48 protein-coding genes (1 of these 48 running past the window's edge) are annotated in these 57,671 nt (G+C 61.5%); 25 read left to right on the top strand and 23 right to left on the bottom strand.

Translation table 11 applies throughout. The features are described from left to right. Positions 1–637: the 3' portion of an SDR family oxidoreductase gene (locus ACM6IM_RS01125; RefSeq protein ID WP_414863940.1), read on the top strand. 188 nt of this gene lie to the left of the window's left edge; only the last 637 of its 825 coding nucleotides appear in the window; its start codon lies off the left edge, out of view; it ends in the stop codon at positions 635–637. Between the two features lie 106 nt (positions 638–743). Here the strand turns inward: ACM6IM_RS01125 and gbcB are convergent, their stop codons facing one another. Further along, the gene (gene gbcB / locus ACM6IM_RS01120; RefSeq protein ID WP_192306650.1) at positions 744–1,844 is read right to left on the bottom strand and encodes a glycine-betaine demethylase subunit GbcB; all 1,101 of its coding nucleotides are present in this window, start codon (positions 1,842–1,844) and stop codon (positions 744–746) included. Between the two features lie 281 nt (positions 1,845–2,125). Here gbcB and gbcA point away from each other — a divergent pair, with 281 nt between their 5' ends. Continuing rightward, positions 2,126–3,421: a glycine-betaine demethylase subunit GbcA gene (gbcA, locus tag ACM6IM_RS01115; protein WP_414863939.1), complete on the top strand. Its 1,296-nt coding sequence runs from the start codon at positions 2,126–2,128 to the stop codon at positions 3,419–3,421. A gap of 65 nt (positions 3,422–3,486) precedes the next feature. Here the strand turns inward: gbcA and ACM6IM_RS01110 are convergent, their stop codons facing one another. Beyond that, a complete protein-coding gene (locus ACM6IM_RS01110) occupies positions 3,487–6,114 on the bottom strand; it encodes a fibronectin type III domain-containing protein (protein WP_414863938.1) in 2,628 nt (875 codons plus the stop codon). 272 nt (positions 6,115–6,386) lie between these two features. Between ACM6IM_RS01110 and ACM6IM_RS01105 the strand changes: the two genes are divergently transcribed. After that, a complete protein-coding gene (locus ACM6IM_RS01105; RefSeq protein ID WP_414863937.1) occupies positions 6,387–6,833 on the top strand; it encodes a hypothetical protein in 447 nt (148 codons plus the stop codon). A 548-nt stretch (positions 6,834–7,381) separates the two neighbouring features. Here ACM6IM_RS01105 and ACM6IM_RS01100 read toward each other — a convergent pair. The 8 genes from ACM6IM_RS01100 to ACM6IM_RS01065 form a co-directional block, all read right to left on the bottom strand. Further along, positions 7,382–8,233, bottom strand: coding sequence for an RHS repeat-associated core domain-containing protein (locus ACM6IM_RS01100; protein WP_414863936.1), 852 nt, complete (start codon positions 8,231–8,233; stop codon positions 7,382–7,384). A 119-nt stretch (positions 8,234–8,352) separates the two neighbouring features. After that, positions 8,353–8,919: a GNAT family N-acetyltransferase gene (locus tag ACM6IM_RS01095; RefSeq protein ID WP_414863935.1), complete on the bottom strand. Its 567-nt coding sequence runs from the start codon at positions 8,917–8,919 to the stop codon at positions 8,353–8,355. A gap of 147 nt (positions 8,920–9,066) precedes the next feature. Beyond that, positions 9,067–9,837, bottom strand: a complete 771-nt coding sequence (locus tag ACM6IM_RS01090) for an electron transfer flavoprotein subunit beta (protein WP_414863934.1) — start codon at positions 9,835–9,837, stop codon at positions 9,067–9,069. 15 nt (positions 9,838–9,852) lie between these two features. Continuing rightward, positions 9,853–11,073 (bottom strand): electron transfer flavoprotein subunit alpha/FixB family protein, encoded by a 1,221-nt coding sequence (locus tag ACM6IM_RS01085; protein ID WP_414863933.1) that lies wholly within the window; start codon positions 11,071–11,073, stop codon positions 9,853–9,855. Next, the gene (dgcB, locus tag ACM6IM_RS01080; protein ID WP_414863932.1) at positions 11,073–13,019 is read right to left on the bottom strand and encodes a dimethylglycine demethylation protein DgcB; all 1,947 of its coding nucleotides are present in this window, start codon (positions 13,017–13,019) and stop codon (positions 11,073–11,075) included. The genes ACM6IM_RS01085 and dgcB overlap by 1 nt, the downstream gene beginning before the upstream one ends. Positions 13,020–13,182: 163 nt before the next feature. Beyond that, the gene (gene dgcA, locus ACM6IM_RS01075; RefSeq protein WP_192306662.1) at positions 13,183–15,243 is read right to left on the bottom strand and encodes a dimethylglycine demethylation protein DgcA; all 2,061 of its coding nucleotides are present in this window, start codon (positions 15,241–15,243) and stop codon (positions 13,183–13,185) included. A gap of 15 nt (positions 15,244–15,258) precedes the next feature. After that, positions 15,259–15,789, bottom strand: coding sequence for a DUF5943 domain-containing protein (locus ACM6IM_RS01070; RefSeq protein WP_011336290.1), 531 nt, complete (start codon positions 15,787–15,789; stop codon positions 15,259–15,261). A 78-nt stretch (positions 15,790–15,867) separates the two neighbouring features. Continuing rightward, positions 15,868–16,845, bottom strand: coding sequence for a dipeptidase (locus ACM6IM_RS01065; protein ID WP_008033250.1), 978 nt, complete (start codon positions 16,843–16,845; stop codon positions 15,868–15,870). A gap of 234 nt (positions 16,846–17,079) precedes the next feature. Between ACM6IM_RS01065 and ACM6IM_RS01060 the strand changes: the two genes are divergently transcribed. Next, entirely contained in the window at positions 17,080–17,481 is a 402-nt protein-coding gene (locus ACM6IM_RS01060) for a lysozyme inhibitor LprI family protein (RefSeq protein WP_192306664.1), read from the top strand. 170 nt (positions 17,482–17,651) lie between these two features. Further along, complete coding sequence (locus tag ACM6IM_RS01055) at positions 17,652–18,068, top strand: DUF3010 family protein (RefSeq protein WP_414863931.1); 417 nt, start codon at positions 17,652–17,654, stop codon at positions 18,066–18,068. 147 nt (positions 18,069–18,215) lie between these two features. On the opposite strand, the gene ACM6IM_RS01050 is transcribed toward ACM6IM_RS01055, so the two are convergent. After that, positions 18,216–19,175, bottom strand: coding sequence for a GlxA family transcriptional regulator (locus tag ACM6IM_RS01050; RefSeq protein ID WP_414863930.1), 960 nt, complete (start codon positions 19,173–19,175; stop codon positions 18,216–18,218). Between the two features lie 207 nt (positions 19,176–19,382). Between ACM6IM_RS01050 and ACM6IM_RS01045 the strand changes: the two genes are divergently transcribed. The 6 genes from ACM6IM_RS01045 to ACM6IM_RS01020 all read left to right on the top strand — a co-directional run bounded on the left by ACM6IM_RS01045 (position 19,383) and on the right by ACM6IM_RS01020 (position 24,896). Then, positions 19,383–20,327, top strand: a complete 945-nt coding sequence (locus ACM6IM_RS01045; protein ID WP_201191752.1) for a choline ABC transporter substrate-binding protein — start codon at positions 19,383–19,385, stop codon at positions 20,325–20,327. A 115-nt stretch (positions 20,328–20,442) separates the two neighbouring features. After that, a complete protein-coding gene (locus ACM6IM_RS01040) occupies positions 20,443–21,330 on the top strand; it encodes a 3-keto-5-aminohexanoate cleavage protein (protein WP_192306676.1) in 888 nt (295 codons plus the stop codon). Positions 21,331–21,470: 140 nt separating this feature from the next. Further along, positions 21,471–22,436, top strand: a complete 966-nt coding sequence (locus tag ACM6IM_RS01035; protein ID WP_414863929.1) for an L-carnitine dehydrogenase — start codon at positions 21,471–21,473, stop codon at positions 22,434–22,436. A gap of 132 nt (positions 22,437–22,568) precedes the next feature. Then, entirely contained in the window at positions 22,569–23,045 is a 477-nt protein-coding gene (locus tag ACM6IM_RS01030) for a thioesterase family protein (protein ID WP_414863928.1), read from the top strand. A 13-nt stretch (positions 23,046–23,058) separates the two neighbouring features. Continuing rightward, positions 23,059–24,222, top strand: a complete 1,164-nt coding sequence (locus tag ACM6IM_RS01025) for a gamma-butyrobetaine dioxygenase (protein ID WP_414863927.1) — start codon at positions 23,059–23,061, stop codon at positions 24,220–24,222. A gap of 407 nt (positions 24,223–24,629) precedes the next feature. Then, complete coding sequence (locus ACM6IM_RS01020) at positions 24,630–24,896, top strand: hypothetical protein (RefSeq protein ID WP_192306684.1); 267 nt, start codon at positions 24,630–24,632, stop codon at positions 24,894–24,896. Between the two features lie 102 nt (positions 24,897–24,998). Here ACM6IM_RS01020 and ACM6IM_RS01015 read toward each other — a convergent pair whose 3' ends face one another. Continuing rightward, positions 24,999–26,102: a GlxA family transcriptional regulator gene (locus tag ACM6IM_RS01015; RefSeq protein ID WP_192306686.1), complete on the bottom strand. Its 1,104-nt coding sequence runs from the start codon at positions 26,100–26,102 to the stop codon at positions 24,999–25,001. Between the two features lie 538 nt (positions 26,103–26,640). Beyond that, positions 26,641–28,017, bottom strand: coding sequence for an L-serine ammonia-lyase (locus ACM6IM_RS01010; RefSeq protein WP_414863926.1), 1,377 nt, complete (start codon positions 28,015–28,017; stop codon positions 26,641–26,643). 436 nt (positions 28,018–28,453) lie between these two features. Here ACM6IM_RS01010 and ACM6IM_RS01005 point away from each other — a divergent pair, with 436 nt between their 5' ends. The 3 genes from ACM6IM_RS01005 to choV all read left to right on the top strand — a co-directional run bounded on the left by ACM6IM_RS01005 (position 28,454) and on the right by choV (position 31,487). After that, positions 28,454–29,401, top strand: coding sequence for a choline ABC transporter substrate-binding protein (locus tag ACM6IM_RS01005; protein ID WP_192306689.1), 948 nt, complete (start codon positions 28,454–28,456; stop codon positions 29,399–29,401). A gap of 65 nt (positions 29,402–29,466) precedes the next feature. After that, positions 29,467–30,312, top strand: a complete 846-nt coding sequence (gene choW, locus ACM6IM_RS01000; RefSeq protein WP_201191742.1) for a choline ABC transporter permease subunit — start codon at positions 29,467–29,469, stop codon at positions 30,310–30,312. After that, complete coding sequence (gene choV, locus ACM6IM_RS00995; protein ID WP_192306694.1) at positions 30,309–31,487, top strand: choline ABC transporter ATP-binding protein; 1,179 nt, start codon at positions 30,309–30,311, stop codon at positions 31,485–31,487. The genes choW and choV overlap by 4 nt, the downstream gene beginning before the upstream one ends. Before the next feature lie 108 nt (positions 31,488–31,595). Here choV and ACM6IM_RS00990 read toward each other — a convergent pair whose 3' ends face one another. Continuing rightward, the gene (locus tag ACM6IM_RS00990) at positions 31,596–33,545 is read right to left on the bottom strand and encodes a BCCT family transporter (protein ID WP_318653504.1); all 1,950 of its coding nucleotides are present in this window, start codon (positions 33,543–33,545) and stop codon (positions 31,596–31,598) included. A gap of 379 nt (positions 33,546–33,924) precedes the next feature. Here ACM6IM_RS00990 and betI point away from each other — a divergent pair, with 379 nt between their 5' ends. The 9 genes from betI (at position 33,925) to yccS (ending at position 47,726) form a co-directional block, all read left to right on the top strand. Next, positions 33,925–34,518, top strand: a complete 594-nt coding sequence (betI, locus tag ACM6IM_RS00985) for a transcriptional regulator BetI (protein ID WP_192306698.1) — start codon at positions 33,925–33,927, stop codon at positions 34,516–34,518. 62 nt (positions 34,519–34,580) lie between these two features. Next, positions 34,581–36,053, top strand: a complete 1,473-nt coding sequence (betB, locus tag ACM6IM_RS00980) for a betaine-aldehyde dehydrogenase (RefSeq protein WP_414863925.1) — start codon at positions 34,581–34,583, stop codon at positions 36,051–36,053. 149 nt (positions 36,054–36,202) lie between these two features. Then, a complete protein-coding gene (betA, locus tag ACM6IM_RS00975; protein ID WP_414863924.1) occupies positions 36,203–37,903 on the top strand; it encodes a choline dehydrogenase in 1,701 nt (566 codons plus the stop codon). A 242-nt stretch (positions 37,904–38,145) separates the two neighbouring features. Then, complete coding sequence (locus tag ACM6IM_RS00970; RefSeq protein ID WP_414863923.1) at positions 38,146–39,588, top strand: TldD/PmbA family protein; 1,443 nt, start codon at positions 38,146–38,148, stop codon at positions 39,586–39,588. Next, positions 39,588–40,937, top strand: a complete 1,350-nt coding sequence (locus tag ACM6IM_RS00965) for a TldD/PmbA family protein (protein WP_414863922.1) — start codon at positions 39,588–39,590, stop codon at positions 40,935–40,937. The genes ACM6IM_RS00970 and ACM6IM_RS00965 overlap by 1 nt, the downstream gene beginning before the upstream one ends. Before the next feature lie 152 nt (positions 40,938–41,089). Continuing rightward, positions 41,090–42,517 carry a multidrug transporter subunit MdtD gene (gene mdtD, locus ACM6IM_RS00960; RefSeq protein WP_201191733.1) on the top strand — a complete coding sequence of 476 codons (1,428 nt, stop codon included), beginning with the start codon at positions 41,090–41,092 and terminating at the stop codon, positions 42,515–42,517. Between the two features lie 141 nt (positions 42,518–42,658). Continuing rightward, a complete protein-coding gene (gene dbpA, locus ACM6IM_RS00955) occupies positions 42,659–43,996 on the top strand; it encodes an ATP-dependent RNA helicase DbpA (RefSeq protein ID WP_414863998.1) in 1,338 nt (445 codons plus the stop codon). Positions 43,997–44,137: 141 nt separating this feature from the next. Further along, positions 44,138–45,316, top strand: a complete 1,179-nt coding sequence (locus ACM6IM_RS00950; RefSeq protein WP_414863921.1) for an NAD(P)/FAD-dependent oxidoreductase — start codon at positions 44,138–44,140, stop codon at positions 45,314–45,316. Positions 45,317–45,539: 223 nt separating this feature from the next. Beyond that, positions 45,540–47,726, top strand: coding sequence for a YccS family putative transporter (gene yccS / locus ACM6IM_RS00945; protein ID WP_414863920.1), 2,187 nt, complete (start codon positions 45,540–45,542; stop codon positions 47,724–47,726). A 103-nt stretch (positions 47,727–47,829) separates the two neighbouring features. On the opposite strand, the gene ACM6IM_RS00940 is transcribed toward yccS, so the two are convergent. Beyond that, entirely contained in the window at positions 47,830–48,567 is a 738-nt protein-coding gene (locus ACM6IM_RS00940) for a substrate-binding periplasmic protein (protein ID WP_192306722.1), read from the bottom strand. A 256-nt stretch (positions 48,568–48,823) separates the two neighbouring features. On the opposite strand from ACM6IM_RS00940, the gene ACM6IM_RS00935 reads away from it, so the two are divergent. Next, on the top strand, positions 48,824–49,276 hold the full coding sequence (locus ACM6IM_RS00935; protein WP_414863919.1) for a GNAT family N-acetyltransferase: 453 nt from the start codon (positions 48,824–48,826) through the stop codon (positions 49,274–49,276). A gap of 106 nt (positions 49,277–49,382) precedes the next feature. On the opposite strand, the gene ACM6IM_RS00930 is transcribed toward ACM6IM_RS00935, so the two are convergent. The 3 genes from ACM6IM_RS00930 to ACM6IM_RS00920 are packed head-to-tail and all read right to left on the bottom strand — an operon-like array spanning position 49,383 to position 52,354. Further along, positions 49,383–49,679: a winged helix-turn-helix domain-containing protein gene (locus ACM6IM_RS00930; protein ID WP_414863918.1), complete on the bottom strand. Its 297-nt coding sequence runs from the start codon at positions 49,677–49,679 to the stop codon at positions 49,383–49,385. Positions 49,680–49,694: 15 nt separating this feature from the next. After that, the gene (locus tag ACM6IM_RS00925; protein WP_414863917.1) at positions 49,695–50,186 is read right to left on the bottom strand and encodes a M48 family metallopeptidase; all 492 of its coding nucleotides are present in this window, start codon (positions 50,184–50,186) and stop codon (positions 49,695–49,697) included. Between the two features lie 44 nt (positions 50,187–50,230). After that, a complete protein-coding gene (locus ACM6IM_RS00920; protein WP_414863916.1) occupies positions 50,231–52,354 on the bottom strand; it encodes a putative bifunctional diguanylate cyclase/phosphodiesterase in 2,124 nt (707 codons plus the stop codon). A 319-nt stretch (positions 52,355–52,673) separates the two neighbouring features. Between ACM6IM_RS00920 and ACM6IM_RS00915 the strand changes: the two genes are divergently transcribed. Beyond that, positions 52,674–53,342, top strand: a complete 669-nt coding sequence (locus tag ACM6IM_RS00915; RefSeq protein ID WP_192306730.1) for a polysaccharide lyase family 7 protein — start codon at positions 52,674–52,676, stop codon at positions 53,340–53,342. 80 nt (positions 53,343–53,422) lie between these two features. Here ACM6IM_RS00915 and fba read toward each other — a convergent pair whose 3' ends face one another. The 5 genes from fba to epd form a co-directional block, all read right to left on the bottom strand. Beyond that, positions 53,423–54,487, bottom strand: a complete 1,065-nt coding sequence (fba, locus tag ACM6IM_RS00910) for a class II fructose-bisphosphate aldolase (RefSeq protein WP_008081027.1) — start codon at positions 54,485–54,487, stop codon at positions 53,423–53,425. Positions 54,488–54,735: 248 nt separating this feature from the next. Continuing rightward, positions 54,736–55,068 carry an MliC family protein gene (locus ACM6IM_RS00905; RefSeq protein ID WP_414863915.1) on the bottom strand — a complete coding sequence of 111 codons (333 nt, stop codon included), beginning with the start codon at positions 55,066–55,068 and terminating at the stop codon, positions 54,736–54,738. A 55-nt stretch (positions 55,069–55,123) separates the two neighbouring features. Continuing rightward, a complete protein-coding gene (locus tag ACM6IM_RS00900) occupies positions 55,124–55,345 on the bottom strand; it encodes a hypothetical protein (protein ID WP_414863914.1) in 222 nt (73 codons plus the stop codon). Between the two features lie 34 nt (positions 55,346–55,379). After that, positions 55,380–56,543: a phosphoglycerate kinase gene (locus tag ACM6IM_RS00895; RefSeq protein ID WP_414863913.1), complete on the bottom strand. Its 1,164-nt coding sequence runs from the start codon at positions 56,541–56,543 to the stop codon at positions 55,380–55,382. Positions 56,544–56,555: 12 nt separating this feature from the next. Continuing rightward, positions 56,556–57,623, bottom strand: coding sequence for an erythrose-4-phosphate dehydrogenase (gene epd, locus ACM6IM_RS00890; protein WP_371052069.1), 1,068 nt, complete (start codon positions 57,621–57,623; stop codon positions 56,556–56,558). Between the last annotated feature and the right edge of the window lie 48 nt (positions 57,624–57,671).

The raw sequence follows: 57,671 nt of genomic DNA, 5'->3' as shown, positions 1-57,671 counted from the left end.
GCTGGCGCTGCAAGTGGATGTGCGTGACGAGGTCGCGGTGCATCAGGCCCTGGCCCGGGCCAATGGACATTTCGGCGCCATCGATGCATTGGTCAACAACGCCGGCGCCATCAAGCTGACCGGAGTCCAGCACCTGGAACTCAAGCGTTTCGACCTGATGCACCAGATCAACACCCGCGCCGTGCTGCTGTGCAGCCAGGCGGCGCTGCCCTACCTGAAGAAGTCAGCGGGACACATCCTCAACCTGTCGCCACCGCTGAATCTGGACACCCGGTGGTTCGCCCAATACAGCCCGTATACCGTGACCAAGTACGGCATGAGCATGCTGACGCTGGGCATGAGCGAGGAATTCAAAAGCTACGGCATCAGCGTCAACTCGTTGTGGCCGCAAACCATGATCGCCACCGCCGCCATCGAGTTTCAACTGGGCTCACGGGAGTCGTTCAAACACGCCAGGACGCCGGCGATCATGGCGGATGCCGCGCATGTGATCCTGAGCAGCACCGGTCGCAGCCTGACCGGACGGCTGCTGGTCGATGAGGCAATATTGCGCGAGAACGGCGCCACCGAGTTCGAACACTACCGGTACGCGCCCGACAGCAACGACAAGCTGATGCCGGACCTGTTTATCGATTGATGGCCCATCTCCTGTGGGAGCGGGCCTGCTCGCGATAGCGGCGCTGCGTCCACTACCGCTATCGCGAGCAGGCTCGCGCCCACAGAAGGCATAAAGCCCAGGGCGATCAAAACTCGATGCGCACATCCCCCTTCGGCACGCTGCAGCACGACAGGATGTAGCCTTCGGCTTCGTCTTCCTCGGTGATCCCGCCGTTGTGCTCCATCTCGACTTCACCACCGAGCTTCAGCACCTTGCACGTGCCGCAGATGCCCATGCCGCAAGCCTTGGGAATCAGCAGCCCGACCTTGGCCGCTGCGGCGTGCACGGTCTCGCCCGGGGCCACGCGGATGCTCTTGCCGGAGGCGATGAATTCCACCTGATGCAGGTCCGCCGCATCGACTTCCGGAGCGTCAGCGGCCTGTTCGGCCTGTTCCACGGCATCAGCACGGGCTTCGGGAGGCGTGGCACCGAAGGATTCCTCGTGATACCGCTTCATGTCGAAGCCCACCGACTCGAGCATGCGCTTGACCGCGTTCATGTACGGCGTCGGGCCGCAGCAGAACACTTCGCGCTCCATGAAGTCCGGCGTCATCAGCTCGAGCATCTTGTGGTTCAGGTAACCGCGATAGCCGGCCCATGGTTCACCCAGCCCGTGCTTCTCGCAGATCAGGTGCAGGCTGAAGTTGTCGATTCGCGACGCCATGTGCTCCAGCTCGCGGTGGTAAATGATGTCCTTGGGGGAACGGGCGCTGTGGATGAACACCATGTCGACATTGCCGTTGGTGTCGTAGAACCAGCGGGCCATGGACATGCAGGGGGTGATCCCGACGCCGCCGCTGAGGTACAGCACCTTGGGCGCGGGAAAGTCGATCGCGTTGAACAACCCGACCGGCCCGTGCACCGCCAGCTCCTGGCCTTCGTGCAGGGTGTCGTGCAACCAGTTCGAGACCTTGCCGCCCGGCACTCGCTTGATCGTCACCGAGAAGCTGTACGGCACCGAGGGCGAACTGGAAATGGTGTACGAGCGCATGATCGGCTGCCCTTCGATCTCCAGCTCCAGGGTGACGAACTGCCCCGGCTTGAAGAAGAACATGATCGGCTGGTCGGCCATGAAACAGAAGGTGCGCACATCCCAGGTTTCCTGGATGACTTTGACGCAACGGACGATGTGTCGACCATTGGCCCAGGTCTGGGTGGTTACCGGGTTCAGGAAGTTGTTGGACATGCTGTTCTCCGTAGCCGATGGTCGGCCTCATGGTGGCGATTCTGCGTATAGCGCGAACCACCCATTTACCTATCAGCGACATTCACATACTTATCGCGACCAGCCCCCAACTACCGGGGGTTGCGCGTCGGGAACAGATTGGGCCATGTCGCCCATGGATAAGGTTGCGAGTAACGCCGGCCCCACACTCGCCCCATACCAAGACAGAACCTTTACACCTTGCGTAGCAACCCTGATTAGCCACTTTCGCCGGCCACATAGATGGCCATGAGGATTCAACGATGACCGTCACCACTACCCTGAGCCTGGGCGATCCGCTGGAACCCGCACGCAAGGCCACCGCACAGATGCTGCAGGAGCGCGAGCGCACTTTCTCGCTGCCGCAGCCGTTCTATTGCGACGATCGCCTGTTCGATATCGACATGCAGGAGATTTTCCAGAAAGAGTGGCTGATCGCCGGCATGACCTGCGAAATCCCGGCCAAGGGCAACTACCTGACCCTGCAGATCGGCAAGAACCCGATCATCGTGATCCGGGGCGCCGAAGGTGTGGTCCACGCCTTTCACAACGTCTGCCGTCACCGTGGCTCGCGCCTGTGCACCAGCGACAAGGGCAAGGTGGCCAAACTGGTCTGCCACTATCACCAATGGACCTACGAGCTCGATGGTCGCCTGCTGTTCGCCGGCACCGAAATGGGCGCCGACTTCGACATGAAGCAGTACGGCCTCAAACCGGTGAATGTGAAAACCGCTGGCGGCTACATCTTCATCAGCCTGGCGGAAAACCCACCGGCCATCGATGACTTCCTGTCGACGCTCAACCATTACATGGAACCGTACGACATGGAAAACACCAAGGTGGCGGTGCAAACCACCTTGATGGAAAAGGCCAACTGGAAACTGGTGCTGGAAAACAACCGCGAGTGCTACCACTGCAACGCGTCGCACCCGGAACTGCTGAAAACCCTGCTGGAGTGGGACGACGTTACCGACCCGCGCGCCGACCAGGCGTTCAAGGACCATGTCGCCGCTTCCGCCGCGGCCTGGGAAGCCGAGAAGATCCCTTACGCTCACGCCAGCTTCGGCCTGCGTAACCGCATCGTGCGCATGCCGCTGCTCAAGGGCACCGTATCGATGACCCTGGACGGCAAACAGGGCTGCGCCAAACTCATGGGCCGCATCAAGAACCCGGACCTGGGCTCGATGCGCATCCTGCACCTGCCGCACTCGTGGAACCACTGCATGGGCGACCACATCATCGTGTTCACCGTGTGGCCGATCAGCGCCCAGGAAACCATGGTCACCACCAAGTGGATCGTGCACAAGGACGCGGTCGAAGGCGTGGACTACGACGTGGAGCGCATGCGCCAGGTCTGGGACGCCACCAACGACCAGGACCGTCGCCTGGCCGAAGAGAACCAGCGCGGCATCAACTCCACGGCGTATCAGCCTGGGCCTTACTCGAAGACTTACGAGTTTGGAGTGGTGAACTTTGTGGATTGGTACAGCGAACGGTTGTTGAATAACCTGGGGGCTGAGCCTGCGCCGTATCTCAAGGGCGTGTCGGTTCAGGGCTAAGCGTTGGACAATAGCGGATAGGCGAAACTGAGGCTCGTACGTTCAACGCACGAGCCTCAACTTCATCAAGGCTTCGGTATAACCGTGATTCTATTCCAGTCGGACTCCCCGCCCCCCGCAAACCTGCATTGCACACCAAACACCATGGGTAATCCGACCAGCAGGTTGTTTACTGTATGAGTCATCCCTGCCAAAGCAGTGGGCTGTCCACTTGGGAAAATCTTGAAGGAGTAGCCAATGACGGCTTCCGCATTCTCTCGAGGAGGTTCCCAGGCAAATGAAACGTTACGCTGACTATTTTTTGTCACATGAAAATTTGATGGGATTGTCAGTCCACCCAAAGTTTCAAATGTAACGGTCGCCGGGTCAGATCGAACATTCGCGTAATTGACGGCGTAAACAACAAAGGTATAGCCCGTATTGGTAGACAGATCCCTAACGGTAATCGTGCGGTCCGTAATGTGTTGCTCCTGCTGCCCTTCCAGATAACAAATATAGGTGACCGGATAATCCCCGGGCGGCAGCCAGTTCAATTGCGCACTGTGTGGCCCTACAATCACGTTCAAGCCACGCGGCGCCCCTGGTTTTTCGGGCATTACCGGCCCGCCGTTCGCAGTAACAGACTCTGCGATAGATGCATTCCCGTGAGTGTCGATCGCCCAGATCTCGACGGGGTACTCTGCTAGCTCCAATTTTGACGTTTCAAAACTATTCGCCGAAGCCGGTATTACAACCGGAGGCTTTTCATGGACGGATATTGCATAGTTCACAACGTCCGCACTGGCGGATCTGTCCCAACTTAATGTCATATCCGTAGCCGTTTGCGTGGAAACTTTAAAGTTGGTAACCGGCAACGGAATGGTCAAATCAACCGCAAGATCAACGGTGACCTGAGGAGATTTCTCTCCGGTTCCCATGATAAGAACAGCGGCTTTTACGATAAACCGATCGCCCACCTGCGCATAATCCGTATAGCTTGGAACGCCGTAGTCGAACGGAATCAGGGGAAGCGGAATGCTATCAGTGACGAACTCGAGCGCTATTTGCATGCCCATGGGATTAGGCAAAGGAATCGGGTCCCAGGTAATGACCGCACGAAACAAGTCGTCCGCCATATCAAGTGGTATATAGACAACTTGAGGATTGACCAATGCGGGCAGCGCGGGACGTATCAGTCCCGCCCATTCCGAGTAATTGCCGTTACGATCTTTCGCCCGAATTTCGATCAACTGCTGCTCGTTTGCTGGTACGTCATGAAATGCAAATGAGAGTGCGCTGGTGTACCCCTTGTACACCTCATTGATTCGCACCTCGTAACCTGCCACACCACTTCCGTTTCCGTCGGAAGAAGCGACCCATTTAACACGTACGGTGGGATACCCATACTCGACAAATTCAAGATTCGAAGGCATCGTGGGAGGGACCGTGTCCTGCAGCAACTCTACTTCGTTTGAAAAAGCGGAGAGGTTGCCGGCCAAATCAACCGCTTGCACCTTGAAAACGCTGTTCAGTCGATTCAAATCCTTGACCAGGTAGTGAGTACCGCCCGAAGTGAAAACACGTTTGTCATTTTGAAAAATCAGGTAGTGTCGAACGCCTACCGCATCCGTCGATGCATTGAACGAAAAAAGCGCCGTGTTCTGGTAGTACTCGTCCTTGGCGCCTTCGTCAGTCAGTCTTAATTGCCTGACGACAAATTGAGTGGGGGCGCTTGGCGGAGTACGATCCCGCCCTATTTGCAGGTTAAGTGCTATGCACTGGTCAACGACGCTGACGCGCGTATCCTCTCGCTCGATAAAATCGGCCATTAGAATATTAAGTTTCCGGCCGCCTTCTGCAAAAGGTAGCAACCGTATCGGATGATTGCGTGCCAAGTGTTTCGGCCCGCCATTTATACCTTCCTCATACACGGTAGCGCTCAACGCCCAAGGATAGTTAGTAGGGGGCGCTTTCATCGTCGCGATGATCATTTGCTCGATGCCATGCTCACTATAATCAGCCGGGCTCCATAGGTGGCTGATGCCGTGCCACAGAAGAGCTGTTTCCGGATCATCCAATGGCCAGTCAATCGTGTTTCCATATTTGAAACATAGAGCAATATTAGCGCTGGGGTGATCTTCAAAAATCTCCTCCAGACTCTTATTTAAAGCACTCCTGGGTAACAAGCGGGACTTAATTGACTGAAAATACTTCAAGCAACGCTCAAGGCTGTTGTATGAAAAATTTCGCCCTTTATCGTAACTATGGAAATCGAGCATCACAATTTCTCGGGGATTTGCTTCCGCAAACGCCTTGACGTCGGCAACCAGATGTTCCAGTCGACGATTACCGAAGTTGCCATGCTGAAACTCAAACACGTCATAAAACTTGGTCTGCGGCGAATGCCTACCCGTGGTTTTCTTGTAACTGTTGTCGACAAGACGTAAATCCAGAACTCGAGCGCCGGCCCTCAACTGCTCGATAAACCGGCCATCCTGACAGGCTGTCCACTGCTCCCCGATAAAATCGATTGCGCCCTTATCCGCTCCGGCATTGTGAGCGCCCGGTAACGCGAGCTCCCACAAACGCATGTGTTTGATGTCGTTGAAAGAATCGCTCATCCAACGGCTGTAGTTCACCGTGGGAACAATGGGTTTTATTTCGGCGGAGTCTGACGCTTGCGTAGCGGGTGTGGTTGTTTTCTTAGCTGTCATGACGGCATTCCTTCGGAAAGTCAGGCGCCTGTCACAATGCTGCACTTTTATGTTTTGCGTAACTAGCAGAAATGATAGTAAGGAACAACAAGGGAGTAGAGCAAACCCGACATCTGAACACAAAGCGGGCACCTGTACCACTATCAGATCTGCTAGTGGCATTCTCGTTAGTGGCCGCTATGATTAACCGAGGGCACTACCACTAATTGTAAAACGCCAACCCTGAAACCAAGGCGTTTCGCAGTTGTCGCGCTAATTTCGAGGACAACATCATGCTTGTTATTCCTACAATTGCAGAAAGACAAAATCTTAAAAAACAACTGAATAACAATAGGCTCGGCACGTTTACTGCCACACTGGAAGTTACACCCTTTGATTTCAGAGCAGACGTGGCCCACCTACATTACGATGACCTTAAGAGATACAACATCCAGGCCTATATCGACACGCCCGACCATCTCTATAGTTTTGGAATGTTTATTCCGCGTAATGCAGAAGAGGGGACGATCAGAGTCAGTACAAACCCTTATAGCGAAACCACCGTTTATGTGGCTTACCTTGCAGCCGTGGACGGGGGTTTGAAGTATTTCATCGGCGCCAGCGGCTTTGTGAATTACCAGTACTTTCCTGCGGAGCGGCGTATCCAGGGGCAATTTGAATACCGGGATGTGCTTGGGAAAACGTTCAAGGGCGCATTCAACGTGCACGAGGAGTCCTGATTCAAAATGGCTGGGCTCAATCGATGGTCCGCCAGCCGGGATTGAAACACTCATCTGGTCGAAATTTGACCTATTGCGTCCAGCACCACGCCGTACGTGCCCTCCAGGCCTCCGTTAACAAGTTATCCACATCTCAACCCACAGCTATTGGGGACAACTCGATAATCGGGAATAACTTGCACACCAGAAGCTCAAGAAAATCCGTGACTTATCCAGATAGACACGCCCGCGGCGTTATTGGATATTTTTTGACCTAAAGCGTACGAACCCCGTTTTATAAGGCTTGCAGACGAGGGCGAACACCTTATCCACAGAAACGCCAACAGACTTTGGGGGCAACTTTTCAGCGCCTGTGGAAAACACGACAGGGTGCGGGAAAACAGGGACTTGTAGCTCATCCTTCAATCGAAATGGTCTTTTGAGTGTTTTTTGAGCGATCCGTAACAAGCGCCTGTTTACAGGGCCCTTGAGAGAGAACAAACATCTTATCCACAGAGACGCCAACAGAAAATGTGAACAGCAACGCCGGGGGTGTGGATAACACTTACCTACGGTTTGCCGCGAATCTGTGAGGCCCGCTCTGGAACTCGATCAGCCGCATCTGCCGAGCCCTCGGACGAGTGGCCTGTCACCGAAGGCCGACGCGAAGGAGCAGGTAGCTGACCGCTCATTTCCAAATCCGGTGCACGTACCTTCGGAAATGCAGTGCCCCTGGCCAAATTTTGTACGTTGTCCTTCACTGCTTGCCACAACCTGCCCCCTTGGACGTGATTGCTGATGGCAACTGTGGCTCTTATCCCCACTCCCATCACGGACAGGGCTGTACCCGCATTTGAAACGATTGCCCCCGCGGCAACGCCCCCCATCTGCAGACCAGACCCCACGATGGCGGTGAACGATCCCACCATGCTGGTCCGCGCAGCGACAAGTTGCCATCCTTTGGCGACAGGCCCCACAACAGTGGCGGTCAGGATGCCGACATGCAGGGCCATGGTTTCACCCAGCTGTACAAGCCTGGCGATCGCAGTAAATTGTCCCGTAGGATCATGGAAATTTATCGGGTCTGCGCCGCAGTACGCGTAAGCATTCACCCCACCCTTGTCGAATGGACTCAACCGATCCGGGCTGTGAAAACGCATCAACACCGGGTTGTAGACCCGATGGCCGTTGCCCAGGTGATACACGCCACCGGGCTCCTGGGCCTGCCCGTTGAACCCGAGGCGCGTTCGGGCGGCGAATGAGCCACCCTGCACGCCATAAGGGCTGTAGGCGAGAAGGTTCAAGCGGTCGGTGCTGCACTCCGCAATCACGCTCTGGGGCTGATCAGTGGCCAACAGCAGGGTGCGCGCTGGGGCGCGATTTCTGGAGGAAGAAGGGCGAGTCGGGCGCAGGGCGGGCATGGGGCGTCCTCATCAGGGGGCACGGTGACGGGTAACCATCCACCATCGCAACCCTAACAAATGCCACGCGCCGCCGTAACTGACAGTTCTGCTAGTGCTTGCTCAAGCGTGACGGGTCATTACGGCCGGTACATCAGATAGGCCTCACCCGTCACCCGAATCATCGGGTGTGGAGTGATCTGACACGTGTCGACGATGCGAAAGCCATGCCGCTCGTAAAAGCGCCGGGCGCCGGTGTTTGCAGCGTAGTCGATCAGGCTCAGGCCGTTGAGCCCCAACTGATTGGCGCGGTCGTAGGCGTAGGCCAGGAACTGCTTGCCCAGGCCCTGATTGCGCCAACCCTCATGCAGAGCGAGGCTGGAAATGTACAGCGTGTCGGGTATTTCCATCGTGGCATAAGGCGCCAGTACCGGGTCGGTGGTCGGCTCGGCCAGTGGGTCGTGGCGCATGGCATAGCTGTGCATCATGCCGATGACCTGGCCATCGGCCTCGGCAATCAGGCAGTTCTGGTACGAGAAGTCGACATCGTCACGGGCATAACGCAGCGCCCCCACGTCCACCAGGTCCTGGCCGGGGGCGGCGATCTGGCTCCAGATGTAATCGGCAGCCCCTTCGGAGGAAATCTGGAACAGACGGGCAATCTCCCGCGCATCCGCGCGGGTGGCCGGACGAAATTCAACGGTCATTGTTTTCTCTTGGTCTTGAATGAACACAGGGCCCTGTGGGAGCGGGCTTGCTCGCGAAAGCGGTGGGTCAGCTGACATAAAAGTCGCCTGACCCACTGCTTTCGCGAGCAAGCCCGCTCCCACATTTGGATTTGTGTGAATGATCGATCAGCGCACCACGCCTTCTTCGATCAGCAGCTTGAGGATCGCTTCGGCGCCCGCTTGCGCAGTCACGCCCTTGAGCACCTGCCCGCCTCCGCCGCTGGCCTTGGCCGTGGCGGCCTTCATGCGGTCGGCGCCGCTCTTGGCCTTGATCACTTTCAAGCGTTTTGGCCGTGGCTTGGCCGGCTGCAGGGTGGCGACCGCCAACAGTTCGTCGTCGACCACCTCGACCTCATTCGCCTGCAACACCCCGCGGCGGGCCGGGCCGTAGGCGCTCTGCCGTGGCTTGGGCGCGGCGTTATCCACCGTGGCCAGGAACGGTAGCCGCACCTTCAGGCGGCGACGCTGACCACGGGGCAGTGCCTGGAGCACCAGGGCCGACCCACCTTCGATGGATTCAACCTGCGCCAACCCGACCACCAGGGGCCAGCCGAGGCCTTCCGCCAGCAGGAACGGCAACATGCCCGAGCCTTCGCCGGTTTCCGCCTGGCTGCCGGTCAGCACCACCTGTGCCCCGGCGTCGCGCAGGTAAGCGGTCAACGCCGGCAACGCATCAGCACCCGACGGTTGTTCCAGCACATGCAACTGCTCCAGGCCCATGCCCAGATAGGCCCGCAACGCCGGCTCCGCAACGTCCCCGGCATGCAGCACCTGCAAGTTGTCCCCAGCCAGTTGCAGGCCCAGTTCCACCGCCCGCGCATCCTGTTCCGCGCGGCGTGGACGGCCGGAGGTCGGATGGGCACCGATGGACACCAGGCTGACGATTTTCGTGCTCATAACCCTTTCCTTTCCTTAAGCCGCATCGCGCTTGGCGTCGTTGCGATAAGCCGCTATCGCATCGATCAAGGCTTGAAGAAGCTCGGCGCTCTCGCCGATCACCGACAGGTCGGCCCGTTTGATCATGTCGCACCCCGGGTCGAGGTTGATCGCCACCACCTTGTCGCAGGCACCGATGCCTTGCAGGTGCTGGATCGCCCCGGAAATCCCCACCGCCACGTAGACCCGCGCGGTGACCCAGGTGCCGGACGCACCGACCTGACGATCGCGCGCCATGAAGCCATCGTCCACCGCAACCCGTGAGGCCCCCTCGGTGGCGCCAAGTGCTGCGGCCGTCCTGTGGAAAAGCTCCCAGTCCTTGACCCCGTTACCACCGGAAAAAATGAATTCGGCTTCGGCCATCGGAATCGCCGCCGGGTCCACCGCCACCGCACCCAAATCCTCGATGCGCGACAAGCTGCGTGCCACGGCTGTGGATAACTCCACTGGCAGGGCTTCGTGACGGGTCTCGCTGACCGGTTCGGCACATTCGACGGCCCCCAGGATCAACCGGGCGACCGGACGGGCGAGGTCCTGCAGCCCGGCGCCAGCACGGCCGATGCACTGCTCGTCCTTGACCTGCCAGACCCGTGTGGCCGGGCGCTCGCCCAGCGCGGCGGCAAAGCGCCGGCCGAGTTCACCGCCACCGCTGCGGCTGTCCGGCAGCAGCCAGTGGCGAGGGTTGAACTGGTTATCCACAGCCCGCAGGCCCTGGATCCGTTGCTCCGGTGCATAACCACTGAATGCCTCGCCTTCGAGCACCAGCAGGCGATCGACGCCCGCCGTGGCGAAGGTATTTTCCTTGTGTTCGCCGAAGACCACGGCCAACACCGCACCCTCCTTGCCGGCCAGCTGATGGGCAAGGCCCAGCAGGTCGCGGTCGTGACTGCTCAGGCGACCCCCGACCATGTCCGGCACCACGCCGATGTAGAACGCCGGCGCCGCCACCTGATGCAGTGGGAGTTGCACTTCCACGGTCGCCGAGCGCTTGGTCGCGCCGCCCTGCTGGACGCCGCTGCGGTCAATGCGCTTGATGCCATGCGGGCCGATGAAGCCGATGCCATGGGGGTTCTTGCGGATGACGCCGTTGGGGCCCATCCAGCTGTGTTGTGCCGGCTGCATGGCCGCGTGCAGCGGGTGCAGACGGTTGCGGGCAATCCATTCGGCGCGGGGGTCGCGGCGGATAATGTCGCTCATCAGTGCACCTCCGCAGGTTCGCGTTTGGCCGGCGAGGTCGACTTCGGCGCGTCCTCTTCAAGCAGCGCGTCGGCCACCAGCTCGGCAATGTCCTTGATCAACGGCCGGGGTTCGACCACGCCTTCGAGCATCGCCGTGCATTGCGGGCAACCCACCGCCACCAGGGCGGCACCGGTCTCGCGGATGTCTTCCATGCGCATGTCGGGAATCCGTTGCTTGCCCGGAATGTCGGTGATCGGCGCACCGCCACCACCGCCGCAGCAGCGTGAACGGAAACCGGAGCGTTGCATCTCTTTCACTTCGATCCCGAGGGCGCGCAACACTTCGCGCGGTGCCTCGTACTCGCCGTTGTAGCGGCCGAGGTAGCACGGGTCGTGATAGGTCACGCTATCGCCCTTATGCTGACCGAGGTTCAGCGCGCCCGCCTTGATGATTTCCGCCATGTAGGTGCTGTGGTGCTGCACCAGGTAGTTGCCGTCGAAGGCGCCGTACTCGTTTTTCAACACATGGAAACTGTGCGGGTCGCAGGTGACGATGCGGTTGAAGCTGTACTTGGCCAGGGTCTGGATATTGCGTTTGGCAAGCAACTGGAAGGTGGCTTCATCACCCAGGCGGCGAGCCACGTCTCCGCTGTCTCGCTCTTCCAGGCCCAGCACCGCGAAGTCGATCCTGGCCGCTTTCAGCACTTTGACGAAGGCCCGCAGAGTGCGCTGGTTGCGCATGTCGAAGGCGCCGTCGCCCACCCAGAACAGCACGTCGGTTGATTTCTTCTCGCTCAGCAAGGTGAGGTTGAGGTCCGCCGCCCAGTTCATCCGCCCGCCTGGCGCGAACCCGCCCGGGTTGTCGGTGGCGATCAGGTTTTCCAGGACTTCGGCGCCCTTGTTCGGGGTCGCGCCCTTTTCCAGGGTCAGGTGGCGACGCATGTCGACGATGGCATCGACGTGCTCGATCATCATCGGGCACTCCTCGACGCAGGCCCGGCACGTGGTGCAGGACCACAGGGTTTCGGCATCCACCAGGCCGTTGACGATCGGTTGATGGGGATTGCCCGCATGCTCACCGATGGGCTTGCCGGGATAAGGGCTGCCGGCAAAACCGGCATCGGTGCCGCCGGCCAGGCCGACGACCATGTCCTGGATGAGTTTTTTCGGGTTCAGCGGCTGACCGGCGGCAAAAGCCGGGCACGCCGCTTCGCACTTGCCGCACTGCACGCAGGCGTCGAAGCCGAGCAGTTGGTTCCAGGTGAAATCCTTGGGCTTTTCCACGCCCAGCGGTGCGGCCGGGTCATTGAGGTCCAGTGGTTTCAAGCCGGTGGAACGGCCACCGCCAAAACGCTCGGCACGACGGTGCCACGCCAGGTGCAGCGCACCGGCGAAGGCGTGTTTCATCGGCCCGCCCCAGGTCATGCCGAAGAACAGCTCCGACACGCCCCACAGCACGCCGATCCCGAGGATCACCGCCAGCAGCCAGCCACCGAAGTTCTCCGGCAGAATCCCGGCCACCGGCAGGGTCACCAGGAAGAACGATGCCGAGAACGCCAGCAGGCTTTTCGGCAGCCGCATCCACGGGCCTTTCGACAGGCGCGAAGGTGGGTTGCGCCGGCGCAGGAAAACGAAGACCGCACCGACGAACATCACCGCCGTCATCAGCAGCAGCGCATACCCGAGCAAGCGGTTATGCAGGCCGAAACCATGCACCAGAATCGCCAGCACGATGGACGCCACCGCACCACCGGCCGTGGCCACGTGAGTGTTGGCGATGTATTTGTCCCGCGCGACCACATGGTGCAGATCGACCATGTAGCGCTTGGGCATGGCGAACAGGCCACCGATCAGATCGACCTTCGAGGCTCGACCCCGGCGCCACATGGCCACCCGTCGCAACGCGCCGAGGACCGCCAGGCCCAGGGCTGCGAACAACAGGATTGGAAGAAGGGTGTTCAACATGGTGAAGCTCCCAAAGACTGCGGGGTGTAGCAGGTCGAGATGCCTTACTCGGGTTCCTGTGGGAGCGGGCTTGCTCGCGAATGCATTCTGTCAGTCACATTTTCATTGACTGATCCACCGCTTTCGCGAGCAAGCCCGCTCCCACAGGGTCATGTGCCGGCCTTTAGAAATCCTTGCACAGCCGCAGCGCGTCATAGATCGCCGCGTGCACGTTACGCTGCGCCACGCAGTCGCCGATGCGGAACAGCAGGTAACCGTCGCCACTCTGCGCCAGGCTTGGCTGCGGCTTGATCGCGAACAGCGCTTCGACGTCGATCTGGCCCTTGTTGCGCGAGCCTTCCTTCATCGCGTAGTAGATTTCTTCGTCCGGACGCACGCCGTTCTCGATGACCACCTGGTCGACCACCCGCTCCTCCTTGGCGCCGGTGTATTCGTTTTCCAGGACCGCCACCAGCTTGTCGCCTTCGCGGTAGACCTTCTCCAGCATCATGTCGCCGGTCATGATCACTTCCTTGGGATACATGCTGCGGTAGTAGGTCGGGAACGACGTACCGCCAATCGCCACGCCGGGCTTGATGTCGTCGGTGACGATCTCGACCTGGCTGCCCTTGTCGGCCAGGAAGTCGGCAGTGGACATGCCGGTGAACTCGCAAATGGTGTCGTAGACCAGCACGTTCTTGCCCGGTGCGACCTTGCCGTCGAGCACATCCCAACTGCTGACCACCAGGCCTTCGGCCGCGCCCCAGTGCTCGTTCTGCTCGAGGAACGGATGGCCGCCGACAGCCAGCACCACCACATCCGGACGCAGGTCCAGGATGGTCGGCGCGTCAGCCGCCGTGCCCAGGCGCAGGTCGACTTTCAGGCGTGCCAGCTCCAGTTGATACCAACGGGTAATGCCCGCGATCTGATCCCGCTGCGGCGCTTTCGCGGCCGTGGTGATCTGCCCGCCAATGAATTCCTTCTTCTCGAACAGGGTCACGTCGTGGCCACGCTCGGCCGCGACACGGGCGGCTTCCATCCCCGCAGGGCCGGCACCGACGACCACCACCTTGCGTTTCACACCGGTGGTTTTTTCGATGATGTGCGGCACGCCCATGTATTCACGGGACGTTGCGGCGTTCTGGATGCACAACACATCCAGGCCCTGGTACTGACGGTCGATGCAGTAGTTGGCGCCCACGCACTGCTTGATCTGGTCGACCTGACCCATCTTGATCTTGGCGATCAGGTGCGGGTCGGCGATGTGCGCGCGGGTCATGCCGACCATGTCGACGTAACCGCCTTCCAGAATTCGCGTTGCCTGGTTCGGGTCCTTGATGTTCTGCGCGTGCAGCACCGGAACCTTGACCACTTCCTTGATGCCGGCCGCCAGGTGCAGGAACGGCTCCGGCGGATAACTCATGTTCGGGATCACGTTGGCCAGGGTGTTGTGGGTGTCGCAACCCGAACCGACGACACCGAGGAAATCGAGCATGCCGGTGTCGTCGTAATACTTGGCGATCTGTTTCATGTCCTCGTGGGACAGGCCATCGGGGTGGAATTCATCACCGCAGATGCGCATGCCCACGCAGAAATCGTCACCGACCTCGGCGCGCACGGCCTTCAGGACCTCGAGGCCGAACTTCATGCGGCCTTCAAAGCTGCCGCCCCATTCGTCGGTACGCTTGTTGACCCGCGGGCTCCAGAACTGGTCGATCATGTGCTGGTGCACGGCCGACAGTTCGACGCCGTCCAGGCCACCGGCCTTGGCGCGACGGGCCGCCTGCGCGTAGTTGCCGATCACCCGCCAGATTTCTTCCGGCTCGATGGTCTTGCAGGTGGCGCGGTGCACCGGCTCACGGATGCCGGACGGCGACATCAGCGTTGGCCAGTTGAAGCCGTCCCAGCGCGAGCGACGGCCCATGTGGGTAATCTGGATCATGATCTTGGCGCCGTGCTTGTGCATCGCATCGGCCAGATTCTGGAAGTGCGGAATGATCCGGTCGGTGGACAGGTTCACCGAGCTCCACCACTCCTGCGGGCTGTCGATGGCGACCACCGACGATCCGCCGCAGATCGCCAGGCCGATCCCGCCCTTGGCTTTCTCTTCGTAATACTTGACGTACCGGTCGGTGGTCATGCCGCCGTCGGTCGCATAGACCTCGGCGTGCGCGGTGCTGAGCACACGGTTGCGGATGGTCAGTTTGCCGATCTGGATCGGCTGGAACATTGCTTCGAAAGCCATGACGGGTTCCTCGACTTACAACGGCTTGACGGTGAACAAACCGTCGTCGTGGCCCTCTTCGGAGCCACCGTAGACTTGTTCGGCCACGGTGCGGATCTGGCTGCCGCGAGCGGCGAGAATCTGATCCATCGCACCGGCAAACCAACCGGTGAACATGTAGTCGACCTTGCGCCCGACCTTGCCGTAGACGTAGACGAACGCCGAATGTTCGAGCTTGACGCTGGCGGTGCCTTTGTCCAGGTCGATGTCCTGGATCTTGAACAGACCCCAGCCGCGTTGCGACAGGCGCTTCATGTAATGCTCGAACACCGCGACGCCTTCCAGGCCGTGGCACTCGGCTTCCTTTTCACACCAGTGCCAGGCGGACTTGTAGCCGGCCTTGTAGAGGATTTCGGCGTAGGCGTCGGCGCCCAGCACTTCCTCGATGCCCATGTGGTTGTTGACGAAGAAATGACGCGGCACGTACAGCATCGGCAGGGCGTCGGAGGTCCAGACACCGGTTTCGCTGTCGACTTCGATAGGCAATTGCGGGGCGATCTTGGCCATGGAAACTTAACTCCAGAATAATTTTGGTGTTGCCCCCGGCGCGAATGGCCGGGGGGAAGGATTCAGAAGTGCTGCGGCTTACTCGCCCCAGACATCCTTGAGGACGTTCACCCAGTTTTCGCCCATGATCTTGCGCACCACGCGCTCGGAATGACCGCGCTTGAGCAGGGTTTCGGTCAGGTTCGGGAACTCGCCGACGGTGCGAATGCCCAGCGGGTTGATGATCTTGCCGAAACTGGTCAGGCGGCGGGCGTAGCCCTTGTCATGGGTCAGGTATTCGAAGAAGTCCTGGCCATGGCCCTGGGTGAAGTCGGTGCCGATGCCGATGGCGTCTTCGCCGACGATGTTCATGGTGTATTCGATCGCTTCGGCGTAGTCGTCGATGGTCGAATCGATGCCCTTGGCCAGGAACGGCGCGAACATGGTCACGCCGACAAAACCGCCGTGGTCGGCGATGAACTTCAGCTCTTCGTCGGATTTGTTGCGCGGGTGAATCTTCAGGCCGGAGGGCAGGCAGTGGGAGTAGCACACCGGTTTCTTCGATTCGAGGATGACCTCTTCCGAGGTTTTCGAGCCGACGTGGGAGAGGTCGCACATGACGCCGACGCGGTTCATTTCCGCGACGATTTCACGCCCGAAGCCCGACAGGCCGCCATCGCGCTCGTAGCAACCGGTGCCCACCAGGTTCTGGGTGTTGTAGCACATCTGCACGATACCGACGCCCAGTTGCTTGAACACCTCGACATAGCCGATCTGGTCTTCGAACGCGTGGGCGTTCTGGAAACCGAACAGGATGCCGGTCTTGCCCTGCTCCTTGGCCTTGCGGATGTCGGCGGTGGTGCGCACCGGAATCACCAGGTCGCTGTTCTCGCGGATCAGTTTCTGGCTGGCGGCGATGTTGTTGACGGTGGCCTGGAAACCTTCCCACACCGAAACGGTGCAGTTGGCTGCGGTCAGGCCACCCTTGCGCATGTCTTCGAACAGCTCACGGTTCCATTTGGCAATAATCAGCCCGTCGATAACGATACTGTCGGCGTGCAATTCGGCTGGGCTCATCAGGCTGTCCCCTCTTGGCGATTCATGCGCCGAATCGTGTGCCGGCGCTTTGGGGCCAGCATATGCCTCGGTGCATTGGCAGCCGGGTGCAAAAACGACAGGGGAATTGCCGAAAGCGTCAATCCGCGACAAAGGGTCGACGGCGGAGGCCTCAGGCCACCTGTTCAAGGGCTTGCGCATGGGCCAGAATTCGCGCCATTACGGGATTTGCAGCGCAAAAGGGGCGCAGGCGCAATGAAATCGATCTTACTGGCAATGGCACTGATAGCGACCGGCGTACAGGCGGCCGAAGAATCCGACAGCAATCCCTGCGACGCCGTCGAAAACGACGTCCAGACCCTGGAATGCTCGGTCTACAGCCGAACCACCGCCGAAGACCTGCTCAAGGACAACGACCAGGCCCTGACCGAACGCCTGCAAAGCGCCTATGGCAAAAACCCGACGCAACTGGCCGACATCACCGCCAAGCTCAAGAACGCCCAGCAGCAATGGCTGAAAACCCGCGACGCCGACTGCGCCGTCGAAGCCTTCCCGGCGACCAGCGGCAGCAAGGCCTTCACCATTGCCCAGAATGACTGCGTGGCACGAATGAGTGACGAGCGCTCGGAATTTCTGGAGTCGATTGGGCAGGAGTGAAACGTTACGTCTGTTTGGGCGGCTGGCGCCGTTGCCAGCTCCCTCCTTCAGGAACTACCGTTTCCCAAGCACATCGCTAAGCAGCCTTACAGCGATGCCGCGGCGTTTGGCATCACAGCCAGTCAACTTGAGCTGTAGGCGGCTCACCATCATTTGTGAAAGGGATTGAAATGAACATCTGCGGCATTGAAATCAAAGGCAGCGAGGCGATCATCGCCGTGGCGGCGCTCGACGGCCAGACACTGAGCCATCTGCCCCTCAACACCAAGAAGATCGCGCTCGACGATGACGACGAGGCGGCCAACGTCAAGGTCTTCGCCGCCCAGGTGGCGTCGTTCGTTCGCGAGAATGCCATCGACCGGATCGTGATCAAGAAACGCAGCAAGAAAGGCGAATTCGCCGGCGGGCCGACCACGTTCAAGATCGAGGGCGTGTTCCAGTTGCTGGACAGCTGCGAGGTGACGCTGCTGTCGCCGCAGACGATCAATGCACAGGCCAAGAAGCACGGCTACGAGCTGCCGGCGACGCTGAACAAGTATCAGCATGAGGCTTACAAGGCGGCGTGTGCGGCATTATTGAAGAAGTAAGCCAAACCTCCACACGATGAGGATCAAATGTGGGAGCGGGCTTGCTCGCGAAAGCGGTGTGTCAGACAAGATCAATTTTGAATAAATGACCACATTCGCGAGCAAGCCCGCTCCCACAGTGGTTTTGTTTCTGGCTGAAGTCCTTTATCAAACCCGTTCCCGCCCATCCTCCAACCGACGCCGGTCTTCCCGCGGGCAGCGTTCAAACCGCGCCCGATAGCTGCGGGTGAAATACGACGGCGATTCAAACCCGCAGGCAATGCTCACCTCCAGCACGCTCATGTCGGTCTGGCGCAATAACTGCCGGGCCTTTTCCAGCCGTAACCGCAGGTAGAAGTTGCTGGGGGTGTCGTTCAGGTGCAGGCGAAACAGGCGTTCGAGCTGCCGGCGCGTGACCTTGATCGACTCGGCCAGGGCCAGGGTGGTCAGCGGCGGCTCGCTGTGCTGTTCCATCTCGCCGATCACCTGCACCAGCTTCTTGTTGCGGATGCCGTAGCGGGTGGCGACTTCCATGCGCTGGTGGTCCTTGCGCGGACGGATGCGGCCCAGCACGAATTGCTCGCTGACCTGAATCGCCAGCTCCGGACCGTGGGCCTGGGCGATCAGGTCGAGCATTAAATCGATGGAAGCGGTGCCCCCGGCGCAGGTGATGCGCCGACGGTCGATCTCGAACAGCTCCTGGGTGACGCTGAGCTGCGGATACGATTCCTTGAACGCATCGATGGCTTCCCAGTGCAGGGTCAGGCGATGACCGTCGAGCAGGCCGGCTTCGGCGAGGACGAAGCTGCCGGTGTCGATGGCGCCGAGGGTCACGCCCTCCTTGTCCAGCCGGCGCAGCCAGTGTTGCAGGGCCGGCGTGGCGAACTCCAGCGGTTCGAACCCGGCGACGACCAACAGCGTCGCGCCTTTCTTCAACGGCTCCAGCGCGGCATCGGCGTTGACCGACATGCCATTGCTGGCCAACACCGCCCCGCCATCGGCGCTCAATACATGCCAGCGATACAACTCGCCGCGAAAGCGATTGGCGACCCGCAACGGCTCGATGGCCGAGATGAACCCGATGGCCGAGAAACCCGGCATCAACAACAAGTAGAAATCCTGGGACATGGAGCGCACTCGATTTCAGGTCACGAGAGGCGGGAAGCATTTCGACGTTGATACGCCACTTGCAAGCGGCATTCAAGAGCACAGGTCGCTGCAGTGCAAGAGCGGGTCGCCGCAGTGCGTTTTTACCGGGGCGAGGCTGCGTAACGTTGGCATCACCGGCGCACAGACGCCGGAATCCACAATAACGAACTGCCGAGGAAACCTGAGATGAAACGACTGATCAGCAGCTGTGTTCTTGCACTCAGCGGTACCGCTTTCCTGAGCGCCAGCGTCATGGCGGCCGAACCTGCGTCGTGCCAGAACGTGCGCATGGGCGTCGTGAACTGGACCGATGTGATCGCCACCAGTGCCATGACCCAGGTCCTGCTCGACGGCCTCGGCTATAAAACCAAACAGACCAGCGCCTCCCAGCAAATCATCTTCGCCGGCATCCGCGACCAGCGCCTGGACCTGTTCCTGGGCTACTGGAACCCGCTGATGACCCAGACCATCACACCGTTCGTCGACGCCAACCAGGTCAAGGTGCTTGATGCGCCGAGCCTGAAAGACGCACGCGCCACCCTCGCCGTGCCGACCTACCTTGCCGACAAGGGCCTGAAAACCTTCGCCGACATCGCCAAATTCGAAAAGGAGCTGGGCGGCAAGATCTATGGCATCGAGCCAGGCTCGGGCGCCAACACCCAGATCAAGGCCATGATCGCCAAGAACCAGTTCGGCCTCGGCAAGTTCCAGCTGGTCGAGTCCAGCGAGGCCGGCATGCTCGCCGCCGTGGACCGTGCCGTACGCCGCAAGGAGGCGGTGGTGTTCTTCGGCTGGGCGCCGCACCCGATGAACGTCAACGTGCAAATGACTTACCTGACCGGCAGCGAAGACGCCCTGGGCCCGAACGAAGGCATGGCCACCGTGTGGACTGTCACCGCCCCGACCTACGCTGAGCAATGCCCGAACATCGGGCGCCTGCTGACCAACCTGACCTTCACCGCCGAAGACGAGAGCCGGATGATGCAGCCGCTGCTGGATCACAAGGACGCACTCGAATCGGCCAGGCAATGGCTCAAGGATCACCCGCAAGACAAAGCGCGCTGGCTTGAGGGCGTCACCACGTTCGACGGCAAGCCGGCGGCTGAAAACCTGAAACTCACCAGTAACTGAATCACCCGAACCTGGCCACCGATTCGCAGCCCGAGGGGCTGCGAACGGCACCACCACGCCCGGCTTTTCACCCGGAAAGCTTTCACCTCAAGCACTCGCCTGTAAGGAACCACCCATGAACCACGACGTCATCATCACCTGCGCACTCACCGGTGCTGGCGACACGACCGCCAAGAGCCCGCACGTGCCGGTCACCCCGAAACAAATCGCCGCGGCCGCCGTGGAAGCCGCCAAGGCCGGTGCAACCGTGGTCCACTGCCACGTACGCAACCCCGAAACCGGCAAGTTCAGCCGTGACGTGGCCTTGTACCGTGAAGTCATGGAACGCATCCGCGAAGCGGACATCGACATCATCGTCAACCTCACCGCCGGCATGGGCGGCGACCTGGAGATCGGCGCGGGTGAGAACCCCATGGAGTTCGGCCCGAACACCGACCTGGTCGGACCGTTGACCCGCCTGGCCCACGTCGAGGAACTGTTGCCGGAAATCTGCACCCTCGATTGCGGCACCCTGAACTTCGGCGATGGCGACACCATTTACGTGTCGACCCCGGCGCAACTGCGCGCCGGTGCCAAGCGCATTCAAGAACTGGGCGTAAAAGCCGAGCTGGAGATTTTCGACACCGGTCACCTGTGGTTCGCCAAGCAGATGATCAAGGAAGGCCTGCTCGACGATCCGTTGTTCCAGCTTTGCCTGGGCATCCCGTGGGGTGCGCCGGCGGACACCACCACCATGAAAGCCATGGTCGACAACCTGCCGGCTGACGCGGTCTGGGCCGGGTTCGGCATCGGGCGCATGCAGATGCCGATGGCGGCGCAGGCCGTACTGCTCGGCGGCAACGTGCGGGTCGGGCTGGAGGACAACATCTGGCTGGACAAGGGCGTACTGGCGACCAACGGCCAACTGGTCGAGCGCGCCAGCGAAATCCTCAGCCGCATGGGCGCCCGCGTCCTGACCCCGGCCGAGGGCCGCAAGAAAATGGGCCTGACACAGCGCGGTTGATCCCAGCAAACACTTCACCAGTGGGAGCGGGCTTGCTCGCGAATACGGTGGTTCTGCCGCAGGAAATTCGGCGGATGTACCGTCCTCATCGCGGGCAAGCCCGCTCCCACAGGGTTACACGAACTCTTCAGGATGCGAACATGACCTTCATCACCCAAATCAAAACCTTCGCCGCCCTGGGCAGCGGTGTCATCGGCAGTGGCTGGGTGGCCCGCGCTCTCGCCCACGGCCTCGACGTGGTGGCCTGGGACCCGGCTCCCGGCGCCGAAGCGGCACTGCGCAAACGCGTGGCCAATGCCTGGGGAGCACTGGAAAAACAAGGCCTGACGCCCGGCGCCTCGCAGGACCGCCTGCGCTTTGTCAGCACCATCGAAGAATGCGTGCGCGATGCCGACTTCATCCAGGAAAGCGCCCCGGAACGCCTCGAACTGAAATTGGAACTGCACAGCAAGATCAGCGCAGCGGCCAAACCCGACGCACTGATCGGCTCCAGCACCTCGGGGCTGTTGCCGAGCGAGTTTTACGAGAGCTCGACCCATCCGGAACGCTGCGTGGTCGGCCACCCGTTCAACCCGGTCTACCTGCTGCCACTGGTGGAAGTGGTGGGTGGCAGGAACACCGCACCCGAAGCGGTGCAGGCGGCGATGAGCGTCTACGAATCCCTGGGCATGCGCCCGCTGCACGTGCGCAAGGAAGTGCCGGGCTTCATTGCCGACCGCCTGCTCGAAGCGCTGTGGCGCGAGGCGCTGCATCTGGTCAACGACGGCGTGGCAACCACCGGTGAAATCGACGACGCGATCCGCTTTGGCGCGGGCCTGCGCTGGTCGTTCATGGGCACCTTCCTGACCTACACCCTGGCCGGTGGCGATGCCGGCATGCGTCACTTCATGGCGCAGTTCGGCCCGGCGCTGCAGTTGCCGTGGACCTACCTGCCGGCACCGGAGCTGACCGAAAAGCTGATCGATGACGTGGTGGACGGCACCGGCGAACAGCTGGGCAAACACAGCATTTCGGCACTGGAGCGCTATCGTGACGATTGCCTGCTGGCCGTGCTCGAGGCGGTGAAAACCACCAAGGAGAAGCACGGGATGGCGTTCAGCGAATAACGTGTCAACAGGGCCGGCCCCATCGCGGGCAAGCCCGCTCCCACAGGTCTTGTGTACACCGCGCTACCTGTGGGAGCGGGCTTGCCCGCGAAGAGGGCTGATCAGTCACCTCACATTCCGGATCAAACCCGCATGCCCCTCCTCACCACCTACCAGACCCGCATCATCCCCGACTGGGTCGACTACAACGGCCACCTGCGCGACGCGTTTTACCTGCTGATCTTCAGCTACGCCACCGACGCCCTGATGGATCGCCTGGGCATGGACAGCCACAACCGCGAAGCCAGCGGCCACTCGCTGTTCACCCTGGAACTGCACCTCAATTACCTGCACGAAGTGAAGCTCGACGCCGACGTCGACGTGCGCACGCAGATCATCGGCCACGACAGCAAACGCCTGCACCTCTATCACAGCCTGCACCTGGCCGGTGACGACAAGGAACTGGCAGGCAACGAACAGATGCTGCTGCACGTCGACCTCGCCGGGCCGCGATCCACCCCGTTCAGCGAGACGACGCTGGCCAGCTTGCAGGCCATCGTCGCCGACCAGGCCGACCTGCCGGCTCCCGACTACATTGGCCGGGTGATCGCTCTACCGACAAAAAAATAATCAGGAGATCGCCATGAACAACGCCGCAGCGCTCGCCGACTTTCGTACCTATCCGTTGATCAGCGCGCTGAATGGCGTGCAGGCCCTGGCGGATCGTGTTCTGGTCAAGTGGGCCGACAACCGCGTCAGCCCCTTCCATCATCAATGGCTGCGGGACAACTGCCCGTGTGCACAATGCGTCTACACCGTGACCCGTGAGCAAGTGCTGGAAATCGTCGACGTCGCTCAGGACCTGACGGCCACTGACGCCGGTATAGACGGCCAAGGTTGCCTGAGCATCGACTGGCAGGATGGTCACCACAGTCGCTTCGACCCCGGATGGTTGCGGGCGCACGCCTACGATGACGAATCCCGCGCCGAGCGCCTGGCCAGCAAGCCCGGGGCCAGGCTCTGGCACAGCGATCTGGCGCTGCCGGTCTTCGAGTATTCGGCGCTGATGAACGACAACTCTGCGTTGTTGCAATGGTTACTGGCCGTGCGCGATGTCGGCCTGACCCAGGTGCGCGGCGTGCCCACCGAGCCTGGCTCGCTGACGTTGATCGCCCAGCGGATCTCGTTCATCCGCGAGAGCAATTTCGGCGTGCTGTTCAATGTGCAATCCAAGGCCGACGCCGACAGCAACGCCTACACCGCCTTCAATCTGCCCCTGCACAGCGACTTGCCGACCCGCGAGTTGCAACCGGGGCTGCAATTCCTGCATTGCCTGGTCAACGACGCCGAGGGCGGCGAGAGCATTTTCGTCGACGGTTTTGCCATCGCCCAGGCGTTGCGCGAGGAAGACCCCGGGTCGTTTCAGGCGCTGTGTGAAATCCCGGTGGAGTTCCGCAACAAGGACCGCCACAGCGACTACCGCTGCCTCGCGCCGATCATCGCGCTGAACGCCCTGGGGCAGGTGTCGGAAATCCGCATGGCGAACTTCCTGCGCGGGCCGTTCGACACCTCGGTGGAGCAGATGCCCACGCTTTACCGGGCTTATCGGCGGTTCATCGAAATGACCCGCGAGCAGCGCTTTCGGGTGATGCAAAGGCTCAACCCGGGCGAGCTCTGGTGCTTCGACAACCGGCGCACACTGCATGCGCGCAATGCGTTTGACCCTGCCACCGGGGCGCGGCATTTCCAGGGGTGTTATGTGGATCGCGATGAGCTGTTGTCGCGGATCCTGGTGTTGCAGCGTTAGACAGAATCAACCTCATCGTTGGAACGCCGCCCGGAGCAGGCTCGCTCCCACAGAGAATTTGTGTCAGCCACTGATCCACTGTGGGAGCGAGCCTGCTCCGGGCGGCGTTCCGACGATGGGGCCCACCCAAACCCCACAAAACCCCAGGATTCACGGACAAAAAAAGCCCCGATGCAAGCCGTGACAGGATCGGGGCAGAGGGTACTGTTGAGGAGCCGCCATGCGAGGGTGACCAAACCTTCGTGAAGCAAGCTGGGTCCAGTGTGCCCAGTCCCTGACAAGGCAAGTTAGCCGAAAACGACCTGTTCATAGTCATTGCGGCCATTGCGACAAATCGCCCTTGCCGCCACCCATCGCCCCTACCAGAATCGAGCCACGACACCGTTCCCGGAAGAAGGATTTGCGCCATGATGCATGCCGATTTGATCGATCAGGAAGACCTGTTGGGCCAACTCAAGTCATTGGGTTTTCAAGTACCGAATGGCTCGACTGCCGAGCAGGCCTGCGAGTGTGCCGTGCGCGGCTTGAACGATGAGCGGGCGATGACGTTGCGCACCATGGTCAAGCAGATGTACACCAGCAGCGCGACCATCCTGCCGGCGGTGCGCCAGGCCATCGACAAGCAACTGCTGCCGGCGCTGGCGGCGTATCAACAACAGGGCCGTAGCGCCTGACACATCCAAGCGCGAGCAGCTTCGTACCGTCGCTCCCACTGTAATCCGGCCTCGGAACGTTGGGAGTGACGGTGCGAAGATTCCACCTGCTTGCGATGCGGTTTAAAGCCTCACACTGGCAAAGGTCGACTCGTTGCGCGCCTGGCTCAACGCCGACAACGGCCCGGACAGCGGCGACAGTACCAACGCTTGCGGCAGTGGCATCAATGCCACTTGTTGGGTGGTGTTGGAGCCCACGCGTTCGTCACGCGGTGGAATGCCGAAGTATTCGCGGTAGCACTTGGAGAAGTGCGGCGTGGAGACGAACCCGCAGACCGACGCCACTTCGATGATCGACATCGGCGTTTGCTTGAGCAACTGGCGAGCGCGGATCAGCCGCAGTTTCAGGTAGTAACGCGACGGCGAGCAGTGCAGGTATTTCTGGAACAGGCGCTCGAGCTGACGACGGGAGACGGCGACATACACCGCCAGTTCGTCAAGATCGATCGGCTCTTCGAGGTTGGCCTCCATCAGCGCGACGATTTCCTGCAGCTTCGGCTGGTTGGTGCCCAGCATGTGCTTGAGCGGTACACGCTGGTGATCCTGCTCGTTGCGGATACGCTCGTAGACGAACATCTCCGAAATCGCTGCCGACAGTTCGCGACCGTGGTCACGGCTGATCAGGTGCAGCATCATGTCCAGTGGCGCGGTGCCGCCGGAGCTGGTGAAACGGTTACGGTCCAGGGTGAACAGGCGGGTGCTCATGGCCACACGCGGGAAGGCTTCCTGCATCGAGGCCAGGCATTCCCAGTGCACGCTGCAATCGAAACCGTCCAGCAGTCCGGCGCAGGCCAGGGCCCAGCTGCCGGTGCAGACCGCACCCAGACGCTTGGACTGCCGCGCCTGGCTTTGCAGCCACGACACGTGCTCACGGGTCACGGTGCGTTGAATACCAATACCGCCGCAGACAATGATGGTGTCCATGGCCGGGGCTTTGTGCATGGAGGCGTCGGGGGTGATCTGCAGGCCGTCACTGGCCCAGACCTGGCCGCCGTCGACGGTGAGCGTGGTCCAGCGATACAACTCGCGACCGGACAGCTGATTGGCCATGCGTAGCGGTTCTACGGCAGAGGCCAGGGAAATCAGCGTGAAATTGTCCAGCAGCAGAAAGCCGATGGATTGAGGCGCACGGTTCTGGGGTTGGGCCCCGGAGTTGAACGACGTCATCGCGGTATCTCCTCACACAAAGCGGGTGATGGCCTCAGGCGGAGGCTCTTGTTATTGCCATCGTTCTCGCACTGGAGACGGGCTTTGTAATGACAGAGCAAATGCCATGCCTAAATTTGAATGCGTGTTCAATAAATCCTGAAAACGACCTGTCGACCGGTCTATATAAGCCGTGCCACGAGTGGGGGTAATAAGTGCCATCAATGGCGCAAAGGGCCCTGCCCAGAAGGCTGTGAGCAGATCGGTAGCACTTGTGGGAACTGGGCTGCGGGCGTTCGGGAGAGAGTGTCACCCAAGGCGCGGGGCGACGGGCGGAAGCGGGGGTCTTTCAACCCGGCCGGGGATGGGGCCATTTATCTGTAAGCGACGCGCTAAAAGGTGGCGCATGTTTGTGCAGGTGTTCGATTTGCGCGCAGTTTTGACTGGTCCGGCGCACCGCGAGCAGGCTCGCTCCCGCAGAGTTTCGGTGTGCCTGTTATCAGGAACACACCTCAAAATACCTGGGGGGGAGCCGGCCGGCGATGGGCTCAGCGCGGTGTCAGCACTCCACCGCACTCACCGCCAACCCGCCCCGCGATGTCTCTTTATATTTGTCATGCATATCCGCGCCGGTATCGCGCATGGTGCGGATCACCCGGTCCAGGGAAATGAAGTGCTGGCCGTCACCGCGCAGCGCCATCTGCGCCGCGTTGATCGCCTTCACTGCGGCAATCGCGTTGCGCTCGATGCACGGCACCTGCACCAGGCCGCCCACCGGATCGCAGGTCAGACCCAGGTTGTGTTCCAGGCCGATTTCCGCCGCGTTGCACAACTGCTCCGGCGTGGCCCCGAGGATTTCCGCCAGGCCCGCCGCCGCCATGGCGCAGGCGGAGCCGACTTCACCCTGGCAACCGACTTCGGCACCGGAAATCGACGCGTTCTTCTTGCACAGGATCCCCACCGCTGCCGCGCTGAGGAAGTAGTCGACCACGTTGGCGTCTGTCACCGCCTCGCTGAACTTCATGAAGTAATGCAGCACCGCCGGAATGATCCCAGCCGCGCCGTTGGTCGGCGCCGTCACCATGCGTCCGCCGGCGGCGTTTTCCTCGTTGACCGCCAGGGCAAACAGGTTGACCCATTCCATGGCGCTCAAGGTCGAGCCGATCACGTTGGGTTTGTTCAGCTCCTGCAGGCTGCGGTGCAGCTTGGCCGCACGCCGACGCACATTCAGGCCACCAGGCAGAATGCCTTCGTGCTTGAGCCCGTGTTCGACGCACTCCTGCATGGCGCGCCAGAGCTTCATCAGACCGGCACGGATTTCATCCTCGCTGCGCCAGACCCGCTCGTTGGCCATCATCAGTTCGGCCACGCGCAGGTTGTGCCGCTTGCAGAGCTCGAGCAGCTCGACGGCGCTGGAAAAATCGTAGGGCAGCTCGGTGCGATCCAGATCCACCACACCGCTGCGGGCTTGCGCCTCATCGACGACAAAACCACCGCCGACGGAATAGTAGGTGTCGCGGTGCAGCTCGCCGTCGGCGCCCTCGGCCACCAGGGTCATGGCGTTGGGATGGAACGGCAGGTTTTCATCGATCAGGCGCATGTCCCGGGCCCAGATGAACGGCACCGGCAGGCGACTGTCGAGCAACAGCGTGTCGGTTTCGCGCAAGGTGGCGATGCGGATGCCGATTTGCGACGGATCGATCGCATCCGGCCACTCGCCCATCAACCCCATGATCACCGCGTTGTCGCTGCCGTGTCCGATGCCGGTGGCCGACAACGAACCATAAAGCTGCACCTCGACACGCCGCACCTGCTCGAGCAGCCCTTGCTCACGCAAGCCCTGTACGAACAGCGCTGCGGCGCGCATCGGCCCGACGGTGTGCGAACTGGAAGGACCGATGCCGATTTTGAACAGGTCGAAAACGCTGATAGCCATTGCTGCCGAACTCCTGGATGTGCCAACTCCAGGCGCAGAAGCGCCCGGTGACGGAGCTGCTACGCTCAAGCTGCAATCCGCCGAGATGGCCGCATCATCAGGCTTTTGCGGTGTCGTGCGACGTCTCGAACCGACGCACTCATGTCCACAAACGCCGCTGGCGTTTTACGCCATGTTTCGCCGCTTTTTTGCGGCTCAGCGCGGCAAATGGGCCTGAAAAAATCTGTAAACGACGTCACCGACACTGGATGCGACCCTCCCTGTACTGGTTACGACGCACCCTGTAGGCGTCAGATTTTCACTGGTACATGATCTTATCGACTCGATTGCAAGGCGCTGCGGTAGAGCTGTCACAAGAACGCCACCCAACCGCAACCCATAAGTGCGGTGGTCCCAGTCGGAACACTGCCAAAAAAAAACACCAAGGAGTCCATTCATGAAAGGTTCCCCGTCGTTGTTGTTGGCCGCCATGCTGAGCCTGCCGTTTCTGGCGCAAGCCGCCGAACCGGCCCAATGCAATACCGTGAACTTCTCCGATGTCGGCTGGACCGACATCACCGCGACAACCGCCACCACCAGCGTCGTGCTCAACGCACTGGGCTACAAGACCAAGACCACCATGATTTCCGTACCGGTGACCTACAAGTCCCTGGCCGACGGCAAGAACATGGACGTTTTCCTCGGCAACTGGATGCCGACCATGGAAAACGACATCAAGGCCTACCGCGACGCCGGCACCGTTGAAACCGTGCGCACCAACCTCAAGGGCGCCAAGTACACGCTGGCCGTGCCTCAGGCCCTGTATGACAAGGGACTGCACGACTTCGCCGACATCGCCAAATTCAAGAAGGAACTCGACGGCAAGATCTACGGCATCGAGCCCGGCAACGACGGCAACCGCCTGATCCAGAGCATGATCGACAAGAACGCCTTCGGCCTCAAGGACGCGGGCTTCAAGGTCGTCGAATCCAGCGAGGCGGGGATGCTGTCGCAGGTCGACCGCGCGCAGAAACGCGACACCGCCGTGGTCTTCCTCGGTTGGGCGCCGCACCCGATGAACAAGCGCTTCAAGATCCAGTACCTCACCGGTGGCGATGATTTCTTCGGCCCGGATTTCGGTGCCGCCACCGTGGCGACCAACACCCGCAAGGGTTACGCCGAGGAATGCAGCAACGTGGGCCAGTTGCTGAAAAACCTGGAGTTCACCGTCGACATGGAAAGCGAACTCATGGGCAACATCCTGGACGACAAGATGAAGCCTGACGCGGCCGCCAAGGCCTGGCTCAAAAAGAACCCACAGGTCCTCGATACCTGGCTCGCTGGCGTGACCACCATTGACGGTAAACCTGGCCTGGAGGCCGTAAAAGCCAAGCTCGCGCAGTAAATCGCTTATGCCGGGCGGGCCTGCCCGCCTGGCTGTTTATTCCTTGCATGCGGACGTTCACTACCATGCTGATTGATCAGAAAATACCTCTAGGCCAGTACATCGCGGGCTTCGTTGAATGGTTGACGCAACACGGCGCCAACACCTTCGACGCAATCGCCGTGTCACTGGAAACGATGATCCACGGCGTGACGTTTGCGCTGACCTGGTTCAACCCGCTGGTCTTGATCGGCCTGATTGCCCTGCTGGCACATTTCATCCAGCGCAAATGGGGCCTGACCGCCTTCGTCGTTGCCTCCTTTCTGCTGATCCTCAACCTGGGGTACTGGCAGGAAACGATGGAAACCCTCGCGCAGGTCATGTTCGCCACCCTGGTCTGCGTACTGATCGGCGTGCCGCTGGGCATCGTCGCCGCGCACAAACCCATGTTCTACACCGTCATGCGACCGGTACTCGATCTGATGCAGACCGTACCGACCTTCGTATACCTCATTCCTACCCTGACCCTCTTCGGGCTGGGTGTGGTCCCGGGTCTGATTTCGACAGTGGTGTTCGCGATTGCCGCGCCCATTCGCCTGACCTACCTGGGTATCCGCGATGTTCCACAGGAACTGATGGACGCCGGCAAGGCCTTCGGCTGCTCGCGTCGCCAACTGCTGACAAGGATCGAACTGCCCCACGCCATGCCGAGCATCGCGGCCGGCATCACCCAGTGCATCATGCTGTCGTTGTCGATGGTGGTGATCGCGGCACTGGTGGGCGCCGACGGACTCGGCAAACCGGTGGTCAACGCACTGAACACTGCTGATATCGCCCTGGGCTTCGAAGCAGGCCTGGCGATCGTATTGCTGGCGATCATGCTCGACCGTATCTGCAAACAACCCGACGCTAAAGTAGGGGGTGACGCATGAGCATTATTCGCTTCGAAGACGTCGACGTAATCTTCACCAAGGATCCGCGCGAGGCACTCAAGCTGCTGGATCAGGGCATGACCCGCAACGAGATCCTGAAAAAGACCGGGCAGATCGTCGGTGTCGAGAAAGCCAGCCTGGATATCGAGAAAGGTGAAATCTGCGTATTGATGGGCCTGTCCGGTTCCGGCAAGTCCAGCCTGCTGCGCTGCATCAACGGTCTCAACACCGTCAGTCGCGGCAAGCTGTTCGTCGAGCACGAGGGCCGGCAGATCGACATCGCTTCCTGCAGCGCCGCCGAACTGAAGATGATGCGCACCAAGCGCATTGCAATGGTGTTCCAGAAGTTCGCCCTGATGCCCTGGCTGACGGTGCGCGAGAACATCAGCTTCGGCCTGGAAATGCAGGGTCGCCCGGAGAAGGACCGCAGGAAACTGGTCGATGAGAAACTCGAACTGGTGGGCCTGACCCAATGGCGCAACAAGAAGCCCGACGAACTGTCCGGCGGCATGCAGCAACGCGTCGGCCTGGCCCGCGCCCTGGCGATGGACGCCGACATCCTGCTGATGGACGAACCGTTCTCGGCCCTTGACCCGCTGATCCGCCAGGGCCTGCAGGACGAGTTGCTGGAACTGCAACGCAAGCTGAGCAAAACCATCGTGTTCGTGAGTCACGACCTCGACGAAGCCCTGAAACTGGGCAGCCGCATCGCGATCATGAAAGACGGGCGGATCATCCAGTACAGCAAGCCTGAAGAAATCGTGCTCAACCCGGCAGATGACTACGTGCGCACCTTCGTCGCGCACACCAACCCGCTGAACGTGCTGTGCGGACGCAGCCTGATGCGCACCCTGGACAACTGCAAGCGCATCAACGGCTCGGTGTGCCTCGATCCGGGCGGCGATTCGTGGCTGGACCTGGCGGAAGGCAACACGATCAAGGGCGCCCGCCAGAACGGTGCCAGCCTCGACCTGCAGAACTGGGCACCCGGGCAGGCCGTGGAAGGTCTGGGTCGCCGGCCGACGCTGGTGGACTCCAACATCGGCATGCGTGACGCGCTGCAGATCCGTTACCAGACCGGCAACAAACTGGTGCTGCACGACAACAACAGGGTGGTGGGGATCCTCGGCGACAGCGAGCTGTACCACGCACTGCTCGGCAAGAACCTGGGTTAAGGCAACAGACACGAAAACGCCGCGAGAGGATCGCGGCGTTTTTGTTTATGGCTTATCGCGAAGAATGCGACGCGGTGCTCAGACAGAAACACCGCATCCCTTCACCCCTCAGCTATACACCCGGCCAAGGAGTTGCCGATGGCTTTCAAACTGATCGAGCACGTCACGGGTGATCTGCTCCTGGGTGAAGCCCATCAAGTCGTAGTCCTGGCTACCGTTGTGCAGGTACACCTCGGCGCGGTAGTAGCGGGCCCGGGGCTCGTCCGCGCTGTGCGCCGGCACCGTGTCGCTGGCGGCGGCCAGGTAGCCGTCCAGGCTGACTTCGTAGACGAACGGGTTGCCCTCTTCCATCTCGATCCGCAGGCCAATGCAGCGTTTGGCCTTGCCCAGCAACGTCTGCACGTCCAGGCCTTTGCCACGCAGTTGAACCACCGCTTCCTCCAGCGCCGGGCTGACATGCTTGTCCATGAAGCGTTGCACGATCGACTGGTTGGGTTGCAGGTCCAGCTGGGTCAGGCGTTCACTGAAACCACGGCGACCGCGCGCCGCCAGTTCCGCTTGCTCCTGTTCGATCTGCTTGTCCTGGCGCATCGCCTTGTGCAGGCCGAACATGAAGCACACCAGCACCACCGAGAAGGGCAGGCCCGCCAGCACGACCATGGTTTGCATGGCTTCGAAATTACCGGCGAACAGCAGCCCGATGGTCACCAGAGTGATCACCACCGACCAGAAGATCCGCAGCCAGTGCGGCGCATCCTCGTCGACATTGCCGCCCTTGCACGAAAGGTTGGCCATCATCACCGCCCCGGAATCCGCCGGGGTCAGGAACAGCACGAAACCGACGAAAATCGACACGCCGATCACCACCTTCGACGCCGGGTAATGTTCAAGCAGCTGATAAATCGCCATGGAAGGCTGTTCCAGCGCGGTTTTGCCGAGTTCCACCGCACCGTGGTTCATCACCAGGTCCAGCGCCGAGTTGCCGAAGATCGACAGCCACGCCAGGGTGAAACCCAACGGGATCAGCAACACGCCAGCCACCAGTTCACGCACCGTGCGACCACGGGAAATACGTGCGATGAACATGCCCACGAACGGTGCCCAGGAAATCCACCAGGCCCAGTAGAACAGGGTCCACAGACCCAGCCAGCGGTCAGACTTGGCGCTGTCGCCTTCATAGACGTACAGGTCGAAGGTCTTGAGCACCACGCCGTTCAGGTAATCCCCGACGTTCTGCACGAAACCGTTGAGCAGGTGCAAGGTCGGGCCGAACAGCAGCACGAAAATCAGCAGCCCGCTGAACAGCACGATGTTCAGGTTGGACAGCCGACGAATACCGTTTTCCACACCGGACACGGCGGCGATGGTCGCCACGGTGCTCATCACGATGATGACGATCAGCAGGTTGGTGTTGCTGTGCTCCATGCCGAACAGGTTTTCCAGGCCCGACGACACTTGCAGCGAACCGATTCCCAGGTTTGTCACCAGCCCCAGCAGGGTCACGAACATGCCGAAGCCGTCCACCGCATGGCCGGCCGCGCCTTTGACCCAGCGCTCACCCACCAGCGGGTACAGCGCCGAACGCAACGCCAGTGGCTGGTTGTGACGGTAGGCAAAGTAAGCCACGGCCAGGCCGACCAGCGCGTAGATCGCCCAGCCATGCAGGCCCCAGTGCAGGAAGGTCAGTTGCACCGCCTGGCGCGCCGCCAGGTTGCTGCCGGCCACGCCTTCCGGCGGGTTGAAATAGTGATCCAGCGGCTCGGACGCACCGAAGTACAGCAACGAGATGCCGATGCCCGAGGAAAACAGCATCCCCGCCCAGGCGCCGTAGCTGAAGTCCGGGGTGTCGTCCTTGCTGCCCAGTTTCAGTTTGCCGTAGGACGAAAACGCCAGGCCGACGACAAAGATCAGATAGGCGGCAATCACCACCATGTAGTACCAGCCGAAGCTGCGGGACAGCCAGGCTTGCGCCGTGCTCAGCATCCTGCCCGCCTCTTGGGGGGCGATGATCAGGATGGCGGTCAACAACAGGATCAACGCGGTAGAGGTGTAGAACACCCAACCGTTGACCGTCACCTTCTCCGGTGGGGTCTTTATCAGGGAAGCAGAACTCATGGCACAGATGCTCCGGGCAGTGCGGCAGAAGAACACAAGGCAAACGCGGTACCCGACCAATCGGTTAGTGGGCAGCCGACCGGCGGGTGATATAAAGACACCCCGAAAAAAGCTCGAAGCCCGCCGATGCTTTCGCACGCCGGTTTCGAGCCGATTCGGATGTCGGTTTATCGCCCTTTACAGCTTGGAAAAACCGGCAAGGAGCGACGATTTGTCGCAGAGCTTATTCTTTGTTGATTGAACGTTCAATCAAAACAAAATAGACTGGCCACAAGCCGGTAGCCGTTTGACGTCTGCCGCAAGGCCTAAGGAGATGTGCAAGATGCCCAAGGTCGGTATGCAACCCATCCGTCGCCAGCAGTTGATCGAAGCCACGTTGCAAGCGGTCGATCAGGTCGGGATGGGGGACGCCAGCATTGCGCTGATCGCCCGTTTGGCCGGTGTCTCGAATGGCATCATCAGTCATTACTTTCAGGACAAGAACGGCCTGATCGCTGCCACTGCGCAGTACCTGATGACCGTCCTCAGCGAGAACGTCACCGCGCGCCGGCAGGCGCTGACAGATGACAGCCCGCGGGCGCATCTGCAGGTGATCATCGAAGGCAACTTCGACGCCAGCCAGGTCAATGGCCCGGCAATGAAAACCTGGCTGGCCTTCTGGGCCACCAGCATGCACCACCCGTCTTTGCACAGGTTGCAGCGGATCAACGATCACCGTCTGTATTCCAACCTGTGCTGCCAGTTCCGCCGTGTATTGCCGCTCGATGATGCGCGCAGTGCAGCCCGGGGCCTGGCGGCGCTCATTGACGGCTTGTGGTTGCGCGGCGCGCTGTCGGGAGATGCTTTCGACACCGAGCAGGCACACCGGATCGCTTACGAATACATGGATTTCCAACTGGCCAAGCGGGTGAGTTAGAGCACATCTAGAACGCTCAACACCCGGATCGAGCCAATCACTGATGCACTTGCGAGGACTTTATGGCCCGTTTCGAACTGCAAAAACTCTACATCGATGGCGCTTACTCCGACGCTGGCAGCGATGCCACGTTCGAAGCCATCAACCCGGCTAACGGTGAAGTCCTCGCAAAAGTCCAACGCGCCACCCAAGCAGACGTCGAGCGTGCCGTGGTCAGCGCCGAAAAGGGCCAGAAAATCTGGGCCGCCATGACGGCCATGGAGCGTTCGCGCATCCTGCGTCGCGCCGTGGAAATCCTGCGTGAGCGCAACGACGAACTGGCCGCCCTGGAAACCCTGGACACCGGCAAGGCCTACTCCGAAACCCGCTACGTCGACATCGTCACCGGCGCCGATGTACTGGAATACTACGCAGGCCTGGTGCCCGCCATCGAAGGCGAGCAGATTCCGCTGCGCACCACGTCCTTCGTCTACACCCGTCGCGAGCCGCTGGGCGTGGTGGCCGGGATCGGCGCGTGGAACTACCCGATCCAGATCGCCCTGTGGAAATCCGCACCGGCCCTGGCCGCCGGCAACGCGATGATCTTCAAACCTAGCGAAGTCACGTCGCTGACCACCCTGAAACTGGCCGAGATCTACACCGAGGCCGGTGTTCCGGCGGGTGTGTTCAACGTCCTGACCGGCAGCGGCCGTGAAGTCGGCACCTGGCTGACCGAGCACCCGCGCATCGAAAAAATTTCGTTCACCGGCGGCACCGACACCGGCAAGAAAGTCATGGCCAGCGCCTCGAGCTCTTCGCTCAAGGACGTGACCATGGAGCTGGGCGGCAAATCCCCGCTGATCATCTGCGACGACGCCGACCTGGATCGCGCCGCCGACACTGCGATGATGGCCAACTTCTACAGCTCCGGCCAGGTCTGCACCAACGGCACCCGCGTGTTCGTGCCGAGCCACCTCAAGGCCGCTTTCGAAGCCAAGATCGCCGAGCGCGTGGCGCGCATCCGCATCGGCAACCCGGAAGACGAAAACACCAACTTCGGCCCGCTGGTCAGCTTCGCCCACATGGAAAGCGTGCTGGGCTACATCGCCAAGGGCAAGGAAGAAGGCGCTCGCGTACTGTGCGGCGGCAGTCGCCTGACCGAAGGCGAGCTCGGCAAGGGCGCGTTCGTCGCACCGACCGTGTTCACCGACTGCACCGACGACATGACCATCGTGCGCGAGGAAATCTTCGGCCCGGTGATGGCGATCCTGAGCTACGAGAGCGAAGAAGAAGTGATCCGCCGTGCCAACGACACCGACTTCGGCCTGGCCGCCGGTGTGGTCACCAAGGACCTGAACCGTGCCCACCGCATCATTCACCAACTGGAAGCGGGCATCTGCTGGATCAATGCCTGGGGCGAATCCGACGCCAAGATGCCGGTCGGTGGCTACAAGCAATCGGGTGTGGGCCGCGAGAACGGCATCAGCTCGCTGAACAACTTCACTCGCATCAAATCGGTACAGGTCGAGCTGGGCGATTACGTCTCGGTGTTCTAAGCCCCGAGCCCTGCATTGCCCGCGAGGCCGCCTTCGCGGGCAAGCCTGCTCCCACAGAAGCACGCGCTCCACTGTGGGAGCGAGCCTGCTCGCGATCGAGTGCGCAGCACTCGCCATGACCTGACCCAATTTCAAAGAGGGTGCATTCAATGTCCCAAGAATTCGATTACATCATCGTCGGTGCCGGCTCGGCCGGTAACACCCTGGCGACCCGCCTGACCGAAGACGCCGGCGTCACTGTTCTGCTGCTCGAAGCGGGTGGTCCGGACTACCGCCTGGACTTCCGTACCCAGATGCCGGCCGCTCTGGCCTTCCCGCTGCAAGGCCGGCGCTACAACTGGGCGTACGAAACCGATCCGGAACCGCACATGGACGGACGCCGGATGGAATGCGGTCGCGGCAAGGGCCTGGGCGGTTCCTCGCTGATCAACGGCATGTGCTACATCCGCGGCAACGCCATGGACTACGACGGCTGGGCCAAGCTGCCAGGCCTGGAAGACTGGACCTACCTCGATTGCCTGCCCTATTTCCGAAAAGCTGAAACCCGCGACATCGGCCCGAACGACTACCACGGTGGCGACGGCCCGGTCAGCGTGACCACGCCGAAAGCCGGAAACAACCCGCTGTTCCACGCCATGGTCGAAGCCGGCGTGCAAGCCGGTTACCCACGAACCGAAGACCTCAACGGCTACCAACAGGAAGGCTTCGGCCCGATGGACCGCACCGTCACGCCCAATGGCCGTCGTGCTTCCACCGCCCGCGGCTACCTGGACGTCGCCAAGCAGCGCTCGACCCTGACCATCGTCACCCACGCCCTGACCGACAAGATCCTGTTCGAAGGCAAGCGTGCGGTCGGTGTGCGTTACCTGGTCGGCGCCGCCGAAGAACGCGTTGAAGCGCGCGCACGCAAGGAAGTGCTGGTGTGCAGCGGCGCGATCGCTTCGCCGCAACTGCTGCAACGTTCCGGCGTGGGCCCGGCCAAGCTGCTGGAAAGCCTCGATATCCCGGTGGTCCACGACCTGCCGGGCGTCGGTGAAAACCTGCAGGACCACCTTGAGCTGTACCTGCAGTACGCCTGCACGCAACCGGTCTCGCTGTACCCGTCGCTGCTCTGGTACAACCAGCCGGCCATCGGTGCCGAGTGGCTGTTCAACGGCACCGGCATCGGCGCCAGCAACCAGTTCGAAGCCGGCGGTTTCATTCGCAGCCGCCCGGAATTCGAATGGCCGAACATCCAGTACCACTTCCTGCCGGTGGCGATCAACTACAACGGCAGCAACGGCGTGAAGGAACACGGCTTCCAGGCACACATGGGCTCCATGCGTTCGCCAAGCCGCGGGCGCATCCAGGTCAAGTCCAAGGACCCGCGCCAGCACCCGAGCATCCTGTTCAACTACATGGCCACCGAGCAGGACTGGCAGGAGTTCCGCGACGGCATTCGCCTGACCCGTGAAATCATGCAGCAACCGGCGCTGGACGCCTTCCGTGGCCGCGAAATCAGCCCGGGCATCGAGGTGCAAACCGACGAGCAGCTCGACAAGTTCATCCGCGAGCACGCCGAAACTGCGTTCCACCCGTCCTGCTCGTGCAAGATGGGCACCGACGACATGGCCGTGGTCGATGGCCAGGGTCGCGTGCACGGCATGCAAGGCCTGCGTGTGGTCGATGCTTCGATCATGCCGATCATCACCACCGGCAACCTGAATGCGCCGACGATCATGATGGCCGAGAAAATCGCCGACAGGATCCGTGGTCGCCAGCCATTGCCGCGCAGCACGGCTGACTACTACGTCGCGGGCGATGCGCCGGTGAAGGGCAAGGCTTTGCGCGAAGTGAGCCAGATCGCCTGACACCGATACACCGCGTCACGGTCCATCGCGAGCAGGCTCGCTCCCACCTATGATTTTCGGTACGACCGGGATCAGTGCAGGAGCGAGCCGGCTCGCGATGAGGACCTGACAAACCACACATCCCCACCGTTTCAAACTTGATCCTCCCCCCTCGCCGGCCTACTCTAGCGCCACGCAATCGTTTCACCCCCTCCTCCCGCAACACGGCTTCACCACCACTGCATCGCCAGGAGGTTTCACGCATGTTCGATTTCCATCCCCAGCTCAAGCAGCGCTTCGCTGCCTTGCGCACGGGCGCTGAATTCTTTTCCCTGCGTTATGTGCGCGAGTCCGGGCAGTACCTGTCGGTGCGCAAGAACGTCGCCGAACCGCCAAGCCTGCGGCGTGACGAAGGCGCGATGCTGACCGTGCGCGTGAACGGCGTCGAGGCCTATGCCGCGACCAACGACCTGTCCCCGGCGGGCCTGCAAACCGCGCTCGACAAAGCCGAGCAGCAGGCCCGCCAGCTCAAGCCTCACGCCTTGCTCGACCTGCGCGATCAACGGGTCTCCAGCGACCGCGCGGACTACTTCTCGCCGAATCTCGACCAGCCCTTCCCGTCCCTGAGTGAATGCTACGAGCTGCTCGGCGCCGAATCCGCCGCCGTGCCCAGGGATGAGCGACTGGTCAACTGGCAGGTCAGCATCGGCATGACCCACGTCGAGCAGATCTACCTCAGCAGCGCCGGCGCTGAACTGCGCCAGGCCCAGCGTTTCGTCTATCCGGGCCTCGACGTCACCGCCTACGACGGCAACGACAGCCAGACCCGCAGCCTGGGCCGCGAGAACTTCGGCCAGCAGGGTGGCGCGGATGTGATCAGCCGCTGCGGCCTGATCGGTGCCGGTCCGCACATCGCTGACCAGGCCCTGCAACTGCTGCTCGCGCCAAACACCCCGCCGGGTGCGCGGGACCTGCTGCTGATGCCCGACCAGATGATGCTGCAGATCCACGAATCCATCGGCCACCCCCTGGAACTGGACCGCATCCTCGGTGACGAGCGCAATTACGCCGGCACCAGCTTCGTCAAGGCGCAAGACTTCGGCCAGCTGCAATACGGCTCGAAATGGCTCAACGTGACCTTCGACCCGGACATTCCCGAGCAACTCGCCAGCTACGGCCATGACGACGACGGCAGCGCGGCGAGCAAGCAGTTCCTGATCAGGGAAGGCTTGCTCCTGCGACCATTGGGCGGCGCGCTGTCGCAGTTCCGCGCCGGCATGGACGGTGTTGCCAACAGCCGCGCCTGCAGCTGGAACCGTCCGCCCATCGACCGCATGGCCAATCTCAACATCGAGCCCGGCGATCAGTCGCTGGCGCAACTGATCGGCAACATCGAGCACGGCATCCTGATGTCGACCAACCGCTCGTGGTCGATCGACGACGCCCGCAACAAATTCCAGTTCGGCTGCGAATGGGGGCAGTTGATCGAAAACGGCGAACTCAAGGGCGTGGTGAAGAACCCGAACTACCGGGGGGTTTCCGCGCAGTTCTGGAAAAGCCTCAGCGCGGTCGGCGACACCAGCACCTTCCAGGTACTGGGCACGCCGAACTGCGGCAAGGGCGAACCCAACCAGGTGATTCGTGTCGGTCACGCGTCGCCGGCCTGTGTGTTCAGCCAGGTGGATGTATTCGGGGGAGACGCCTGATGACCACGTACACGACTCCAGCAAACAGCCAGGCGGCGGCATTCAAGGCCTTGGTCAACGGATTGCGCGAAGCGATTCGCGAGCCGGAGCAGTTCACCCTCAGCTACGCTGCCGAAGCGTCGGCCTTCGTGCGTTTCAACCATGCCAAGGTGCGCCAGGCCGGTCAGGTGCAGCAGGCCAGCGTGGGCTTGAAACTGATCAACGATGGCCGGCACGCCGACCTCGACATCACCTTGTCGGGCGCTGCCGAGGTCGATGCCCGGCGGCTGGCCGACGGCTTGCAGCAGTTGCGCGAAACCTTGCCGCTGCTGCCCCCGGACCCTTACCTGCTGCTCAACCATAACGGCTGGCAAAGCAACAATGTACAGGCGCATCCGCTGCCGGACACCGAGCAGGTGGTCGGCGAAATCACCCGCGCCGCCGAAGGCCTGGACCTGGTGGGCTTCTATGCGGCAGGGCCGATCAGTCGGGGGTTCGCCAGTTCGGCGGGCGCGTTCGGCTGGCATCAGGCCAACAGCTTCAACTTTGATTTCAGCCTGTTCCATGCCAACGGTCAGGCAGTGAAAGCCAGCTACGCCGGGCACCACTGGAACAGCGAAGGCTTCGCCCGGCGTTTTGCCCAGGCCCGCGAGCAACTGGCGTTTCTCGGTCGCCCCCTGCGTACCCTGGCACCGGGGCAGTACCGCGCCTACCTGGCGCCCGCGGCGCTGGAGGAAATCATGAGCCTGCTGAGCTGGGGCGGGTTTTCGGCGCAGTCGATCGCCAGCAAGAGCAGCCCGTTGCAGAAGCTCTACAGCGGCGACCATTCGTTCAGCCCGCTGGTGTCACTGGATGAGCACGTCAGTGGCTCGTTGAGCCCGGCCTTCTCCGGCGAGGGTTACCCGCGCAGCGACCTGAAGTTGATCGTCGAAGGCCAGGCCGAGGCGCAGCTGGTCAGCTCGCGCAGCGCCGCCGAGTACGGTCTCACCGCCAACGGCGCCGGCGGCGGCGAGGCCCCCAGCGCGTTGAACATGGCGGCCGGAGCGCTGCCGGAGGCCGACGTGCTCAGGCAACTGGGCACGGGGCTGTACATCAGCAACCTCTGGTACCTGAACTACTCGGACCTGCCGGGCGCACGCATGACCGGCATGACGCGGTTCGCCACATTCTGGGTCGAGAATGGCCAGATACAGGCGCCGGTCAGCACCATGCGCTTCGACGACAGCGCCTTCAGCCTGCTCGGTTCGCAGCTCGAAGCGCTGACGACCGAGCGGGAACTGTTGCTGTCGGCGAGCACCTACAGCCAGCGGGCAACCGCGTCGGCGCTGTTGCCGGGTGCGCTGATCAGCCGGTTGACGTTGACCCTGTAACACCTGCACCTCTTGTGGGAGCGAGCCTGATCGCGAAGGATTCATAGACGAGGCACGCATTCAGACAGCCCGTGTCATCGTTTACGCTCCTCGCGAGCAGGCTCGCTCCCACAAGGTAAATCCCTCCACCGGTTAATCTGACACGAGGCCCCATGCCCAACCGCCCAACGCTCGATGCCGTCACCGCCCGCTGGTTGCCCTGGGTCGTCGCAATCGCCTTCTTCATGCAGTCCCTGGACGGGACCATCCTCAACACCGCCCTGCCAGCCATGGCCCGCGACCTGGCGGAAGACCCCTTGCGCATGCAGGGTGTGATCATCGCCTACATGCTCACCGTCGCCTTGCTGATCCCGGCCTCGGGCTGGATTGCCGACCGCTTCGGCACCAAGAAAATCTTCTTTGGCGCGATCCTGCTGTTCAGCATCGGCTCGTTGCTCTGCGCCCTGTCGAGCAGCCTGGGCATGCTGATCGGCGCACGGGTGATCCAGGGTCTGGGCGGCGCGCTGATGCTGCCGGTCGGGCGACTGGTGGTGCTGCGTGCCTACCCCCGCTCCGAGCTGGTGCGGATCATGGGCTTCATCACCATTCCCGGCCTGCTCGGCCCGTTGATCGGCCCGACCATGGGTGGCTGGATGGTGGAGTACCTGACCTGGCACTGGATCTTCCTGATCAACCTGCCGGTCGGCGCCATCGGTTGCTATGCCGTGTGGAAATTCATCCCCGACCTGCGCGGCAGCGAGCGCACGCGCTTCGACAGCCTGGGCTTTTTGCTGTTCGGCGCCGCGATGGTGCTGATCACCATTGCCATGGAAGGCCTCGGCGAACTGCACCTGCCGCACCTGCGGGTGATGTTGCTGCTGTTCGGCGGCCTGGCGTGCCTGGCGGCCTACTGGCTGCGGGCCGGGCACATCGAAAACCCGCTGTTCGCGCCATCGCTGTTCAAGACCCGCACCTTCGCCGTGGGCATTCTCGGCAACCTGTTCGCCCGCCTGGGCAGCGGCGCCCTGCCCTTCCTCGTGCCGTTGCTGCTGCAAGTGGCGCTGGGTTACTCGCCGTCCCAGGCCGGGATGAGCATGTTGCCGCTGGCGGCGGCAGCGATGGTCGCCAAATCGGTGGCGCGCCCGATGATCGAGCGCCTGGGCTACCGCATCGTCCTCACCGGCAACACCCTGGCGCTGGGCCTGATGCTGGCGAGCATGGGCCTGGTCAGTGAGCAGACGCCTTACTGGCTGCTGCTGGGGATGCTGGCGATCCTCGGCGCGATCAACTCGTTGCAATTCACCGCGATGAACACCGTGACCCTGATCGACCTCGACGACGCCAGCGCCAGCAGCGGCAACAGCCTGTTGTCGGTGGTCGCGCAATTGTCCCTGAGCCTGGGTGTGGCCTGCGCCGGCGCCCTGCTCGGCGGGTTCACCGCGCAAGTGGGCAACGACGGCGTGGACACGGTGCTGGGGGCGTTCCAGCTGACGTTCGTCACCGTCGGCATCATGGCGATGCTGGCGGCGACGATTTTCTCCCAGCTCTCGCCCAGGGACGGGCGCCGGGTCGTCAGTCGCGAACACGATATCGAGCACTGACCGGGAGTCGCATAAAGCAATTCGTCCAGAAATTACAGGTCGGGGCAGCGGGACTGATACACTGCGCGACATTTTGTTTTGCAGGCCAGTCCCGTGACCACCATTGCCACCGCTTTTAATACTTTGCCGCTGTCCGCCGCCATGCTGGCTAACCTCGAATCCCTCGGTTATGCCCAGATGACGCCGATCCAGGCGCAAAGCTTGCCGGTGATCCTCAAGGGGATGGACCTGATCGCCCAGGCCAAGACCGGCAGCGGCAAGACCGCGGCCTTCGGTATCGGCCTGCTGAACCCGATCAATCCGCGTTATTTCGGCTGCCAGGCGCTGATCCTGTGCCCGACCCGCGAACTGGCCGACCAGGTCGCCAAGGAAATTCGCCGCCTGGCCCGCGCCGAAGACAACATCAAGGTCCTGACCCTGTGCGGCGGTGTGTCCCTGGGCCCGCAGATCGCTTCGCTGGAACACGGCGCACACATCATCGTCGGCACGCCGGGGCGCATCCAGCAGCACCTGCGCAAGGGTTCGCTGGTCCTGCATGGCCTGAACACGCTGATCCTCGACGAAGCCGACCGCATGCTCGACATGGGTTTCTACGATTCCATCGAAGAAATCATCATGCAGGCCCCGGAGCGTCGCCAGACGTTGCTGTTCTCCGCCACTTACCCGGTCGGCATCAAGCAACTGGCGGCGAAGTTCATGCGCAATCCGCAGCAGGTCAAGGCCGAGGCGTTCCACGACGACACGCAGATCGAGCAGCGCTTCTACGAGATTTCCCCGGAAGAGCGCATGAGCGCGGTGACCAAGGTGCTCGGCCACTTCCGCCCGGCGTCCTGCGTGGCCTTCTGTTTCACCAAGCAGCAGGTTCAGGAAACGGTCGATCACCTGACCGCCAAAGGCATTTCGGCGGTCGGCCTGCACGGCGACCTGGAACAGCGTGACCGCGATCAGGTCCTGGCGATGTTCGCCAACCGCAGCACCTCGGTGCTGGTGGCCACCGACGTCGCCGCCCGCGGCCTGGACATCGACTCGCTGGACATGGTGATCAACGTCGAACTGGCCCGCGACTCGGAAATTCACATCCACCGTGTCGGCCGTACCGGTCGCGCCGGCGAGAAAGGCCTGGCGATCAGCCTGGTCGCGCCGTCCGAAGCACAGCGTGCGCAGGCCATCGAAGAACTGCAGAAGAGCCCGCTGACCTGGGACCAGGTGGACAACCTCAAGTCCCAGGGCGGCGGTCCGCTGCTGCCGCAGATGAGCACCCTGTGCATCGCCGCCGGCCGCAAGGACAAGGTGCGTCCGGGCGATATCCTGGGGGCATTGACCGGTGAGGCCGGCATTCCCGGCGCCCAGGTCGGCAAGATCGCGATCTTCGACTTCCAGGCCTACGTGGCCGTGGAACGCGGCGTCGCCAAACAGGCCTTGCAGCGCCTGAACGACGGCAAGATCAAGGGCCGCTCGTTGCGCGTGCGTATTCTGTAACAACGCCGCACTTCCCCTGTGGGAGCGAGCCTGCTCGCGATGGCGGAGTATCAGACACTTGAATGTATCTGGCACGCTGCCATCGCGAGCAGGCTCGCTCCCACAGTTTGTTTTGTGGTGAGTCATCCAGAGGACACCGTTTTGCGTTCTACCGAAGTCGTGATCATTGGCGCTGGCGCCGCAGGGTTGATGTGTGCACTGACCGCCGCCGGGCGCGGGCGCCAGGTGTTGTTGCTTGACCATGCCAACAAGGCCGGCAAGAAAATCCTGATGTCGGGCGGTGGGCGCTGCAATTTCACCAACATGTACAGCGAACCGGGCAATTTCCTCTCGCACAACCCACACTTTTGCAAATCGGCCCTGGCGCGCTACACCCAGTGGGATTTCATCGGCATGGTCGCCAAGCACGGCGTGCCTTACCACGAGAAAAAGCTCGGTCAGTTGTTCTGCGATAACAAGTCCAGCGACATTCTCGACATGCTGCTCAACGAGTGCGAGCAGGTCGGCGTCAGCCTGCACCTGGACACATCGATCCAGAGCATCGAGAAGCTGGAAAGCGGTTATCTGCTGGACACCACCCTCGGCCAGATCACCTGCCAATCGCTGGTGATCGCCACTGGCGGCCTGTCGATTCCGACCCTGGGCGCCACCGGTTTCGGCTATCAGGTGGCGAAGCAATTCGGCCACGAACTGCTGCCCACCCGCGCCGGCCTGGTGCCGTTCACCATCACCGACCAGCTCAAGGCACTGTGCACCGAGCTGTCCGGCACCTCGGTGGATTGCCTGGTCAGTTGCAACGACCAGAGCTTCCGCGAAAACATCCTGTTCACCCACCGAGGCCTCAGCGGCCCGGCGATTTTGCAGATTTCCTCGTTCTGGGAATCCGGCGACACGGTCGAAATCAACCTGATGCCGGACCATGACGTACCAGGCTGGCTGCAACAGCAGCAAAGCGAACGACCGAACAGCGAGCTGAAAACCCTGCTCGGCGAGATCTTCACCAAGAAGATGGCCAACCTGCTGGCGGATAACTGGTTCGTGTCCAAACCGATCAAGCAGTACACCCACGCCGAACTGGCCGACATTGCCGAGAAACTGGCGAGCTGGAAAGTCGTCCCGGCCGGCACCGAAGGCTATCGCACCGCCGAAGTCACCCTGGGCGGCGTCGACACTCGCGAAGTCTCGTCCAAGACCATGGAGTCACTGAAAAGCCCGGGCTTGTATTTCATTGGAGAAGTGCTCGACGTCACCGGTCACCTGGGCGGCTTCAACTTCCAGTGGGCCTGGGCCTCGGGTTACGCCGCTGCGCAGTATGTCTGACCGCGCGCCCAAAAATGTGGCAGCGAGCCTGCTCGCGAAAGCGCTCTTGTGATCAGCTCAGATGTTGACTGTGCCGGCCTCTTCGCGAGCCGGCTCGCTCCCACAATGATCATCCGTCGCGCTTGAAGGAACAGATTTTGCTGTCAGATGTGATCGGCGCCATTGCGTCGACGTCATTACTGGCTCAATTTAGCGTCATTGCCTCGGAAGGCCTTCGCACTTCATGTCATCGACCCCTCTTCGTCAGTCTCTGCGTCGTATCTGGGCGCTGGATAAATTCAGCTACAGTGTGCGGGTGTTCATCGCCCTGACCGGCAGCATGGCGCTGTGCTGGTATCAGGATGAAATGGGCCTGCTCATTCCACTGTTCCTCGGCATCATCGCCAGCGCCCTGGCCGAGACCGACGACAGCTGGCAGGGCCGCCTCAATTCGCTGGCGGTGACGCTCGTGTGTTTCAGCATCGCCGCGCTGTCGGTCGAACTGCTGTTCCCCTACCCGATCCTGTTTGTCATCGCCCTGGCCCTGGCCGGTTTCGGCCTGACCATGCTCGGAGCATTGGGCGAACGCTATGGCGCCATCGCCTCGGCGACCCTGATCCTGTCGGTCTACACCATGATCGGCGTGGACCAGCGCGGCGGCGCGGTCACCGATTTCTGGCACGAGCCGATGCTGCTGGTGGCCGGGGCAGCGTGGTACGGCGCGCTGTCGGTTCTGTGGCAGGCACTGTTTTCCAACCAGCCGGTGCAGCAGAGCCTGGCGCGTCTTTTTCGCGAGCTGGGCTTCTACCTGAAGCTGAAATCGTCACTGCTGGAACCGATCCGCCAGCTGGACGTGGAAGCGCGCCGACTGGAACTGGCCCAGCAGAACGGCCGCGTCGTCGCCGCACTGAACGCCGCCAAGGAAATCATCCTGCACCGGGTCGGCAATGGCCGACCGGGGTCGAAAGTCAGCCGCTACCTGAAGCTCTACTTCCTCGCCCAGGACATCCACGAACGCGCCAGTTCCTCGCACTATCCGTACAACGCCCTGGCCGAGGCGTTTTTCCACAGCGACGTGCTGTTCCGCTGCCAGCGCCTGCTGCGCCAGCAAGGCAAGGCCTGCCGGGCCCTGGCGGAATCGATCCAGATGCGCCAGCCGTTCGTTTACGACGCCAGCTTCGCCGAGGCCCTGGGAGACCTGAATGCCTCGCTCGAGCACCTGCGCATCCAGAGCAATCCGGCCTGGCGCGGGCTGCTGCGGTCCCTGCGGGCGCTGTCCGCCAACCTCGGCACCCTGGACCGCCTGCTCAGCGACGCGAGCAACCCCGACGCCCTCGCCGACGCCAGCGACAGCAGCCTGCTCGACCGCTCGCCACGCAATCTCAAGGACGTATGGATTCGCCTGCGCACGCAGTTGACACCGACCTCGCTGCTGTTCCGCCACGCCCTGCGCCTGCCCCTGGCCTTGAGCATCGGCTACGGCATGGTGCATTTGATTCACCCGTCCCAGGGCTATTGGATCATCCTCACCACGCTCTTCGTCTGCCAGCCGAACTACGGTGCCACACGCCGCAAGCTCGGGCAGCGGATCGTCGGCACCGCCATCGGCCTGACGGTGGCGTGGGCGCTGTTCGACCTGTTCCCCAACCCGCTGGTGCAGTCGTGCTTCGCCATCGCCGCCGGGGTGGTGTTCTTTATCAGCCGAACCACCCGCTACACCCTGGCCACCGCCGCGATCACCCTGATGGTGCTGTTCTGCTTCAACCAGGTGGGCGATGGCTACGGCCTGTTCCTGCCGCGACTGTTCGATACATTGCTCGGCAGCCTGATCGCCGGGCTGGCGGTGTTCCTGTTCCTGCCCGACTGGCAGGGTCGACGCCTGAACAAGGTGCTGGCCAACACCCTGACCTGCAACAGCATCTACCTGCGCCAGATCATGCAGCAATACGCCGCTGGCAAAAGCGACGACCTGGCGTATCGCCTTGCCCGACGCAACGCGCACAACGCCGATGCGGCGCTGTCGACGACCCTGGCCAATATGCTGATGGAGCCGGGGCATTTCCGTAAGGAAGCGGATGTCGGGTTCCGTTTCCTGGTGCTGTCACACACCTTGCTCAGCTATTTGTCTGGGTTGGGCGCGCACCGGGAAACCCTGCTGCCGGCAGACGTGCGCGAGCACTTGATCGAAGGCGCCGGGGTGAAACTGGCGCACAGCATCGACGAAATCGCCCAGGGCCTGGCGAGCAAAACGCCGATTGCGATTCAGAGCGATGAAGAAGAAGCGCTGGCCGACGATCTGGAACAGATGCCGGACGAGATCGATGAGGGTCAGCGACTGGTGCAGACTCAGCTGGCGCTGATCTGTCGGCAGCTGGGGCCGTTGCGCACGCTGGCGGCGCATCTGATCAAGGACACTGGCGAGGGTTCGTAGCCGCTGATCAGGCGCCATCGCGAGCAAGCCCGCTCCCACAGGGAAACGCATTCCGGGGTGGGAGCGGGCTTGCTCGCGAAGAGGCCGTCAGCCGCACCGACACTCACATCCCATGCTGCTTCATCAACCGCGCATAACTGCCGTCCGCCTTCATCTCGGCAATCTCCCGATCAAAGCCGGCGACGATCTGTGCATGCTGCGGATTCTTCAGGCTGACCAGAATGTGCAGGCTGTTTTCGCTCAGGGGCTTGGGCAGGAACTCCACGGAGTTGCGGACCTTGGCCGACTCGCGGGCCAGGTAGTAACGCGCGACGTATTCGTCTTCCAGGGTCAGCTTGACCCGGTCGGCGGCGACCATGCGCACGGCCATGGCGAAACTGTGCACCGGGACTTTCTGTAGCGAGGCGTCTTCCTCGAAGGCCGGCGAATAGGCGTAGCCGCGCACCACGGCAATGGGATACATGTGCAGTTGCTGCAGGTTATTGAACTCGATGGGCGCGTCCTTGCGCTTGAGAAAGCGCACGCGATTGAGCAGGTACTCGCCGGAAAACTGCCCCAGCTTCGTGCGCTCCTCGGCGTACCAGGCATTCACCAGTACGTCGTAACGCCCTTCGCCCAGCCCCATCAACGCACGCGCCCACGGCACCTGTTCAAATTCGCTGGCGTAGCCGGCGCGAGCCAGCGCGGTGGCGACGATGTCGGTGGCCAAGCCACCGTTGACCAGCGTGGCGTCGGTAAAGGGTGGCCAGGCGTCGGCGACCAGTCGCAGCTTTTCCGCTGCCGCGTTTTGAGTCAGCAACAGCAATCCGATCAAGACCAACGCTCGATGCAATCGCGGCATGCTCGAAAATCCTTAGCGGGCAGGCTGCCCACGTGTTTTCAGCCAAAACTCCAGGGACCCTTACCGGCAAGACCCAGCTACTTACCTTAGTTCATAGAAGCCACAGCACAGCGCTTCACTTCAGATTACACAAAGAAGACGGCACCGCACGAAATGAATGATGGCATTTTGGCCTTTGTCACAGATTTCTGCGCCATACAGACATCCCTCGCCCGGACGCTTAGTATCGCAATCACTGAGACAAGGAAACGTGAAGATGACAATCGATTGGGTCTGCAAACACCACAGCGATCTGGGCAAGGAGCAGCTGTACGCGATTCTGCAACTGCGCGTCGACGTGTTCGTGGTCGAACAGAAATGTGTCTACCAGGACGTGGATGGCCAGGATCTGGAAGGCGATACCTGCCACCTGATGGCCTGGGACGGGGATCGGCTGGCAGCGTACCTGCGCCTGCTCGACCCTGAACTGCAAGGCGGCGACGTCGTGATCGGACGGGTGATCACCGCGCCCGATTATCGCGGCAAGGGACTGGGCCACGAACTGATTGCCCAGGCGCTGAAACAGGCGCAAAAACGTTGGCCCGATGTCCCGATCTACCTGTCGGCCCAGGCGCACCTGCAGGGGTATTACGGGCGGTACGGGTTCGAGGTGGCGGGTGAGGAGTATGTCGAGGATGGCATTCCACATATAGGTATGCGGCGCTCCTGAGGACCCCATCGCGAGCAGGCTCGCTCCCACGGTAACTGAATACAATGGAGATCCATTGTGGGAGCGAGCCTGCTCGCGATAGGCGTCCGATCTACCACAGCGAGACCTAGGGATACTCCAACACCACCTTGATCTGGCGCAGATTACGTTCGATCCAGCCCCGGTCGATCGCTCCCCACTCGCGAATCCGATAGCGCCCGGCATGGTTGCGCGCGCCCTCTTCCTGCTCGAATTCGCACACGATGTCCAGGTCCGCCAAGGCAGCGATGGTGTCCTGGGCCGTACGCCGGGGCATGCCCGTCACGTCGGTCAGGGCCGGTACGCTGCTGGCCAGCCCGCTGTCGATCAGGTACGCCACGTACAGACGGCGATAGAAGCTGCTCTTGGTCTTGCTCACGTCCATCCACACACTCCCTCGCTACTGCATTTCCCGCCACGTCAGGTACACCCGCAGATCGAACTCCACTTGGTGATACCCCGGCAACATGTGATCGCACAACTGGTAGAACGCCTTGTTGTGATCCGATTCCCTGAAGTGCGCCAGTTCGTGCACCACGATCATTTTCAGAAACTCGGCGGGTGCCTCCTTGAACAGCGAGGCGACGCGAATTTCCTTCTTGGCCTTGAGCTTGCCGCCCTGCACCCGGGAGATCGTGGTGTGCAGGCCGAGCGCGCGGTGCGTCAGGTCCAGGCGGTTATCGAACAACACCTTGTCGATGGCCGGGGCGTTACGCAGGTATGCCTGCTTCAGGTCCAGGGCATAGGCGTACAGCGCCTTGTCGCTCTGCACATCGTGCCGTTGCGGATAACGCCGGCTCAGGTAATCGCCCAGCCGACCTTCGGCGATCAGCTGGCGCACCTGGTCCTGCAACGCAACGGGATAGGCCTGGAGAAATTTCAGGGCAGTCATGGGGGCGGCACATCAGTTACGCAAAGATCGCCAGTGTAGCGAATTCAGTTCGTCAACGCGCTCCAGTCGAACGGTTGCGCGAAGCCGCCGACGTCCTCGGCCACCATCGGGTGCGCCACCAGGAAACCTTGCACGTACTCGCAGCCATTGGCCCGCAGCCACTCATACTGCTCGACGGTTTCCACACCCTCGGCGATCACCAGGATCGAGTATTGCCTGCACAGGTCGATCACATTGCGCACCAGCGCCGCGTCCCTGGAGGAGTCGGGCAACCGGGCGATCACGTGGCGGTCGAGCTTGAGCGTATCGAGCTCCAGGTCGCGCAGATGAGACAGCGAGCACGGCCCGGAACCGAAATCATCCAGCGCCACGCGAACCCCCAGGTTGTGCAGCAACCGCAGCTGCTTGCGGGTTTCCTCAGGGTTCAGCATCAATGCTTCTTCCGTCACCTCGACTTCCAGGTGACGGGCCTGCAAACCATGGCGCTCCAGCACCTGGCGCAACTCGGTCACCAGGTTGGGCATGCCGAACTGTGTGCTGCTCAGACTGACGCCCAGCACCAGGTCCTCGGCGAACACGGTTTCCCAGGCTTTGCGCTGCCCGGCGCCGCGCTGATAGATCCAGGTGCTCAGACGGCTGATCAGGCGCGCCTCTTCCAGCAACGGCAAGAACAGCCCGGGAGGCACGTCGCCGACACTCGGGTGCTGCCAGCGCAACAACGCTTCGAAACCACGGATCCGTCCATCCTCAATGGCCACCTGCGGCTGATACACCAGGTTGAAATCACGGTTCTCAATGGCACTGCGCACGCTTTCTTCGAGCATCAGCCGCGAGCGGGCCCGACCGTTCATGTCATGGTCATAGAAGCGATACTGCTGGCGGCCGGCACGCTTGGCCTCGTACATGGCGATATCGGCCGCGCGCAACAAACCATCGAGGTTGGCACCGCAGTCGGGAAACGTGGCGATACCGATACTGGCGCCCAGTGCGATATCCAGGCCGTCGATCTGCTGGCAGATCGATACCCGCTCGATGAGTTTCTCGGCAATCTTCGCCGCTTGCTCCGGAAACTCCAGGTCGAGCAGGGCCGTGAATTCGTCACCGCCCATGCGCGACAGAATGTCGAAGGGACGCAAGCAGGCCTTCAACTGTTCGGAAACCCAGCGCAACACCCGGTCACCGGCGTCGTGCCCGAGGGAGTCGTTGACCCGCTTGAAGCCATCGAGATCCAGGTACAACAATACCCAGGCACGGTCGGAACGCTCACCGCGCAGCAACAGGTTTTCCACCGTCTGGTAGAAACCCCGGCGATTGAGCAGGCCGGTCAAGGGGTCGGTGACCGCCTGGAATTCCAGTTGCTGATGCAGGTGGCGCACCACCGACATGTCCAGCACCGTCACCACCATCGCGTGCTGCTCGGCGGGCAGCGGCGCGCAGGACAATGCCACAGGCACCTGCTGGCCGGCGGCGGTGCGCAGCAACGCATCGTGCAGGCGGAAGGTTTCGCCGCGCTTGTAACCGCTGAACAGCTCCGAATCGGCCCAGACCGGAATATGCGGTTTTTGCAGGTAATCGAGGAATTCCGTGCCTTGCAGGTCCTGCTGCGTGGCATTGAGCAGACGCGACATGGCCGGGTTGGCAAAGCGGATCACCCCGCCTTCGTCGACCACCAGAATGCCCTCTGCCGCGTTATCCAGCACCGACGCATTGAAGGCACGCGCCACCTCCAGATCGTGGCTCAGGCGCTGCAAGGCGCGGCGATTGCGCTGGTGCTCCAGCAACGCCTGCACTTTGGGCTTGAGAATCTGCGGATCGAAAGGTTTGAACAGGTAATCCACCGCGCCACTGGCGTAGCCCTTGATCACGGCGTCCTGGGACTGTTCGTTGGCGGTGAGGAAGATGATCGGCGTCAGACGGGTTCGCTGGCTGCCTCGCATCAGGCGCGCAACCTCGAAACCATCCATGCCCGGCATCTGCACATCCAGCAGCACCAGGTCGACATCGTGTTCGAGTAGAAGGCTGAGGGCTTCAAAACCGGATGCAGCCGTCATCACCTGCCAATCCTGACGCTGCAGCAAGGCGCGCATACTGATCAGGTTTTCAGGGTAATCATCGACGATCAAAAGGGTTGAGGTGCCTTCGGCTGGCGTAGTTTGCGCGCATTCCATGCTGCTTCTCTTATCGGGACGTCGGCCGGTTTCTCGTGAAAACCGGACAGTACTGAGCCTTCACTCTAGACCGGGAACTGAGAAAGCAGAAGCTGTCAGTACGCCATCATTTAAGCACAGCGATCACTTACCGACTAACGGTCGCCTCTACAGCCCGCTAAACACGGGAAAGATGGCGTTTTAACAGGATTTTGACGTCACCCATCTGTCAGTCCGGCGTTAACAAAAAATCCCTCTACGCTTATAAAGGGCGCCCTCCAAGGCCCGTGCTAGAGCTTCTGGCACGTCCGTGCCGGAAAAACGTTGTGGAATTTTGCCTATGATCGACCTCGCATCCTGGAACCTCAGTGTCCCCGTCGGCAGCCCGCCGTACACGGTTGAAACAAACAAGCTGGTGAAGGGCTACAAGAATCAATACTTCCATTCCGACACCGGCACGCTGTTTTTCTGGTCGCCAGTCACAGGGACTCGCACCGAAAACGCGAAGTACCCGCGCACCGAACTCAGGGAAACCTACAGCAACGGCACCCTGAAAAACTGGTACTACCCGGACGCCGACAACTCCCTGCGCGCCACCCTGGCGGTGAACCAGGTGCCAAGCTCGGGCAAGATCGTCATCGGCCAGATCCATGCCTACGAAAGCCAGAAACCCATGGTCAAGGTCGAGTACCAGTACAAGACCGCCAGCAAGACCGGCAACATCGTCGCCAAGGTGCGCATGCACCCCGATGATGGCGAGGGCCGGGTCATCACCATCGCCACCGGGGTGAAGCTGGATCAGGAGTTTTCCTACCTCATCCACCTCAGCCCCGGTGGCGCGCTCGGCATCAGCGCCGCCGGCTACCAGTGGGACACCAACATCAGCGCGACCTGGCGGGTCAAACCCCTGTACTTCAAGGCCGGGGTCTATGTGCAGGACAACACCGGGTACACCAGTGAAGGCGGCAAGGTGACGTTCAGCAAGCTGGATATCGACCACGACAAGTAGCCGGCAAACACCGCTCCCAGCCTGATGATCGGCAATAAAAAAACCCGCATTTCTGCGGGTTTCCTGTTGTTGCCTGACGCTTAGTTGACCTTGGCGTTCAACTCACCCTTCAGGTAACGCTGGTACATCGCTTCCAGGGAGATCGGCTTGATCTTCGAAGCGTTGCCGGCGGTACCGAAGGCTTCGTAACGGGCGATGCACACGTCGCGCATGGCGGTGACGGTGGCGCCGAAGAATTTACGTGGGTCGAATTCGCTCGGGTTGGTGGCCATCAGGCGACGCATCGCACCGGTGGACGCCAGGCGCAGGTCGGTGTCGATGTTGACCTTGCGTACGCCGTGCTTGATGCCTTCGACGATTTCCTCAACCGGTACGCCGTAGGTTTCCTTGATGTCGCCACCGTACTGGTTGATGATCGCCAGCCACTCTTGCGGAACCGAAGACGAACCGTGCATCACCAGGTGGGTGTTCGGAATGCGCTTGTGGATTTCCTTGATGCGGTCGATGGCGAGCACGTCACCGGTAGGCGGCTTGGTGAACTTGTAGGCGCCGTGGCTGGTGCCGATGGCGATGGCCAGGGCATCGACCTGGGTGCGCTTGACGAAGTCAGCGGCTTCTTCAGGGTCGGTCAGCATCTGGCTGTGGTCCAGAACGCCTTCGGCACCGATACCGTCTTCTTCACCGGCCATGCCGGTTTCCAGCGAACCCAGGCAGCCCAGCTCACCTTCCACCGAAACACCGCAGGCGTGAGCCATGGCCACGGTTTGCTGGGTGACGCGCACGTTGTAGTCGTAGTCGGTCGGGGTCTTGCCGTCTTCGCCCAGGGAACCGTCCATCATCACCGAGCTGAAGCCCAGCTGAATCGAACGCTGGCAGACGTCGGGGCTGGTGCCGTGGTCCTGGTGCATGCACACCGGGATGTGCGGGAACTCTTCGATGGCTGCCAGGATCAGGTGACGCAGGAACGGCGCACCGGCGTATTTGCGAGCGCCGGCCGACGCCTGGACGATCACCGGAGAGTCAGTCTTGTCAGCGGCTTCCATGATGGCGCGCATCTGCTCAAGGTTGTTGACGTTGAAGGCTGGGACGCCGTAGCCGAACTCGGCTGCGTGGTCCAGCATCTGGCGCATGCTGATAAGTGCCATTGTGTGTCTCTCTCCCGGTTTGGGTCGTTAATCGTGCCAGCCTGCCGGAGCGGCGGCGGCTATTCAAGTTTTTGCAGATCGGGGGTTGGTCCGGCCTGCCAATTCGGTGTTGCAAAATTCTGTACGTTACGCAGAACCCTGTGGGAGCGGGCTTGCTCGCGAATGCGATCTGACATTCAACATCGATGCAAGCTGACCCACCGCTTCGCGAGCAAGCCCGCTCCCACATTTGGTCCGTGGCGTTTCAGTTATTGCGCTTTACAGCCACGGCCAATCAAATCATTGGTGGCGACCCAGTAAACCAGGCCTTCCTCACCTTTCATGTGAAACGCCAGCATGTCATTGCTGTACAGCACACCCGACGCACCTGGCTCCTCCTTCAGGCGATACACCTGATCGGCACCGCCGAGACGCACATCGACGGCCTTGCGACTGTCATCAGTGTAGCGCCAGAGCACCTTGGCCTGACTGTCGCAGGTCCAGGTCGTCCAGTTGTCCGTCGATTCGGCAGGTTTGAACAGGTCGAAACTGGAGCAACCTGCCAGCAGTGCCAGCGCCGTAATGGCGATAAAACCTTTCATCCGTGTTCCTCGACTGACGGCCACGCCGCCCGCCCTGAGTAAGGAGTCAGACCCGTCAAGGACAACCATGTTCCTTGGCGGGGGTCTGCGTTTCGTATTTGTCCAGGCCATCCGGCCCGGAGCGCTTGTTGATCACCGGGTTGGTTTCCGCTTGCCAGTCGGCCTGGTAGCAGCCCTTTTCCACGGTTTGCGGCGCAGGTTCCGGCTGGGCTTTCGGATGACTCCCGCAGGCCGCCAGCGCACCCGCAACGATCAGCAACCCAAGCATCCTGACCATGTGAACACTCCCTTGCCGGGTCAATTCAACGACCTCAGGCCTTGGCCCGACTTTCCAGGACTTCAACGGCCGGCAGCACTTTGCCTTCGACGAACTCGAGGAAAGCACCGCCACCGGTGGAAATGTAGGAGATACGCTCGGCAACGCCATATTTATCGATGGCCGCCAGGGTGTCGCCGCCGCCAGCGATGGAGAACGCCGCGCTTTGCGCGATGGCTTCGGCCAGCACCTTGGTGCCATTGCCGAACTGGTCGAATTCGAACACGCCGACCGGGCCGTTCCACAGGATGGTCTTCGACGACTTCAGCAGCTCGGCGAAATTCGCGGCCGTCTGTGGGCCGATGTCCAGAATCATGTCGTCGGCCGCCACGTCGGCGATCAGCTTGACTGTCGCCTCGGCGCTGTCAGCGAACTCCTTGGCGACCACGACATCCACCGGCAATGGCACGCTGACCTTGGCCGCGATGGCACGGGCGGTGTCCAGCAGGTCCGGCTCGTACAGCGACTTGCCGACCGGGTGGCCGGCCGCAGCCAGGAAGGTGTTGGCAATGCCGCCGCCCACGATCAACTGGTCGCAGATCTGGCTCAGGCTGTTCAGCACGTCGAGCTTGGTCGACACTTTGGAGCCGGCCACGATGGCCGCCATTGGCTGGGCCGGCGAACCCAGGGCCTTGCCCAGTGCTTCCAGCTCAGCGGCCAGCAGCGGGCCCGCCGCAGCGACCTTGGCAAATTTGGCCACGCCATGGGTCGAACCCTCGGCGCGGTGGGCGGTGCCGAAGGCGTCCATCACGAAGACATCGCACAGAGCGGCATACTGCCGGGCCAAATCGTCGGCGTTCTTTTTCTCGCCCTTGTTGAAGCGTACGTTTTCGAACAGCACGATGTCGCCCGCCTTGACGTCAACGCCGCCCAGGTAATCGGCCACCAGCGGCACTTCACGGCCCAGGGTGCGGCTCAGGTAGTCAGCGACTGGCTTGAGGCTGTTCTCGGCGGAGAACTCGCCTTCGGTCGGACGGCCAAGGTGCGAGCAGACCATCACGGCCGCGCCTTTTTCCAGGGCCAGCTTGATGGTCGGCAGCGAAGCCAGGATTCGCGCATCGCTGGTGACTACACCGTCCTTGACTGGGACGTTGAGGTCTTCGCGGATCAGTACGCGCTTACCTTGCAGATCGAGGTCGGTCATCTTCAACACGGTCATGGGTCGCATTTCCTACTGTTTTGGAGAGCAGTGTTTTTGAGAGTCAGCTGATTGCAGATAGTGTTCCGCAACGTCCAGCATTCGGTTGGCAAAACCCCATTCGTTGTCGAACCAGGCCAGGATGTTCACCAGCCGTGGGCCGGAAACGCGGGTCTGACTGGCATCGACAATTGCCGAATGTGGGTCATGGTTGAAATCGCAACTGGCGTGAGGCAACTCGGTGTAGGCCAGAAGGCCCTTGAGCGGGCCGCTGGTGGCGGCGTCGCGCAGGATCCGGTTGACCTCGGCGGCGTCAGTGTCGCTGACGGTCTGCATCGTAATATCGAGGCAAGACACGTTCACCGTCGGTACGCGTACGGCTTTGGCCTGAATTCGCCCGGCAAGTTCCGGCAACAGGCGCTCGATGCCGCGCGCCAGACCGGTGGACACCGGGATCACCGACTGGAACGCCGAGCGGGTGCGGCGCAGGTCCTCGTGGTGATAGGCGTCGATGACCGGTTGATCGTTCATCGCCGAGTGGATGGTGGTGATCGACACGTATTCCAGACCAATGGCCTGGTCCAGCAGGCGCAACAGCGGTACGCCGCAGTTGGTGGTGCAGGAGGCGTTGGACACCAGCAGCTCGTCACCGCTCAGGCAATCCTGGTTCACGCCATACACGATGGTGGCGTCGACATCCGCCTCGCTGGCCATCGGCTGGGAGAACAGCACACGGGGCGCGCCGGCGTCGAGGAAACGCTGGCCATCTTCCCGGGTGTGGTAGGCACCCGAGCATTCCAGCACCAGATCGACGCCCAACGACGCCCAATCGATGCCTTCCGGGGTGGCACTGCGCAGAACCTTCACGCAGTCGCCATTGATATGCAGACAATCGCCGTCGACCTTCACCTCGCCGGGGAAACGCCCGTGGGTGGAGTCGAAACGTGTCAGGTATTCGATACTGGCCATGTCCGCCAGATCGTTGATCGCGACAATCTCGAACCCGGCCTTCTCGCCTCGCTCGAACAACGCACGCAAGACGCAACGACCAATCCGGCCGTAGCCGTTGAGTGCAACTTTGTAGGGACGCGGTTGAGGCATGGGGTTCTCGATTACCGTGGTGAATCCGTTATCGCGGTGGTGACTGGG

Source organism: Pseudomonas sp. IT-P12 (assembly GCF_949767465.1).
Taxonomy (GTDB): Bacteria; Pseudomonadota; Gammaproteobacteria; order Pseudomonadales; family Pseudomonadaceae; genus Aquipseudomonas.
This window is presented reverse-complemented; position numbering and strand designations above follow the sequence as displayed.

What these genes read in the sequence shown, in the direction of transcription:
- gbcB (WP_192306650.1), bottom strand. Translation starts at nt 1,844, where the DNA reads ATGTCCAACAACTTCCTGAACCCGGTAACCACCCAGACCTGGGCCAAT.
- gbcA (WP_414863939.1), top strand. Translation starts at nt 2,126, where the DNA reads ATGACCGTCACCACTACCCTGAGCCTGGGCGATCCGCTGGAACCCGCA.
- ACM6IM_RS01110 (WP_414863938.1), bottom strand. Translation starts at nt 6,114, where the DNA reads ATGACAGCTAAGAAAACAACCACACCCGCTACGCAAGCGTCAGACTCC.
- ACM6IM_RS01105 (WP_414863937.1), top strand. Translation starts at nt 6,387, where the DNA reads ATGCTTGTTATTCCTACAATTGCAGAAAGACAAAATCTTAAAAAACAA.
- ACM6IM_RS01100 (WP_414863936.1), bottom strand. Translation starts at nt 8,233, where the DNA reads ATGCCCGCCCTGCGCCCGACTCGCCCTTCTTCCTCCAGAAATCGCGCC.
- ACM6IM_RS01095 (WP_414863935.1), bottom strand. Translation starts at nt 8,919, where the DNA reads ATGACCGTTGAATTTCGTCCGGCCACCCGCGCGGATGCGCGGGAGATT.
- ACM6IM_RS01090 (WP_414863934.1), bottom strand. Translation starts at nt 9,837, where the DNA reads ATGAGCACGAAAATCGTCAGCCTGGTGTCCATCGGTGCCCATCCGACC.
- ACM6IM_RS01085 (WP_414863933.1), bottom strand. Translation starts at nt 11,073, where the DNA reads ATGAGCGACATTATCCGCCGCGACCCCCGCGCCGAATGGATTGCCCGC.
- dgcB (WP_414863932.1), bottom strand. Translation starts at nt 13,019, where the DNA reads ATGTTGAACACCCTTCTTCCAATCCTGTTGTTCGCAGCCCTGGGCCTG.
- dgcA (WP_192306662.1), bottom strand. Translation starts at nt 15,243, where the DNA reads ATGGCTTTCGAAGCAATGTTCCAGCCGATCCAGATCGGCAAACTGACC.
- ACM6IM_RS01070 (WP_011336290.1), bottom strand. Translation starts at nt 15,789, where the DNA reads ATGGCCAAGATCGCCCCGCAATTGCCTATCGAAGTCGACAGCGAAACC.
- ACM6IM_RS01065 (WP_008033250.1), bottom strand. Translation starts at nt 16,845, where the DNA reads ATGAGCCCAGCCGAATTGCACGCCGACAGTATCGTTATCGACGGGCTG.
- ACM6IM_RS01060 (WP_192306664.1), top strand. Translation starts at nt 17,080, where the DNA reads ATGAAATCGATCTTACTGGCAATGGCACTGATAGCGACCGGCGTACAG.
- ACM6IM_RS01055 (WP_414863931.1), top strand. Translation starts at nt 17,652, where the DNA reads ATGAACATCTGCGGCATTGAAATCAAAGGCAGCGAGGCGATCATCGCC.
- ACM6IM_RS01050 (WP_414863930.1), bottom strand. Translation starts at nt 19,175, where the DNA reads ATGTCCCAGGATTTCTACTTGTTGTTGATGCCGGGTTTCTCGGCCATC.
- ACM6IM_RS01045 (WP_201191752.1), top strand. Translation starts at nt 19,383, where the DNA reads ATGAAACGACTGATCAGCAGCTGTGTTCTTGCACTCAGCGGTACCGCT.
- ACM6IM_RS01040 (WP_192306676.1), top strand. Translation starts at nt 20,443, where the DNA reads ATGAACCACGACGTCATCATCACCTGCGCACTCACCGGTGCTGGCGAC.
- ACM6IM_RS01035 (WP_414863929.1), top strand. Translation starts at nt 21,471, where the DNA reads ATGACCTTCATCACCCAAATCAAAACCTTCGCCGCCCTGGGCAGCGGT.
- ACM6IM_RS01030 (WP_414863928.1), top strand. Translation starts at nt 22,569, where the DNA reads ATGCCCCTCCTCACCACCTACCAGACCCGCATCATCCCCGACTGGGTC.
- ACM6IM_RS01025 (WP_414863927.1), top strand. Translation starts at nt 23,059, where the DNA reads ATGAACAACGCCGCAGCGCTCGCCGACTTTCGTACCTATCCGTTGATC.
- ACM6IM_RS01020 (WP_192306684.1), top strand. Translation starts at nt 24,630, where the DNA reads ATGATGCATGCCGATTTGATCGATCAGGAAGACCTGTTGGGCCAACTC.
- ACM6IM_RS01015 (WP_192306686.1), bottom strand. Translation starts at nt 26,102, where the DNA reads ATGACGTCGTTCAACTCCGGGGCCCAACCCCAGAACCGTGCGCCTCAA.
- ACM6IM_RS01010 (WP_414863926.1), bottom strand. Translation starts at nt 28,017, where the DNA reads ATGGCTATCAGCGTTTTCGACCTGTTCAAAATCGGCATCGGTCCTTCC.
- ACM6IM_RS01005 (WP_192306689.1), top strand. Translation starts at nt 28,454, where the DNA reads ATGAAAGGTTCCCCGTCGTTGTTGTTGGCCGCCATGCTGAGCCTGCCG.
- choW (WP_201191742.1), top strand. Translation starts at nt 29,467, where the DNA reads ATGCTGATTGATCAGAAAATACCTCTAGGCCAGTACATCGCGGGCTTC.
- choV (WP_192306694.1), top strand. Translation starts at nt 30,309, where the DNA reads ATGAGCATTATTCGCTTCGAAGACGTCGACGTAATCTTCACCAAGGAT.
- betI (WP_192306698.1), top strand. Translation starts at nt 33,925, where the DNA reads ATGCCCAAGGTCGGTATGCAACCCATCCGTCGCCAGCAGTTGATCGAA.
- betB (WP_414863925.1), top strand. Translation starts at nt 34,581, where the DNA reads ATGGCCCGTTTCGAACTGCAAAAACTCTACATCGATGGCGCTTACTCC.
- betA (WP_414863924.1), top strand. Translation starts at nt 36,203, where the DNA reads ATGTCCCAAGAATTCGATTACATCATCGTCGGTGCCGGCTCGGCCGGT.
- ACM6IM_RS00970 (WP_414863923.1), top strand. Translation starts at nt 38,146, where the DNA reads ATGTTCGATTTCCATCCCCAGCTCAAGCAGCGCTTCGCTGCCTTGCGC.
- ACM6IM_RS00965 (WP_414863922.1), top strand. Translation starts at nt 39,588, where the DNA reads ATGACCACGTACACGACTCCAGCAAACAGCCAGGCGGCGGCATTCAAG.
- mdtD (WP_201191733.1), top strand. Translation starts at nt 41,090, where the DNA reads ATGCCCAACCGCCCAACGCTCGATGCCGTCACCGCCCGCTGGTTGCCC.
- dbpA (WP_414863998.1), top strand. Translation starts at nt 42,659, where the DNA reads ATGCTGGCTAACCTCGAATCCCTCGGTTATGCCCAGATGACGCCGATC.
- yccS (WP_414863920.1), top strand. Translation starts at nt 45,540, where the DNA reads ATGTCATCGACCCCTCTTCGTCAGTCTCTGCGTCGTATCTGGGCGCTG.
- ACM6IM_RS00940 (WP_192306722.1), bottom strand. Translation starts at nt 48,567, where the DNA reads ATGCCGCGATTGCATCGAGCGTTGGTCTTGATCGGATTGCTGTTGCTG.
- ACM6IM_RS00935 (WP_414863919.1), top strand. Translation starts at nt 48,824, where the DNA reads ATGACAATCGATTGGGTCTGCAAACACCACAGCGATCTGGGCAAGGAG.
- ACM6IM_RS00930 (WP_414863918.1), bottom strand. Translation starts at nt 49,679, where the DNA reads ATGGACGTGAGCAAGACCAAGAGCAGCTTCTATCGCCGTCTGTACGTG.
- ACM6IM_RS00925 (WP_414863917.1), bottom strand. Translation starts at nt 50,186, where the DNA reads ATGACTGCCCTGAAATTTCTCCAGGCCTATCCCGTTGCGTTGCAGGAC.
- ACM6IM_RS00920 (WP_414863916.1), bottom strand. Translation starts at nt 52,354, where the DNA reads ATGGAATGCGCGCAAACTACGCCAGCCGAAGGCACCTCAACCCTTTTG.
- ACM6IM_RS00915 (WP_192306730.1), top strand. Translation starts at nt 52,674, where the DNA reads ATGATCGACCTCGCATCCTGGAACCTCAGTGTCCCCGTCGGCAGCCCG.
- fba (WP_008081027.1), bottom strand. Translation starts at nt 54,487, where the DNA reads ATGGCACTTATCAGCATGCGCCAGATGCTGGACCACGCAGCCGAGTTC.
- ACM6IM_RS00905 (WP_414863915.1), bottom strand. Translation starts at nt 55,068, where the DNA reads ATGAAAGGTTTTATCGCCATTACGGCGCTGGCACTGCTGGCAGGTTGC.
- ACM6IM_RS00900 (WP_414863914.1), bottom strand. Translation starts at nt 55,345, where the DNA reads ATGGTCAGGATGCTTGGGTTGCTGATCGTTGCGGGTGCGCTGGCGGCC.
- ACM6IM_RS00895 (WP_414863913.1), bottom strand. Translation starts at nt 56,543, where the DNA reads ATGACCGTGTTGAAGATGACCGACCTCGATCTGCAAGGTAAGCGCGTA.
- epd (WP_371052069.1), bottom strand. Translation starts at nt 57,623, where the DNA reads ATGCCTCAACCGCGTCCCTACAAAGTTGCACTCAACGGCTACGGCCGG.